This window comes from Chryseobacterium sp. C39-AII1, from assembly GCF_039672645.1.
GTDB lineage: Bacteria > Bacteroidota > Bacteroidia > Flavobacteriales > Weeksellaceae > Chryseobacterium.
This window is the reverse complement of record NZ_JBDFPQ010000009.1, coordinates 130,909-188,579: the sequence shown is the minus strand read 5'-3', so window position 1 is coordinate 188,579 and position 57,671 is coordinate 130,909. Positions and strand designations below refer to the sequence as shown.

57 protein-coding genes and 1 tRNA gene are annotated in these 57,671 nt (G+C 34.5%); 16 read left to right on the top strand and 42 right to left on the bottom strand.

Annotation, left to right across the window (positions count from 1 at the left end; genetic code table 11):
- Nucleotides 1-330 precede the first annotated feature (330 nt).
- Nucleotides 331-669 (bottom strand): lantibiotic dehydratase C-terminal domain-containing protein, encoded by a 339-nt coding sequence (locus ABEG63_RS14735; protein WP_346585805.1) that lies wholly within the window; start codon nt 667-669, stop codon nt 331-333.
- A gap of 596 nt (nt 670-1,265) precedes the next feature.
- On the opposite strand from ABEG63_RS14735, the gene ABEG63_RS14730 reads away from it, so the two are divergent.
- The 3 genes from ABEG63_RS14730 to ABEG63_RS14720 all read left to right on the top strand — a co-directional run bounded on the left by ABEG63_RS14730 (nt 1,266) and on the right by ABEG63_RS14720 (nt 6,358).
- On the top strand, nt 1,266-2,777 hold the full coding sequence (locus tag ABEG63_RS14730) for a thioredoxin domain-containing protein (RefSeq protein ID WP_346585803.1): 1,512 nt from the start codon (nt 1,266-1,268) through the stop codon (nt 2,775-2,777).
- Nucleotides 2,778-2,868: 91 nt separating this feature from the next.
- The gene (locus tag ABEG63_RS14725; RefSeq protein WP_346585801.1) at nt 2,869-5,064 is read left to right on the top strand and encodes a peptidase domain-containing ABC transporter; all 2,196 of its coding nucleotides are present in this window, start codon (nt 2,869-2,871) and stop codon (nt 5,062-5,064) included.
- Complete coding sequence (locus tag ABEG63_RS14720) at nt 5,054-6,358, top strand: HlyD family efflux transporter periplasmic adaptor subunit (RefSeq protein WP_267405944.1); 1,305 nt, start codon at nt 5,054-5,056, stop codon at nt 6,356-6,358. Before ABEG63_RS14725 ends, ABEG63_RS14720 begins: the two co-directional genes overlap by 11 nt.
- 357 nt (nt 6,359-6,715) lie before the next feature.
- Here the strand turns inward: ABEG63_RS14720 and ABEG63_RS14715 are convergent.
- From ABEG63_RS14715 to greA, 7 genes are all read right to left on the bottom strand, one after another.
- Nucleotides 6,716-6,789 (bottom strand) — tRNA-Met (locus ABEG63_RS14715).
- Between the two features lie 44 nt (nt 6,790-6,833).
- The gene (locus ABEG63_RS14710; protein WP_346585799.1) at nt 6,834-8,120 is read right to left on the bottom strand and encodes a TlpA disulfide reductase family protein; all 1,287 of its coding nucleotides are present in this window, start codon (nt 8,118-8,120) and stop codon (nt 6,834-6,836) included.
- Between the two features lie 62 nt (nt 8,121-8,182).
- Nucleotides 8,183-8,410 (bottom strand): signal peptidase, encoded by a 228-nt coding sequence (locus ABEG63_RS14705; protein WP_267405942.1) that lies wholly within the window; start codon nt 8,408-8,410, stop codon nt 8,183-8,185.
- Between the two features lie 5 nt (nt 8,411-8,415).
- Nucleotides 8,416-10,428 carry a T9SS type A sorting domain-containing protein gene (locus tag ABEG63_RS14700; protein WP_346585797.1) on the bottom strand — a complete coding sequence of 671 codons (2,013 nt, stop codon included), beginning with the start codon at nt 10,426-10,428 and terminating at the stop codon, nt 8,416-8,418.
- Between the two features lie 77 nt (nt 10,429-10,505).
- Nucleotides 10,506-11,693, bottom strand: a complete 1,188-nt coding sequence (gene clpX / locus ABEG63_RS14695; RefSeq protein WP_346585795.1) for an ATP-dependent Clp protease ATP-binding subunit ClpX — start codon at nt 11,691-11,693, stop codon at nt 10,506-10,508.
- Between the two features lie 75 nt (nt 11,694-11,768).
- Nucleotides 11,769-12,158: an HIT family protein gene (locus ABEG63_RS14690; protein WP_346585793.1), complete on the bottom strand. Its 390-nt coding sequence runs from the start codon at nt 12,156-12,158 to the stop codon at nt 11,769-11,771.
- Between the two features lie 64 nt (nt 12,159-12,222).
- On the bottom strand, nt 12,223-12,693 hold the full coding sequence (gene greA / locus ABEG63_RS14685; RefSeq protein ID WP_267405938.1) for a transcription elongation factor GreA: 471 nt from the start codon (nt 12,691-12,693) through the stop codon (nt 12,223-12,225).
- A gap of 109 nt (nt 12,694-12,802) precedes the next feature.
- Here greA and ABEG63_RS14680 point away from each other — a divergent pair, with 109 nt between their 5' ends.
- Genes ABEG63_RS14680 through ABEG63_RS14670 form a run of 3 tightly spaced genes read left to right on the top strand, consistent with a single transcriptional unit; the run spans nt 12,803 to nt 14,431 of the window.
- Nucleotides 12,803-13,261 carry a hypothetical protein gene (locus tag ABEG63_RS14680; RefSeq protein WP_346585791.1) on the top strand — a complete coding sequence of 153 codons (459 nt, stop codon included), beginning with the start codon at nt 12,803-12,805 and terminating at the stop codon, nt 13,259-13,261.
- Nucleotides 13,262-13,264: 3 nt separating this feature from the next.
- Nucleotides 13,265-13,714, top strand: coding sequence for a D-aminoacyl-tRNA deacylase (dtd, locus tag ABEG63_RS14675; protein WP_346585789.1), 450 nt, complete (start codon nt 13,265-13,267; stop codon nt 13,712-13,714).
- Between the two features lie 30 nt (nt 13,715-13,744).
- Nucleotides 13,745-14,431, top strand: coding sequence for an FKBP-type peptidyl-prolyl cis-trans isomerase (locus tag ABEG63_RS14670; protein WP_267405935.1), 687 nt, complete (start codon nt 13,745-13,747; stop codon nt 14,429-14,431).
- Nucleotides 14,432-14,592: 161 nt separating this feature from the next.
- Here ABEG63_RS14670 and ABEG63_RS14665 read toward each other — a convergent pair whose 3' ends face one another.
- The 11 genes from ABEG63_RS14665 to ABEG63_RS14615 all read right to left on the bottom strand — a co-directional run bounded on the left by ABEG63_RS14665 (nt 14,593) and on the right by ABEG63_RS14615 (nt 25,598).
- The gene (locus ABEG63_RS14665; protein ID WP_267405934.1) at nt 14,593-15,105 is read right to left on the bottom strand and encodes a hypothetical protein; all 513 of its coding nucleotides are present in this window, start codon (nt 15,103-15,105) and stop codon (nt 14,593-14,595) included.
- A 55-nt stretch (nt 15,106-15,160) separates the two neighbouring features.
- The gene (locus ABEG63_RS14660; RefSeq protein ID WP_267405933.1) at nt 15,161-15,700 is read right to left on the bottom strand and encodes a hypothetical protein; all 540 of its coding nucleotides are present in this window, start codon (nt 15,698-15,700) and stop codon (nt 15,161-15,163) included.
- A 172-nt stretch (nt 15,701-15,872) separates the two neighbouring features.
- Nucleotides 15,873-17,243: a DUF4173 domain-containing protein gene (locus ABEG63_RS14655; protein ID WP_346585787.1), complete on the bottom strand. Its 1,371-nt coding sequence runs from the start codon at nt 17,241-17,243 to the stop codon at nt 15,873-15,875.
- A 49-nt stretch (nt 17,244-17,292) separates the two neighbouring features.
- Nucleotides 17,293-17,778, bottom strand: a complete 486-nt coding sequence (locus ABEG63_RS14650; protein ID WP_346585786.1) for a Coq4 family protein — start codon at nt 17,776-17,778, stop codon at nt 17,293-17,295.
- Between the two features lie 11 nt (nt 17,779-17,789).
- On the bottom strand, nt 17,790-18,089 hold the full coding sequence (locus tag ABEG63_RS14645) for a hypothetical protein (protein WP_346585785.1): 300 nt from the start codon (nt 18,087-18,089) through the stop codon (nt 17,790-17,792).
- Nucleotides 18,090-18,101: 12 nt separating this feature from the next.
- Entirely contained in the window at nt 18,102-18,941 is an 840-nt protein-coding gene (locus ABEG63_RS14640; protein ID WP_346585783.1) for a metallophosphoesterase, read from the bottom strand.
- Between the two features lie 64 nt (nt 18,942-19,005).
- Nucleotides 19,006-19,296: a transcriptional regulator gene (locus tag ABEG63_RS14635; protein ID WP_267405928.1), complete on the bottom strand. Its 291-nt coding sequence runs from the start codon at nt 19,294-19,296 to the stop codon at nt 19,006-19,008.
- Between the two features lie 56 nt (nt 19,297-19,352).
- Entirely contained in the window at nt 19,353-19,970 is a 618-nt protein-coding gene (locus tag ABEG63_RS14630) for a hypothetical protein (RefSeq protein WP_346585781.1), read from the bottom strand.
- Between the two features lie 150 nt (nt 19,971-20,120).
- A complete protein-coding gene (locus ABEG63_RS14625; protein ID WP_346585780.1) occupies nt 20,121-21,629 on the bottom strand; it encodes a RagB/SusD family nutrient uptake outer membrane protein in 1,509 nt (502 codons plus the stop codon).
- Nucleotides 21,630-21,639: 10 nt separating this feature from the next.
- A complete protein-coding gene (locus ABEG63_RS14620; RefSeq protein ID WP_346585779.1) occupies nt 21,640-24,579 on the bottom strand; it encodes a SusC/RagA family TonB-linked outer membrane protein in 2,940 nt (979 codons plus the stop codon).
- Between the two features lie 254 nt (nt 24,580-24,833).
- A complete protein-coding gene (locus ABEG63_RS14615; protein WP_346585777.1) occupies nt 24,834-25,598 on the bottom strand; it encodes an enoyl-CoA hydratase/isomerase family protein in 765 nt (254 codons plus the stop codon).
- Between the two features lie 256 nt (nt 25,599-25,854).
- On the opposite strand from ABEG63_RS14615, the gene ABEG63_RS14610 reads away from it, so the two are divergent.
- The 4 genes from ABEG63_RS14610 to ABEG63_RS14595 all read left to right on the top strand — a co-directional run bounded on the left by ABEG63_RS14610 (nt 25,855) and on the right by ABEG63_RS14595 (nt 28,919).
- Complete coding sequence (locus tag ABEG63_RS14610; protein ID WP_346585775.1) at nt 25,855-26,397, top strand: tail fiber protein; 543 nt, start codon at nt 25,855-25,857, stop codon at nt 26,395-26,397.
- 34 nt (nt 26,398-26,431) lie between these two features.
- On the top strand, nt 26,432-26,974 hold the full coding sequence (locus ABEG63_RS14605) for a tail fiber protein (RefSeq protein WP_346585773.1): 543 nt from the start codon (nt 26,432-26,434) through the stop codon (nt 26,972-26,974).
- Between the two features lie 25 nt (nt 26,975-26,999).
- Entirely contained in the window at nt 27,000-27,827 is an 828-nt protein-coding gene (locus ABEG63_RS14600) for a T9SS type A sorting domain-containing protein (protein ID WP_346585771.1), read from the top strand.
- A 162-nt stretch (nt 27,828-27,989) separates the two neighbouring features.
- Nucleotides 27,990-28,919: a phosphatidylinositol-specific phospholipase C gene (locus tag ABEG63_RS14595; protein ID WP_346585769.1), complete on the top strand. Its 930-nt coding sequence runs from the start codon at nt 27,990-27,992 to the stop codon at nt 28,917-28,919.
- 68 nt (nt 28,920-28,987) lie between these two features.
- Here the strand turns inward: ABEG63_RS14595 and ABEG63_RS14590 are convergent, their stop codons facing one another.
- From ABEG63_RS14590 to ABEG63_RS14490, 21 genes are all read right to left on the bottom strand, one after another.
- The gene (locus ABEG63_RS14590; RefSeq protein ID WP_346585767.1) at nt 28,988-29,674 is read right to left on the bottom strand and encodes an SMUG2 DNA glycosylase family protein; all 687 of its coding nucleotides are present in this window, start codon (nt 29,672-29,674) and stop codon (nt 28,988-28,990) included.
- A gap of 9 nt (nt 29,675-29,683) precedes the next feature.
- Nucleotides 29,684-30,460: a DUF4241 domain-containing protein gene (locus tag ABEG63_RS14585; RefSeq protein WP_346585766.1), complete on the bottom strand. Its 777-nt coding sequence runs from the start codon at nt 30,458-30,460 to the stop codon at nt 29,684-29,686.
- 127 nt (nt 30,461-30,587) lie between these two features.
- Nucleotides 30,588-31,070: a hypothetical protein gene (locus ABEG63_RS14580; RefSeq protein ID WP_346585765.1), complete on the bottom strand. Its 483-nt coding sequence runs from the start codon at nt 31,068-31,070 to the stop codon at nt 30,588-30,590.
- Nucleotides 31,071-31,356: 286 nt separating this feature from the next.
- Nucleotides 31,357-33,852: a phenylacetic acid degradation bifunctional protein PaaZ gene (gene paaZ, locus ABEG63_RS14575; RefSeq protein ID WP_346585763.1), complete on the bottom strand. Its 2,496-nt coding sequence runs from the start codon at nt 33,850-33,852 to the stop codon at nt 31,357-31,359.
- Nucleotides 33,853-34,050: 198 nt separating this feature from the next.
- The gene (locus ABEG63_RS14570; RefSeq protein ID WP_346585761.1) at nt 34,051-34,419 is read right to left on the bottom strand and encodes a hypothetical protein; all 369 of its coding nucleotides are present in this window, start codon (nt 34,417-34,419) and stop codon (nt 34,051-34,053) included.
- Nucleotides 34,420-34,428: 9 nt separating this feature from the next.
- Nucleotides 34,429-35,256, bottom strand: a complete 828-nt coding sequence (locus ABEG63_RS14565) for an alpha/beta hydrolase-fold protein (protein ID WP_346585759.1) — start codon at nt 35,254-35,256, stop codon at nt 34,429-34,431.
- A gap of 21 nt (nt 35,257-35,277) precedes the next feature.
- A complete protein-coding gene (locus tag ABEG63_RS14560) occupies nt 35,278-35,871 on the bottom strand; it encodes a transferase hexapeptide repeat family protein (protein WP_346585757.1) in 594 nt (197 codons plus the stop codon).
- 186 nt (nt 35,872-36,057) lie between these two features.
- Nucleotides 36,058-37,263 (bottom strand): 3-oxoadipyl-CoA thiolase, encoded by a 1,206-nt coding sequence (gene pcaF, locus ABEG63_RS14555; RefSeq protein ID WP_346585755.1) that lies wholly within the window; start codon nt 37,261-37,263, stop codon nt 36,058-36,060.
- Nucleotides 37,264-37,352: 89 nt separating this feature from the next.
- Nucleotides 37,353-37,766 (bottom strand): hydroxyphenylacetyl-CoA thioesterase PaaI, encoded by a 414-nt coding sequence (gene paaI, locus ABEG63_RS14550; RefSeq protein WP_346585753.1) that lies wholly within the window; start codon nt 37,764-37,766, stop codon nt 37,353-37,355.
- Nucleotides 37,767-37,770: 4 nt separating this feature from the next.
- Entirely contained in the window at nt 37,771-38,076 is a 306-nt protein-coding gene (locus ABEG63_RS14545; RefSeq protein WP_346585751.1) for a hypothetical protein, read from the bottom strand.
- 85 nt (nt 38,077-38,161) lie between these two features.
- Nucleotides 38,162-39,292: a 3-hydroxyacyl-CoA dehydrogenase NAD-binding domain-containing protein gene (locus ABEG63_RS14540; protein WP_346585815.1), complete on the bottom strand. Its 1,131-nt coding sequence runs from the start codon at nt 39,290-39,292 to the stop codon at nt 38,162-38,164.
- Between the two features lie 71 nt (nt 39,293-39,363).
- Nucleotides 39,364-40,164: an enoyl-CoA hydratase-related protein gene (locus tag ABEG63_RS14535; protein WP_312392244.1), complete on the bottom strand. Its 801-nt coding sequence runs from the start codon at nt 40,162-40,164 to the stop codon at nt 39,364-39,366.
- A gap of 135 nt (nt 40,165-40,299) precedes the next feature.
- Nucleotides 40,300-40,764, bottom strand: a complete 465-nt coding sequence (paaD, locus tag ABEG63_RS14530) for a 1,2-phenylacetyl-CoA epoxidase subunit PaaD (protein ID WP_346585749.1) — start codon at nt 40,762-40,764, stop codon at nt 40,300-40,302.
- 3 nt (nt 40,765-40,767) lie between these two features.
- Nucleotides 40,768-41,577 (bottom strand): alpha/beta fold hydrolase, encoded by an 810-nt coding sequence (locus tag ABEG63_RS14525; RefSeq protein ID WP_346585747.1) that lies wholly within the window; start codon nt 41,575-41,577, stop codon nt 40,768-40,770.
- Nucleotides 41,578-41,580: 3 nt separating this feature from the next.
- Nucleotides 41,581-42,387 carry a 1,2-phenylacetyl-CoA epoxidase subunit PaaC gene (paaC, locus tag ABEG63_RS14520; protein ID WP_346585813.1) on the bottom strand — a complete coding sequence of 269 codons (807 nt, stop codon included), beginning with the start codon at nt 42,385-42,387 and terminating at the stop codon, nt 41,581-41,583.
- 12 nt (nt 42,388-42,399) lie between these two features.
- A complete protein-coding gene (gene paaB, locus ABEG63_RS14515; RefSeq protein ID WP_062672207.1) occupies nt 42,400-42,681 on the bottom strand; it encodes a 1,2-phenylacetyl-CoA epoxidase subunit PaaB in 282 nt (93 codons plus the stop codon).
- A 21-nt stretch (nt 42,682-42,702) separates the two neighbouring features.
- The gene (locus ABEG63_RS14510) at nt 42,703-43,311 is read right to left on the bottom strand and encodes a hypothetical protein (RefSeq protein ID WP_346585745.1); all 609 of its coding nucleotides are present in this window, start codon (nt 43,309-43,311) and stop codon (nt 42,703-42,705) included.
- A 4-nt stretch (nt 43,312-43,315) separates the two neighbouring features.
- A complete protein-coding gene (paaA, locus tag ABEG63_RS14505; RefSeq protein ID WP_346585743.1) occupies nt 43,316-44,251 on the bottom strand; it encodes a 1,2-phenylacetyl-CoA epoxidase subunit PaaA in 936 nt (311 codons plus the stop codon).
- A gap of 114 nt (nt 44,252-44,365) precedes the next feature.
- Complete coding sequence (locus ABEG63_RS14500) at nt 44,366-45,451, bottom strand: 2Fe-2S iron-sulfur cluster-binding protein (RefSeq protein ID WP_346585741.1); 1,086 nt, start codon at nt 45,449-45,451, stop codon at nt 44,366-44,368.
- Nucleotides 45,451-46,767, bottom strand: a complete 1,317-nt coding sequence (locus tag ABEG63_RS14495) for a phenylacetate--CoA ligase (RefSeq protein ID WP_346585739.1) — start codon at nt 46,765-46,767, stop codon at nt 45,451-45,453. Before ABEG63_RS14495 ends, ABEG63_RS14500 begins: the two co-directional genes overlap by 1 nt.
- A gap of 239 nt (nt 46,768-47,006) precedes the next feature.
- A complete protein-coding gene (locus tag ABEG63_RS14490; RefSeq protein WP_267405894.1) occupies nt 47,007-47,585 on the bottom strand; it encodes a TetR/AcrR family transcriptional regulator in 579 nt (192 codons plus the stop codon).
- Nucleotides 47,586-48,183: 598 nt separating this feature from the next.
- On the opposite strand from ABEG63_RS14490, the gene clpB reads away from it, so the two are divergent.
- Nucleotides 48,184-50,790 (top strand): ATP-dependent chaperone ClpB, encoded by a 2,607-nt coding sequence (gene clpB, locus ABEG63_RS14485; protein WP_346585737.1) that lies wholly within the window; start codon nt 48,184-48,186, stop codon nt 50,788-50,790.
- A 131-nt stretch (nt 50,791-50,921) separates the two neighbouring features.
- On the opposite strand, the gene ABEG63_RS14480 is transcribed toward clpB, so the two are convergent.
- A complete protein-coding gene (locus ABEG63_RS14480; protein ID WP_346585735.1) occupies nt 50,922-51,626 on the bottom strand; it encodes an FKBP-type peptidyl-prolyl cis-trans isomerase in 705 nt (234 codons plus the stop codon).
- Nucleotides 51,627-51,846: 220 nt separating this feature from the next.
- Between ABEG63_RS14480 and ABEG63_RS14475 the strand changes: the two genes are divergently transcribed.
- The 5 genes from ABEG63_RS14475 (at nt 51,847) to ABEG63_RS14455 (ending at nt 55,238) form a co-directional block, all read left to right on the top strand.
- Nucleotides 51,847-52,491 (top strand): hypothetical protein, encoded by a 645-nt coding sequence (locus ABEG63_RS14475; RefSeq protein ID WP_346585733.1) that lies wholly within the window; start codon nt 51,847-51,849, stop codon nt 52,489-52,491.
- Between the two features lie 148 nt (nt 52,492-52,639).
- Nucleotides 52,640-53,167 (top strand): hypothetical protein, encoded by a 528-nt coding sequence (locus ABEG63_RS14470; RefSeq protein WP_346585731.1) that lies wholly within the window; start codon nt 52,640-52,642, stop codon nt 53,165-53,167.
- A gap of 24 nt (nt 53,168-53,191) precedes the next feature.
- Complete coding sequence (locus ABEG63_RS14465) at nt 53,192-53,836, top strand: hypothetical protein (protein WP_346585729.1); 645 nt, start codon at nt 53,192-53,194, stop codon at nt 53,834-53,836.
- Nucleotides 53,815-54,600 (top strand): histidine kinase, encoded by a 786-nt coding sequence (locus ABEG63_RS14460; RefSeq protein ID WP_346585727.1) that lies wholly within the window; start codon nt 53,815-53,817, stop codon nt 54,598-54,600. The genes ABEG63_RS14465 and ABEG63_RS14460 overlap by 22 nt, the downstream gene beginning before the upstream one ends.
- Complete coding sequence (locus ABEG63_RS14455; protein WP_267405885.1) at nt 54,597-55,238, top strand: response regulator transcription factor; 642 nt, start codon at nt 54,597-54,599, stop codon at nt 55,236-55,238. The genes ABEG63_RS14460 and ABEG63_RS14455 overlap by 4 nt, the downstream gene beginning before the upstream one ends.
- A 76-nt stretch (nt 55,239-55,314) precedes the next feature.
- Here ABEG63_RS14455 and ABEG63_RS14450 read toward each other — a convergent pair whose 3' ends face one another.
- Nucleotides 55,315-57,177, bottom strand: a complete 1,863-nt coding sequence (locus ABEG63_RS14450) for a M1 family metallopeptidase (protein WP_346585724.1) — start codon at nt 57,175-57,177, stop codon at nt 55,315-55,317.
- Nucleotides 57,178-57,671: the final 494 nt, after the last annotated feature.

Here is a 57,671-nt window from a genome sequence, read left to right as displayed (position 1 = left end):
TTGTTCCCTCATTCAAGGCGTTGTAAAAGTACAACATATTTTGTAATTACAAAAACATTTTACTTCTTTTTTAAAACTTTATGAAAACTTTAAGAATTTTTAAGTAGAAGTACAACAATCACTGAAAATCTCACAGTTGAATGACATTCTTAAAAACATTATAATTAATGATAAAAAATCATTCGATATGTAAATTTAACTACAATAATTCACAAAATCAAACAAATGTTTGATTTTGTGTTTTTCTTATATACTCAAATTGAGATAGATCGTGAAATTGAAAATATTTTGATCTTAATAAAAATTTAAACTAAATGTTATTAAATCAATTTAAATTAAAAATCCTACTACAACAATTAAACCTTTAACCAACTCAATTTTGAGTATTTTGAAAGAAAAGGGTTTTATAGTAACGATGTAGATAATCATTTCAAACAATCTCTGATCAGAAACAAATATTCTGTTGACATGCATATGAAATAGACTTTGGACAATGCTTTCCAGCATTTTGCCTTCTGCTTTAGAAAGGATATTTTGTATTGAGAATTCGTTTTCTTTTAAATTCTTTTTTATTAAATTTTTGAAATCTACAAAATCTTCCGGTTCCAGAAAATCAACATATTTGGGCTTGAAAGTTCTGTATTTATATTCAACCTTAAAAATTGACAAAAAAAGGATTGAAATTGATCATAATATTATTGAATTTGACTTCTCAAGAAAGAAATCACTTTTTTCACTCAACTTATAATTTAAATAACACTTTATTTATCCAACAATAAATAAGCACTTAATTTCCATCAAATCCAAAATAAATACAAATATTCCCCTTACTCACACACCTTAAAACACACTAAAAACATAAAATAAATAAAAAAATATCACATATTAAACCACTGAAAACAAATAAATTACCTCTAAATCATTTCTAAATTTATAAATCTAGAGTAGCTTTTCTTTTTTCACACAAGAGTGTTGTGTATGTTTGCAATGGGTAAAGACACAACTAATAATTTTTTATTTTTTACACCGGTAAAAAATAATGAAACTCAAATGAATCACAAAACGTGGGAATGCATTTCTAAATTATTTAATAGTTAGAGATGGTTCAACAAAAAGGAGGAATTTTTTCCTCCTTTTATATTTAATTCACGGCAATTTGCAACAAATTATTAACGATTTTAAATAATTTATTAAAATAAGTCACTTGTAAAAGAAAAATATTTGTTTTTTTAAAACATCTGCGTATTTTAGTTGAAAATATTAACATGATCTTCGATAAACTAATACACTACTTAAAACTAGATAAACAGGAGTTTTTGTTCCAGTTTAATTCTCACCCCAATTATCCGTCTGCTTTGGCATTTAGTGATACTTTAAATTTTATGGGTGTACGAAATGACGCCTACGAACTGGAAAAACAATATTGGGATGAACTGCCAGAAGAATTTATTGCCATTGTTGATAATTCTTTTTCGTTAGTAAAAAAAACAGGAAATAATTATTCAATATATTCAGAAAAGGCCAAAACTTTAAACAAAACAGAACTTCATAAAAGCTCAACAGATTTTGTACTTTTATTTGAGAAAACAGAAAATGCAGAAAGCAAATCTGGGCTGAATATAAAACCTCTTCTCTACCTTGCTTTAGCTCTCATCGCTGCATATACTTTATTAACACATACCTGGTATCAAAGTATTTTTAACCTACTTTCTCTTGCGGGAGTTTATATTTCTTTGGAAATTTTTAATCAAAAATTCGGAAATACATCAACGGTTATCGGAAGCATTTGTGGAGATACAGTCGGCGGAAAACAGGCTGTAAATTCTTGTAATAAAATCATCACACAGGATAAAACCAGCATTTTAGGGCTAAAATTTTCTGACTTTTCATTAATTTATTTCATAGGAATTACCATTTTAGGACTATTCCTTCCGTCAACATCATACATCATTAAAGGATTTACCTTTGTTTCCGTTTTAGCTATCGGATATTCGCTTTACATTCAAGGATTTGTAGAAAAAACATTTTGCAGAGTCTGTCTATTGATTATTTCGGTGTTAGTTGCTCAACTGGTCATCAGCTTTCTATTGTTTGAAAATGTATTTATTGAAATAAAAACGGTTTTATTAAGTCTTGTTTTATGGATTGCCACTTTTACATCAATTTTATATATAAATAATACACTTGAGGAAAAAGAAAAATTACAAAAATCGAATGCTAAAAATTTAAGATTCAAAAGAAATTACGACTTATTCAAAGGGCAATTGCTGGAAAACGAAAAAATTGCTTTTCAGGATAATCAAACATTTTCATTGGGAAATCCTGAAGCTAAACTTCATATTTCGATTGTTTCCAATCCTTACTGCGGTTTTTGTAAAGACGGACACAAAATTGTGGAAGATATTGTAAAGAAATATCCAAACGAAATTTCAGCACAATTAAGATTCAATTATTTTCCAGACAGAAGCCCGGAAAAATACACCGGATTAATATCAGATTTCGTTCACATTTACAAAAACAAATCTCATAAAGAGTTTCTTGAAACTGTTGAAGAATGGTTTGAAACTAAAAATGAAGATCAAATTCATGCAAAATCCGGAAGAGGAGATCATGCTGAAGACCTTAATCCGATTATTGAAATGTCCAAAGACAATACAAATAACGGATTGAATTTTACCCCTATCATTATTATTAATGGTCATCAATTCCCAGATAAATACGATCGCGAAGATATCTGGTTCTTCATTGATGAATTATTGTACGATGATGAATTGTAGAAATTAATTTTTTGTAATTCAAACTAAACTAAATCAAATAACATATAAATTAGAGGCTATATATGTATAGTCTCTAATTCTACAAGAGTTAATGAAGAAAAAATTCCCTAATTACATCCAGCCAGACTCCAAAGATTGCGGACCAACCTGCCTGAGGATTGTAAGTAAATATTATAAAAGAAGCATTTCTTTACAACAGATTCGTAACCTTTCTGAAACCACAAGAGAAGGAAGCAGCTTGCTTGGTTTGAGCGATGCCGCCGAAGATCTTGGATTTCGCTCACTGGGTGTGCAAATCGATTTTACAACACTTAAAGAAGAAGTTCCGATGCCGTGTGTTGTGCATTGGAACAAAAATCACTTTGTGGTCGTTTACGATGTAGATAAAAATGATAAAGTATATATTTCAGATCCCAGCTATGGGCTTATAACTTATACCAAAGAAGAATTCATCAAAAGCTGGATTGGCGAAAATGCCAACGAAAATACCGAAGAAGGAATTGCCTTAATTCTTGAAACAACTCCTGCATTTTTCCAGACAGAATTTGAAGAAGAAGAAAGCAAAGCCAGTTTTTCATTTCTTTCAAAATATTTGTTGAAATATAAAACACTTGTTATACAATTAGCGATTGGGCTTTTGGCAGGCAGTTTACTTTCTTTAATATTCCCTTTTCTTACCCAAAGTATCGTTGACGTGGGAATTCAGAATCAGGATTTAAATTTCATCTACCTTGTTTTGCTTGCCCAAATCATGCTTTTCTTAGGAAGAATGGGAATAGAAATGATCCGCAGCTGGATTTTATTACATCTTTCAGCAAGAATCAATATTTCGATCATCTCAGATTTTTTTATCAAATTAATGAAGCTGCCCATCAGTTTCTTTGATACCAGAATGACGGGAGATATCATGCAGAGAATCAACGATCACCATAGAATTGAACAGTTATTAACGAGTTCTTCTCTTAATACATTATTTTCTTTGGTGAATCTTATTATTTTCAGCATCGTATTGTTGATGTATGATTATCAACTATTTATCATCTATATCATTGGAGCAGCACTATACATCGGCTGGATTACTTTCTTCCTTAAAAAGAGAAAAGAATTAGATTATAAAAGATTCTCACAGGTTTCTCAGGAGCAAAGTAAGGTGATTGAGCTCATCAACGGAATGCAGGAAATCAAAATGCATAACGCCGAAAAACAAAAACGTTGGGACTGGGAGTTTCTTCAGGTGAAATTATTTAAACTTAGAATAAAATCTCTTTCGCTAGAACAATGGCAATCTGTTGGTGGAAATTTTATCAACCAAATGAAGGATATTTTGGTAAGTTTTTTATCTGCAAAACTAGTTTTAAGCGGAAATCTTACATTAGGGATGATGCTTTCCGTTCAATATATTATCGGACAATTGAACAGCCCTCTGTTACAATTAATAGATTTCATCAAACAAACTCAGGATGCTAAAATTTCGTTGGAAAGGTTAGGTGAAATTCATGATAAAGATGATGAAGAAAATAAAGATGAACAATACGTTCATGAAGTTCCTCAAAAAGACATCGAAATCACAAACGTTTCATTCAGATATATTGGTTCGGATGTTTTTGTTTTTGAAAATTTAAACTTAAATATTCCATATCAAAAAACCACAGCCATCGTTGGAGCCAGCGGAAGTGGAAAAACTACTCTTCTAAAATTATTAATGAAATTTTATGAGCCCAACGAAGGTGAAATTAAAATTGGCAATACAAAACTAAACAGTGTTTCACCAAGATTTTGGAGAGATCACTGCGGAGTGGTTATGCAGGAAGGTTATGTTTTTAATGATACCATCGCCAATAATATTGCTATTGGAGAAGATCATATCGATAAACAAAAACTAAGAAAAGCAGTAGAAATTGCCAATATCAAAGACTTTGTTGAAAGTTTACCGCTAAGTTACAATACCAAAATCGGGAATGAAGGCGTAGGCGTAAGCGGTGGTCAAAAGCAAAGACTTTTCATTGCCAGAGCCGTTTATAAATCTCCAGAATACATATTTTTCGATGAAGCAACGTCTGCATTAGACGCCAACAACGAAAAAGTGATTATGGAAAATCTAGAACAGTTTTTTAAAGGCAAAACGGCAGTGGTCATTGCGCACAGACTTTCTACTGTAAAGCATGCCGATAAAATCATTGTTTTAGACAAAGGAAAATTGGTAGAAGAAGGCAACCATGCAGAATTGGTAGCTTTAAAAGGTGAATATTACAGACTTGTAAAAAATCAGTTAGAACTTGGAAACTAAAAAAGATATACTCGATAATATAGAACTTCGTTCTGAAAGCGTTCAGGACATTCTTACCCAGCCGCCACATTGGATGATCCGATGGGGAAATAGCGTCATTTTCATTATTCTTATTTTAATTTTGATTATGAGCTATATTATAAAATATCCCGAATTTATTGCGGCTCCCATTGTGGTTACCTCACAAAACCCGCCGGAAAAAATTGAAGCAAGAAACAATTTAAAAATTGAAAAAATTCTTATCAAAGATCATCAGGATGTAAAAAAGGATCAGGTTTTAATGGTAATGCAGTCTACGGCTAATTATACCGATATTTTAGCCTTAAAAAAATATGTGGATAATATGACTCCCAACAACCTTTATTCTTTTCCTGTAAGTGAGGTTTCGCACTTCAAACTGGGCGAGTTGCAAGGAGATTATAATAATTTTGCTAAAGCTTTTCAGGATGAACAGCTTTTTACAAGACTGCAACCTTATGCACCGGAAAATATTGCCGCCAACCAAAGTATTTCCGAATATCGAGGAAGAATTATCAACTTGAAACAGCAAAAAATTCTGGAGCAGGCTAAATATGATCTTACACGAAAAAATTATCAACGTTCTCAGGAACTTTTTAACCAAGGTGTGATTGCTTCCGTAGAACTTGAAAACGAAAAAATAAAATATCTGCAGGCTCAGCAAAATGTGGAAAACATTAATATTTCTTTGTCTCAGATGGAAGAAGCTATTTCTAACTTCAACAAAACAAAAAGCGGAGCTGCCATTAATACTGAAAAAGATAAGATTACCTATTCTTCTCAAACACTTCAATTATTTGAGCAGTTAAGAAAATCGTTGAAACAATGGGAGCAGACTTATCTCATCATTTCTTCAACAGATGGAATGGCTAGTTTTCAGCAGTTTTTTGGTGAAAATCAATTTGTAAAAATGGGTGATGCTATTGTTTCTATTCTTCCGAAAAATAAAGATAAATTAGTGGGAAGAATGTCTGTTCCTGCTACCAATTCAGGAAAAGTAGTTCCTGGTGAAAAAGTTTTAATTAAACTAGACAATTATCGTTATCAGGAATTCGGAATCGTTAAGGGTAAAGTTCAAAATATATCTCTTTCGCCTGATAAAGACGGAAATTATTATGTAGACATTGTTCTTCCGCAAGGATTAAAAACATCTTACAATAAAAATTTAACTTTTGATAAAGAACTTCGTGGAAGCGCCGAAATTGTAACTCAAGATTTAAGGCTAATTGAGAGGTTTTTCTATCAAATACGACAATTATTAGGCTATCAAGTTTAAACTAGTATAAAGCCCGTAAAATAACTTTTACGGGTTATTTTTTGCGCGATAGTTATATCTTAATTTTTGAAAATTATTTTTGGGTATTAATAAAACTGTTGTGATTAGTGATATTGATTTTTAGATTTTAGATTAATCACAAAGAGTCATAGAGGTTTTATTTGCAACAAAACTGAGAAACAAAATTAATTGCTAATTGCTTTTTATTTATAGCCACAAATAAACCAATATTAATGCAGAAAGTAAATCTCTAAATTTTTGCTTGAATTCTACGTATTGTGAATGAGATTTAGAAAAATTATAAAAATATATAAAAACAAAAAACCGAAACAAATGTTTCGGTTTTTCTCGCTATTGTAGCGAAGACGGGAATTGAACCCGTGACCTCAGGGTTATGAATCCTGCGCTCTAACCAACTGAGCTACCTCGCCGTTTTGGTGGTGCAAATATAGAAAATATATTTGAACCTCCAAAATTATTTTAACTTAAAATATTCTAAAACATCGCCAACATGGTCTGGCTTGCTGATTATCTTATTGTTAGCATCTAAAATAAAATACGTCGGAGTTGCATGAACATTGTAAGTTTCCGTATAACTACTGTTCCATCCTCTTAATTCCGAATCATTGATCCATGGGAATGCAGCAATTTTTTTAGTGTAAGAATCTTTATCTACATCTAAAGATAAACCTATAATCTGAATATCTTTTGCCTTCAGATCATTATATTTTTCCAATAATTTAGGTAATTCACTTTCACAGTGAGAACATGTAGATGACCAAAAAACGATGACCTTTTTATCAGCTTTCACATCATAAATTGACTTAGCAGTTGTATTTACAGGAGACTGAAATTTATTGTTCGGGAAAGTAGATCCTATCTGTACGTTTGCATTAGATTTTAATGTAGAAGCCAGTCGATCTGTAATGGTACATTTAAGATTTTTAGCAAGATTAAGATATTTATCTTTAAGATCTTTCATCTCATAAACATCAAATATATCTATTAACTCAGAAAGCACCGTTTGCCCTCTTGGCGTTTCAACCTTTAATTTATCTAATAATTTGTCTACAGATGCCCCAACATTTGCGTTTCCACCGGCATTTAAATAAGCTACTAAAACTGGCCTTAACAAGGAAGAAGTTTCAAGCATATCATTAGACTTATCTATAAAGTTTACGATATCATCCTGAGAAACCTTTTTAGAAGGGTCATTTGCAATATATTTCGCGTAATTGGTATTGTAATAAGAAATAAATGGATGCTTTGCAGCATCTATCTCATTTGACGTTCCCGTTAATCGGCTTATTTCTGTTTTTAATGCTTTCCCAAAATCTGTATTATCCTTATAATATTCTTTAATCTGAGTTAAAGCGGGTAAAATAAGTTCTTTTTTCTGAGAACCTTCCTGCTGCTTACTCATCAAATCATTGGCTTCGTCCTGATAAATTATATTATTGATTTTATTATTTTGAGCTTCAATCTTGATGCTTACATTTTTATTTTCAGAAATAAAGCTGAAAGTATTGTTAGATCCCGGAAAATAAATTTTCATCATTCCCGAATAACTTGTAGGATACTTAAAAGTAAGCACACCATTCTTTACTTTTTCTGTGGAAGCTATAATATCTCTCGAACCATTTAAGCTATATAAAATAGCATCTTGGTTGGTAAAATCAGCTGGAGTCTGAACTGTAACTGTAAACTGTGCCTGTATAGAAAATGCAGCCAAAAATGCCGCTAGTATAGAAATCTTTTTCATATAGTAAAAATAAAAAAACTCTCTGACTAAATCAGAGAGTTTATCATATTTTAATAAAAATTTTATATTTTTTGAGTCTTGTATTTTTTTGCAAAAAATACAGTCAACATAATTGCCACAACTCCTAAACCAATGATATACATATCAATTGGTGAAGATGGATTTCCCGGCCCTACCGTACCATCACCTCCATCACCTCCCGGAGCTGGCATAGCCGGCATATCAGAAGCATAACTTAAAGTAATAACAAATAGAAAAAGCGCTGATAATAGTTTATTTATGGTTTTCATATATTTTATTTTAAGATTTTAGTGTTAACAGTTTCACCTTTTTCAGAAACAACTTTTACAACATACGAAGCTTTAATTGCTTTATTCAATTCAATTACAAAGTCCGTAGATGCATCAACTGATTTCTTAGAAAGAACTAGTTTACCGCTCATATCATAAACCTCAATATCTGCTTTTTTCCAGCTAGGGTCGAATCTAACAATATAGTTAGTAATATCCGGGTTATAAACCACGATTGTTTTAGAAGGCTTAGTAGAAGCTACCGGCTCAACAGCCAATACATTTCTATCAGGCATTCCGTAATATAAGTTATATTTATCAATACTTGATGTAACTGGAATAATATCACCTTGTTTAGCTTCCGTTACGCTTCCGTTTGGAGCTTGATAATAGAAACCAGTACCTGCTGATAATTGATGTTGACCATCATTAATTAAAGTAGCATCTTCACGAATTTCAAATTTATAAGACTTTACTCTATCAGGATTTATTTCTAATACAATATTTTTACCTTTGAAATTTGTTTCGTTAGCTTCATTAATGTATAACCAATAATCATTACTATGATTAGGATCAGCACCTCCTGTAAGAGCCTCTTCATAAGTACCGATAGGATCAGCAGTATTAGGATTCCCCCCTCTTGCAGTAACTTGTGTTTTAGAGTTACTAGAATACCCACTCACTCCATTAGGATAAACAACATAATATGTTCTTCCCACTTCATTTCCATTAGCATCTAAACCGATAACTCCAAGCTGCTTTACAGTACCAACTTTAGAAGTATTCTTATTGGCTGTTACACTATAATCTGTACTTGCTCCTCTACTGTAATAATTAAATCTTCTTAGATTAGCAAAGTTCAATACATCTGTATTGTTATTGTTATTAAGCTTAATTTGGAAAGTTCCCATAGGTCTGATCATCATATAATCAACATCCCCAGTAGGCACCCCTGCATTAAAAGTAATATATTTTCCTGCTGTCGTAGCACCCGTACCTGAACTATTTGTAGTAACTTGACCTGGCTCTAATCTTACTCCGTAAATATTTGATAGATTAACTCCATCACCGTTAGCTGCAGGCTCGTTATATGCAATATTTCTTAAATCTAAATTCGTCAAGAAAGGGTTGGCAAACTGATAGATATTTCTGCTATAGTTACCTTGCCAAGAGGCACCTCCGGAAGCAATCTCAAACCTATCCTGAGAATAGGTGTTATACTTCTCTCCATACATGTTTTGATTATTACCTCCAGTTCCGAAGTTAATACCATTACCCGCATTACTTAGCGTTACTGACTGTCCAATATCACTTAAAGGACGCCCTTTTAATGTTCTAGTAGTAGTACTTACATCTAATCCTGAAGCTCCTACCATATAATATAGGTAAGCTGGACCTGCTTGTCCCGCAACACTGTTTCCTCCGATTCCTAATTTGTAATTCGTAGGGACAGTATAGCTTACAACAGCACCATTTCCATATTGAAGAACTTCATTTTGAGATCCTCTTACATTGGAGAAATTTTTCCCTAAATCAGCACTTAAGGTAGATACCGTTTTATCATAAAATGGTAGACCTATTTGTTGATAAGTACCATGCTGTATAGATCTGTATTCCTGATCTACAATACCTGTAATGTTAGCTTGTGGAATTCCCGAGATGTAAAGCTGTCCGTAAGTATATGCTGGAGTAGCTGACGAAGAATTCGTGTTTGGAGTAGCATAAGCTGTAGGCTCATTAAGTTTGTTAACAAAATTAGCCGTTACAGAACCTTCTGGCTTGTCTGCGCCGCCAGTAGTGATCGTTTTAAAAGAATCGGTACTAGCACCGCTCACCATGATGTTTCCATGATTTTCGATTACCCCGTTCCCTCTCATTTGTAAGCCCCCGCCGTTATAAACAAGCGTTCCTTTACTTACATACGTAATAGCAGTGTCATCTACGTGTAATAGAACATTCTGCGCCTGAACAGAACTAACTGCTGCTAATAAACCAATAGCAAATAAACTTTTTCTCATTGTATATAATTATTTGTGTGTTAATACAATCTTCACCCGCAAAGGTAGTTTTTTTTTTTGGAAGAAAAAAAAATATTTTATTTATTAACAAAAATATTATCTTCGGTTAATACTATTTCCTTCTCTTCACCTATTGCAAACATATAGTCTTCAAGCACCTTTTCCGTGGTTCCTCGTAATCCTCTGGCGCCTAAACCTTTCTCAATAGTTTCATCCACAATTTTAGCAATTGCACCATCTGTAAACTCTAATTTCGTACCATCCATTTTGAAAAGTTCCACAAATTGATTCACAATTGAATTTTTTGGCTCTTTCATAATTCGGATCATCGTCTCTTTTGTGAGTTTATCGAGGTAAGTGATGATTGGAAATCTTCCTAAAAGTTCGGGAATTAATCCGAAAGAACGAAGATCAATTGCATTAATATTTGTTAATACATAATCGTCCTCCTCTACTTTGTTAATCTTTTCTGCGCTGAAGCCTATTGCTTGCTTGTTCATTCTTCTTTCGATGATCTCTTTGATCCCGTCGAAAGCTCCACCGGCAATAAATAATATGTTTTGGGTATTTACCTGAATATATTTTTGGTCAGGATGCTTTCTTCCTCCTTGTGGCGGAACATTCACAATACTTCCTTCCAATAATTTCAATAAACCTTGCTGAACCCCTTCCCCGGAAACATCTCTCGTGATACTTGGATTATCAGATTTTCTTGCAATTTTATCAATTTCATCAATAAATACAATTCCTTTTTCCGCTTTTTCAACATCATAATCAGCAACCATTAATAGTCTAGACAAGATACTTTCAACATCTTCTCCTACATATCCTGCTTCTGTTAAAATTGTTGCATCTACGATACAGAAAGGAACATTCAATTCTTTAGCAATAGTTTTAGCTAAAAGCGTTTTACCCGTTCCCGTTTCACCAATCATGATGATGTTCGATTTCTCCAACTCTACTTCTCTGTTTTCGTCCTGAGCGTGAAGTAATCTTTTATAATGGTTATAAACCGCGATAGAAAGCTGTTTTTTAGCCTGATCCTGCCCAATAACATATTGGTTCAGAAATTCTTTTATCTCTTTCGGTTTTTTTAGATCGTCTATATTTTCTGCCGGTGAAAATCCGTTCTTAGAAGTTGAGTCTTTTACAATCGTATGTGCCTGCTCAATACAATTTTCACAAATAAAACCAGTCTGACCAGAAATCAACATCTGTACTTCATTTCTTTTTCTTCCGCAGAAAGAACATTGGTTTGAATTCATTTTTTATATAATATATATAAGGTATATGATTAAAGAAACTCGTAAAAGTTAATTTTTACGAGCTTCTGTATTTTTTTAAGAATTAATAATTGAGTTCTGAATCTCGGTGTACTCTTCGCCCGTTAATTTTAATCGTTCATTTCTAAAATTCATATCTTCCATTTTATTGAGAGGAATCAAATGAATATGAGCATGAGGAACTTCTAATCCCACAACTGCCACCCCTACTCTCACACACGGAATTGCATTTTTTACTTTCTTGGCCACTTCCTGAGCAAAACCCCAAAGGTTTTTATACTCTTCGCTTTCCAGATCAAAAATTAAATCTACTTCCTTTTTAGGAACTACCAATGTGTGACCTTTTACCAAAGGCATCGCATCCAAAAATGCAATAAAGTTTTCATCTTCGGCAATTTTATAGGAAGGAATTTCTCCGTTGATGATCTTTGTGAATATTGTGCTCATTTTTATTAGAAATTAGTTTAAAATATCCGTTCTAAAAATTCAATTATTAATTGTTAATCTTTTATTATAGAGTAATGTCTAATACTTCGAAAGACAATTTATTTCCGTTTGGCAACGTGATGTCTGCAGTTTCACCTACAGCTTTTCCTAGCAAACCTTTTGCAATTGGTGTGTTTACAGAAATTTTTCCTGTTTTAAGATCACTCTCGTTATCAGGTACTAATTTAAATACTTGTTCCTGATTTGTTGCATTATTTTTAAGCTTCACCGTTGTAAGGATTGAAACTTTTGAAGTATCTAATTGACTTTCATCTATGATTTTAGAAGTAGAAATAACATCTTTAAGCTTAGAAATTCTCATTTCAAGCATACCCTGAGCCTCTTTAGCCGCATCATACTCTGCATTTTCAGACAAATCTCCTTTGTCTCTAGCTTCTGCGATTTGCTGGGTGATCTTTGGTCTCTCTACAGTTTCTAACTGTTCCAGCTCAGCTTTCATTTTCTCTAATCCCTCCTTTGTAACATAGCTTGCCATAATTTTCAAAATTTAGTTTTAGTATAAAAAAATAATCCGACATTTGCCGGACAATGTTTTCGTGTTGTAATCGTTTAATTTTTACAAATATATAAAAATTTAAATTCAAATGAAAAAAACTTTTTCAATACTATCTATAATCACTTTATTGATTTTCAATAATTTAGCAATAAATTCTTGTGGAAGCCGAGAAGATACTGTAAGTTGTTTCCCAAGCTCTCCCATCAATGTTACTTTAAATCTAAACCTTCCTGCATACTTTAATCTGAACCAAGTTGGTGGCTGGGTTTATATTGATGAGCAGCAATCCGGAACAAGAGGTTTAATTCTTGTTCGTGCTACGGGTACAACTTTCAAAGCTTACGACAGAAATGCTCCACACATTTGTCCGGACACCAATACAACGCTGGAGGTGAAAGACAATATCAGCATCCTTTGTCCTAAAGATAATACCAAATGGATTTTACTTACGGGGCAACCCACAGACGGAAGTGCAACAAGTCTTCCGCCAAAAACATATCCGGTAAACTACGATTCTTCGAGTAACACAGTTAATATTTATTTCTAAAAAATGAAGGCAGTAATACAGAGAGTTTCCGAATCGAGTGTAAAAGTTGACGGAAAAATTGTCGGGGAAATAGGAAAAGGATTAATGCTTTTAATTGGTATTGATGAAAATGACGAAAAAGCAGATGCAGATTGGCTCGTTCAGAAGGTTTTAAACTTAAGAATTTTCGGAGACGAAGATGATAAATTAAATCTTTCGGTAAAAGACATCAATGGAGAAATCCTTTGTATCAGTCAGTTTACATTAATCGCAGATTATAAAAAAGGAAACCGACCATCTTTCATAAAAGCATCAAAACCGGATAAAGCCATTCCTCTTTTTGAATATTTTAAAGAAGAAATTTCAAAATCGGGTTTAAAAACAGAAAGTGGTATTTTTGGAGCCGACATGAAAGTTTCGTTAATAAACGATGGGCCGGTAACAATCGTGATGGATTCCATTACAAAAGCTTAAATTTACAACAGAAAATAATTAATTCAAAAAATGAAAAAAACCTTAATTACTTTAGTTCTTTTAACAGGAGTTAACTTTGCATTTGCTCAAACGGCAAACTATACAGATGAGCAGAAAGCATCTTACTATATTGGTTTAGACATCGCTCAAAACTTAAAAAGACAAGGGTTTACAATAGATGCTAACCTTTTGTCTCAGGCAATAAAAGACGAATTTGCAGGTAAAGCAACGGCTCTTCCGAAAGAAGAAATGGGAACTTTCTTACAAGGCTTCATGCAAAAGCAAGCTGAAAAAAAGCAGGCTGAAGCAAAAGTACAAGCAGAAGAAAACAAAAAGAAAGGCGCTGAATTTTTAGCTAAAAACAAGCAAAATAAAAAAATTGTAACGACTGCAAGCGGATTACAATATGAAGTTTTGAAAGAAGGCGATAAAAAAGCAAAACCAACAGCAGCAAGTACTGCAACTGTAATCTATACAGGAAAATTGATGGACGGAACTGTGTTCGATTCTACTGAAAAACAAGGTGGTAAACCTATCGAGCTAGGTCTTTCCAATGTTATCAAAGGTTGGACAGAAGGTATGCAGTTAATGAGCAAAGGCGCTCAATACAGATTCTATATTCCATCTGATCTAGCATACGGTGATAACGGTGCAGGTGGTGTAATTCCTCCGGGAGCAACTCTTATCTTTGATATTGAATTGGTAGATTTTAAGTAATCAGTAATGAGGCGGTAAGATGGATGAGGGAGGTTTATTATTCGTCTTAAAGAAGTTTAGATTAATCTAGATTCCTCTCCGATTTCGAGCTTATCATACAAAATAAAACGTCTTTCAAATTTTTTGAAAGACGTTTTCCCCTAAATAAACTTTTATAAAAACTATTTTGCAGGCACGCTGCTAAAATTAAGTGCGATTTTTAAGTTCATGTCTGAACTTGTCTGATTTTTTAGTTCATAAACAGTTCTTACCGTTAATCCTGAACTTTTAACCACTGAATCTAAGAACCCTGTATCATTCAGATCAAGATTTAAGCTTGATGAATTTGAAGAAATATTAGATCTTGATGCCACCAATTTTTCTCCCGTTCCGCTGGACGAAATAAATACTTTTATCGATTTTAAAGCGCTTAAATTACCTCCTGAAGGTGAGACTACTGAGATTTTAGCATCCGAAATTCTTACGTCTTTAATCTGTGCATTATTGTTTCCGCCAAACCAAGTCTGAACATTGGAAGCCGTGGACGTAGAAGAAACTTCTTTATCTGCAGGAACTCCCGTAGAAACCAACACATTAGCAGTATAAGGAAATGTATTTTGTACCAGCGACTGCACCGTACCGCAGCTCACAAGAGCAACTGAAGCAACCATAGCGGTCAAAAATATATTTTTCATAATATTTAAATTTAATAGAAAGTACTTTGCAGAAATTATACCAAAATGCTTAAAATTATTCTACACTTACGGTAAAACTACCTGTAGTATTTCCTGAAGCCATATTGCTTTTTCCGATGATTAACCAAACTTCACCCTTTCCTTTCACATCATAAGTAATTTCTCTGCTGAAAGGCCCGTCATAATCACCGTTTGGTAATTTTATCTGATTAAATCGAATATTGAAATCTTTTTCTTTTGTTGCAATTGAAGCTTTGATCGTTGGTTTTGTATAATTGGTTAATTTCAACACCAACTCCTGACCGTCTTTTGTAAACTGCTCGCCTAATTTGAAAGGAAGTTGTTCAGCATCGGCAGTTCTCACGATTTGTCCCTCTTTTTCGTTTCTCATCACTCCTTTTTTCAAAACTTCTTTGGTTACCGGAGCGTTGTTTACAATAGAATCTCTTTTTCTAATCGCAACAGAATCAATTCCTGAATCTGGATTTTTTTGCTCAGAAACCGCCACAGAATCCTGACTCGGATTTTCTAAAACCGGAGCGTCTTTTTTACATGAAATGATTAGTAATGGGATTAGTAATAAGATTTTTTTCATAATAATTATTTTTTAATGATGAGTCTAAAACTCACGAGCCAATTTTACTACCAAAACTGTTCCATTACCTTTGTGGGAACCTATTCTATTACAGATTTATGAGAGAAATCATTCAATTTTTGATTCTTTCAGATAAAATCAAGATAATAAGGGATAAAATTTGACAAATTCATTATTTCACTGTTTGATAATATATTGCTTTTGAAAGAGTACTTTCTTTTTTACGCCATTCAATCTTTTGTATAATTTCTTTTCTTAAATTTTTATTCTGCTTTTCATCGGCATATTCCAACAACTGTTTTTTATTGAAGAAAAATTCTCTAAAGTGATAATCTAAATCAAAATCTTTTCGATCCATATTATAAGAAGTAATGATTCCGCCCCAATTGATGAAGCTTACCACCAACAATGTTCCGTAAAAATACCACGCCATCGTATTGAACAGAAAAGCATTTTTCTTTTGTTTCTGAATTTTAATGAATGTAAGAATTAAACCAATTAATGATAAAATAAGAAAAGCATACACTCCTAATCTTTTATATGTCATTCCATAATTAATAATGTATTCTGTATTTTTTGCCATCGCAGAAAAAACCAAAACTGCATTTAAAACAATCCAGATTTTTGCTAAAAGTTTCATTAAACCAGCTTTCGGATCAAAATTGAAATTAGACTTAAAATAAAACATAATAACCAAAATCGCCATAATAATAGAACCAATCACCGCTCCTACTCTTTCGTGCGTTTCTTCTGACAATTGATTGGGTGTTTTGGTAACTTCATAAAATTGTTCATAATTAAAGGTAATAATGAAAAATATCAACAATACATTTAATGAAAGAAAAGAAATTACACCGCTCATTCTTTCGGAATCAAGATCAAGAAAGGAATAGGTTGGTTTCTGAATTTTGTCTTTTTCCTGAAAGTGATGATCCAAAACATGATTTTGTTTGTAGATATATTTTTCAACAACATAATTCCAGTAATTAAAAGCAATGAAAAAACCAATCGCGGAAAGACAAATGACTTCCCAAAGATTAAGATCTAATTCGTAATCACTCAAAAGGCTGGCAAAATGATCGCTTCCTGCCGAATAAATTCCAAAGAAAATACTTACAAAAATTAATGGAATTAAGATGAATGCCAACGTTTTCTGCCAAACGCCCGAGATATTTCTTTTCGGAAGCCAATCATCAAAACTGAAAAACCGGCAAATAAAAGTGAAAAAATTGGTAATAAAAATCGGGATCAACAGTAAAGGTTTTGTTCTTCTGTTTCTCGATAAAAATGACAACAGCAAAAGCGAAAATGCAACTGCCAAAAACGATGGAAAATCACCGTACCAAGCAAACGCAATACTAGACAAAATACTTGTGGTAAACAGAGTAAGAAAAGTTCTTGTCCTGTTTTTCTCGGAAGTTCTGTAAAGCGTGAGACAAGCGTAGACTATGCCAAGAATTCCTAGATTTAAGCCTATACTTTGTTCGTAAAATAGTACGGTGACCAACAATGTTGTAAGAAATATATAGTGATGTGTTTTCATGTTTTTTTGTTTAAAAGATTAAAAAATTAGAAGATATTGAGATTCAGTTTTAATATAAAACCGGAGATTGTTTTTGTTGAATAAAATCTTTCACGTGCTCGAAATTCTGCCAAAGCAAGGCTTCAAAATCCATGTGATGGAAGGTTCTCATATTTTGACCTTTTCGATAAGCCTTCAGATATGTTTTGGCATATTCCGGAAGAATAACAGCTCCCAAAACAATAGCTGCCAGCAAATGAGCATTGAGTTTTCCGTTTCCTAACAACAAAAACTGCATGGCGATCTCGTCTTCGAAGTTGGTTCCACAGTCTGTCAGCAAATGGTGAACATCATGATTTTCCATTTTGGAGATCATTGTAAAGCCATGTTTTTTGTAAAATTCACCAAGCTTTCTTCCTAAGGAGTCTTTATGAAATTCCAGCAACTGTTTTTCGTTGAACTGCCATTGCCTTTTCTTCTTTTTAAAATATTTTCTGTATAGTTTTTGAGTTTTATCGTAAACAAAAAGCAGAAACTGAACGCGTAGTTTTTTCATCGTTTATAAATTTAAATTGTTACTATACTCATTCCGATTACAATGTAAATGATGGCAATTGGTATATTTAATAATATTATTCCCACGGATTTTAAACAAACATCAAGTTTCGATTTATTAAAAATTCCATAAATAATTAACAGTAAAACTACCGCAAGATTGATGATGAAACCCCATCCTACCACCAGAAGACCACCTTCAACGAAATATTCAATTTTTGTAATCAGATATCCAAACAGGCATATATTTCCGAGTACAAAAGAAATCCAAAAGAAGGATTTTCCAATATCCATAATTGTTTTATCATTCATCGTTTATAATTTTTAAGCTTGAGTTAAAGTAAAAACCGTAATTTCCGGACGCACCATAAACCGAACCTGAAAAGAATGTCCCAAAGCACGGTTGATGTAAAGCATTCTGCCATCCTTCAAATCTATTTCCCCCGAAACATATCGTTTATTTTTTACCGGAAGAATGGGAGTGACAATACCAGGAATTCTGCATTGTCCGCCATGTGTATGGCCGCTGAGAATCCAGCCTTCATACCCGTTCCAGACGTTTTTATCACAAACATCGGGATTGTGACAGAGCACAATATTGGCTTTTGAAGAATCATAATCCTTCATCACTTTCATAGGATTGAAATTGGGTGACCATAGATCTTCAAAGCCGATAAAGTTGAGTCCATTACTTTCCTGTTGAGCGTTATTCAGCATAGTAATTCCAAACCGTTCTAATATATTACAGATGTTTTCGGAAGATTTTATATTTTTCCACTTCGCTCCGTAATCATGATTTCCAAGAATTCCAAAAGTTGCTAATTTTCCGAGAACAGCATGGTACATCACTTTTTCCAGATGAAGATGATCTTCTGTACTTCCGTGGTTTACAAAATCTCCGGTGTAGACTACAAAATCGGGATTGAAGTTTTTAGCTTTTTGAAAAGAATCAATTAAAAAATTCCAATCAAAACGATTTCCGACATGCAGATCTGAAATTTGCATTAAAATTTTACCATTCAATTCTTCAGGAAGATTTTTGATTGATAATTTCCTTTCAACAAATTCCAGCCAAAATGGTTCTATCTTCCATGGGTACAAAAGCGGAAAAGCTCCGATTACCGAAAGCTGAAAAAGCCGTTTTAAAAATGTTTTTCTATTCATTTCAATTTCATTTAAAACAAAGAACTTTGAATTACAAAGTTAAAAAGCAAAAAAAATCTATTCTTTACTTTCCTAATAATTTTTCAAGTGCATTCAGGTGTTCGGTAAAAGCTTCACGCCCGCTCTGAGTCACACGATAAGACGTTCTTGGCTTTTTACCTACAAACTCTTTCTTCACCTCAATATATCCTACTTTTTCCAGTGCATTGCTGTGACTTGCCAAGTTACCATCTGTGATTTCTAATAAACCTTTCATTTCTGAAAAATCAACCCAGTCGTTGACCATAAGAACGGACATAATGCCCAATCTTACACGGCTTTCGAATTCTTTGTTGAGTTGATTGATGTTTATCATAATAAGGTAATAGGTTGCAGGTTCTAGATTTTAGTTCCCATTTATAAAATTTATATTTATTTATACTTTTTATGCATAATTAAGCCGTACACAATATGTAAAACTCCAAAACCGATCGACCAAAAAAGCAATCCCCATCCTAAAACGAATAATGCGATTAATCCTAATACGATCTGGCAATATCCTAAATATTTCACATCTGTTAAAGTATATCTTTCTGCGCTTACCAAAGCTAATCCGTAGAAAATCAAAGTTGCCGGCGCAATCCAGACGAACAAATGATGAAGAATTAAGGCTAAGCAAAAAATACCTCCTGTTGCTAACGGGACTGCAAAAGTAATCAAAAGTCTTTTAGTAGTCGCATCCCAAATCTTCAACCCTTTTTTTTTACTTTTATTGGCGGTAAAAACATATCCACTCAAAACTGCTACTACCAGAACAATAAGTCCGGTAAGAATCAACTCATTGGTAAGATCTGCGGTATAATTTAATCGTCCTCCGTTGATGTAGCTCACTTTTTCCCTTTCCATGGCATAATATGCGTAGCCGGCTCCTAAAAGCGCAACCAATCCGGCAACAACACCAGATAATCCGCTCAACGAAATAAATCGGGAAGAACGCTCCATCATGGAACGAATATGTGATAAGTCTTCGTGATAGTTTTTTGAATCCATAAAAAGAACTTTGAATTACAAAGTTATAATTTATTTTTAATCTGCAAAATATTTTTTTTGAATTCCGATATTTTTTTAATTAAATACTAAAGCCTCACAAAATTGCGAGGCCTTGGTAAAAAATATATTAAAAATTATTAGAATGTTCTGCTATAAAGGATTTTGCTCAATCAAAGGATTTGCATCAATCTCTTTCATCGGAATTAAAAATTCCCAACGTTTATCTGTATTTGACACCGTCATTACATTATTATCTACCACCGAAGAATGGTTAGCTCCTGTTCTATCTAAGTTTTGATTTAATCTTTTTAAATCTAAAAACCTGAAACCTTCTCCCCAAAGTTCAATTCTTCTACTGTTTAAAACATCATTAATATAAGCCGTTCCTGTATTGGAAGATGCGGTATAAGTAGGGTTTCTATTGAGCATTAATTGGTTAAAAATTAATTTTGACTCAGCTTCATTTCCTTGTCTTGCCTGTGCTTCAGCTTCTATTAAATACATTTCAGCTGCTCTCATGTAAGGAACATCCATTCTACTATCAGAAAGACTCACCGAAAGGAATTTCTGACTGGTATAAGGAAATTTAGAATAGTTGGAAGGCAAGCTCAATGATGTATGATTTCCTGTAGGATCTACCAACTGTCGACGAACATCTGTAACAGGGAATAAGCCATACAACTTACTGTTCATCGCCTTTGGGGCCTGACGGATATTGGTAGAATTATAGTTTCTCGACATATATGCTCCAAAATTTCCGAAATAATCGGTCTGATCCGAAACAATAGTTGCTCCCCAGATCCATTCACCATTACTTAAATTATTGAAACCAGCAGCGTAAGCTGCTTTATCCATCAAACCGTAGCCCGCTCTTGCTAATTTTGCTGAAGAAACAGCTAAAGGATAATTTCCCTGTGTTAATGCAACTCTCGCTTTTAATCCAGAAATAACATTCGCATCAAAATGTGATTTCGCAGCTCTTGTAGTTCCAATTAATCTTGTATATGCTTCATCTAAATCTTTATTAACCTGATTATAAACTTCTTCTACTGTATTTCTTTTCATCGGAACCTCATCAGCCAATAATCGTAAAGGAACTCCAAGCTGCGTATTATTTGCTCCTGGAACATATCTTTTGCCATAAATCTGAACCAACATATAATAACAAAATGCTCGGAACGCATAAGCTTCACCAATTGCCTTTTTTATAGTAACATTATCAGCATCTGTAGGTGCAGGAACGCTAGGCCCGTTAGCAATTACCATATTTGCATTTCTAATTAATGCATAGTAAAACTGATAAGGATAAAACGTAACATCACTCGTCGCATTTACCTGATCCTGCCATCTCACGGTAGAAATGTACCAGCCATTTCCTGTAGATGGAAAAACAAGATCTTCGCCTAAAGCATCTAGAATAATCATCATCCCGCCTTGTCCGTTTTGCCCTTGACTACTATTTTGACGGTAATACATATCTCGATGCATCCCATTGATAATCGCCATAAGATTGGAAGCACTGGAATATGCCGCACTTTCCGAAACAGCTGTCGTAGGATCTGTCTCTAAATAATCGCTATGACATGAACTTAATGCAAAAGCTAAGAAAAGAGACGAAAAAATGGTAAGTTTTTTACAATGTAATTTTATATTTTTCATTTTGTATTTTTTAGAATGAGATATTAGCACCTAGTGTTATGATTCTTGCCGGCAAGTATCTGTTTGTAGTTGTTCCGTTGAAAGACTGAACAGGTTCCAATCCTTTTCGTGCTGTTTTGCTCCAAAGATTTTCTCCGGAAACTGTAAATCTTAAACCTGATAATCCGTATTTTGAAATGTCGCTCGTATTAAAACTATATCCTAACGTCAGTTGTCTGAAAGAAATAAAGTCTGATTTTATAAGCCATCTGCTGGATCCTGCATTTGAACTTGTATAGGTTGAAGAATTAAGAGCAGGAACATCTGTAATCTGCCCCGGAGTTGTCCATCTATCTAAAATATCAGTACTCAAAGCTCCTCCTTGCGGATATGCAGACATTAACGCCTGATAATTTGAATCATACGTTTTTCCTCCGATTTGATATGTAAACATTGCCGATAAAGACCATTGTTTAAAATTAATTGAAGTTCCGAAACTTCCGAATAAATCAGGAATTGCAGATCCTGAATAATCATATTTTGCTTTATTAAAATTGGTTGTCACCAACGTTCCGTTTACTGTTCTAATATCAGAAGCTGTAGTATTGGCAAATTTATCATCCAACAAAAATAAAGGCGAGCCATCAGAAGAATCTACCCCATACCATTGTCTCAACCAATAATCGTAAACAGAATGCCCGACAGAAACTTTTTTCGTTCCGTTAATGATCTGAGTAATTCCGTTTGATAATTCTGTAATTTGATTTTTAAGAGTTGAAGCATTTACATTGATACTCCATTTAAAATTTTCATTTTTAAGGATATCTGCATTTAATCCTAATTCCCAGCCTCTATTATACATCGTACCAATATTCTTATTGATAACATTTCCCGGAACTCCGGCAGAAACAGGAAGAGGAACCGGAAATATTAAATCTTTTGTAATTCGGTTATAGTATTCAACGCTACCAGTAATTCGGTTATTAAAAAATCCGAAATCAAGACCTACATCCGTTTGATCATTAGATTCCCAGGTAATCCCCGGATAGGCTAAGAAATTAAATAGTATTCCCGCTTCCTGAGCATTATTATATCCTAAACTGTACGTGTTTTGGTACATATAATAAGAATTGGTATTGTCATTCCCAACTTGTCCGTAAGAGCCTCGCAATTTCAATTCGTTTACAACTCTTGAATCTTTTAAAAAGTTTTCTTCTTTAATTCTCCATCCCGCACCAACAGACCAGAAAGAATGCCATCTTACATCTTTGCTAAATCTCGACGAAGCATCCCAGCGAATAGATCCCGATAATAAATATTTCGATTTATAATCATAATTCAATCTGGAAAAAACACTTTCTTTTCGGTAATTATCTGTTTGAGAAGTTAAGGAAGTAGGAGTTACAAAGTTGATTAACTCATCATTACCATCTACGACTTGTCCCTGCTTGTAGCCATACATATACTCGTACATATATTTGTAGTTTTCATGGCCGAGTAAGAATTCAAAATTATGAGAATCAAACTTTCTTTTGTAATTTAATAATTGATTAAATGTAAGCGTTTGTTCTATTATCGAAGTTCTGTCTGCCGCACCAGCAGGAGCTGCATCACCAATAATCTTATTTACATATCTGCTTCTCCTGTTGTTTCGTACGTCATATCCTACATTTGTGGATAACGTTAAATAAGGATCAACCTTAAATTCTGCATACGCTCTTGAAATAATATAAAAATTCTTCGAAATATCTTTATTTAATAATGTTTCCTGAATGATGTTTCTTCCCGAAGCCGCATCCGCACCTCTTTGTCCACCATCGTACATTACATTTCCATTTGCATCATATAATGTTGCATTGGTATTTGGATTGTGAGCATATGGGCTGTATATTGGCCCCATCAACCTAATTGCTCTGTAAGGATTGATATATGATGAGTTATTATCAGCACCGTCTACCGCATTATTTCCGTAAGATGAAACTCCGTTGATGCTGGTTCCTAATTTCAACCAACTTTTAAGCTGCGAATCGATTTTTAATCTTCCCGTAAATCTTTCAAAATCTGATTTTGCTAAATACCCCGCTTCGTTGGTATAGCTTACAGAAGAAAAATAAGATGTTTTCTCACTTCCTCCGCTATAATTTAATTCATAATTTTGTCTGAATCCTGTTCTTAATAAAGGTTTTTCCCAATTCAGATCGGTATACTTAAGTTTAGCATCAGGATTCAAAATACCATTAATAACCAACTGATTATCCGGGACATCATAAACATTATTCTTTAAAATTCCTGAAATCAAATTATTGCTTGCATACGCATTCGCATCAGCCAACGTAGAACCCGTTGCCAATCTTCCGTTTCTCATTGCTTCCCAAACCAAAGGATAATATTGAGAAGTACTGACTCTGTTATATTCAGGAATAGACCTTCCAACATATCCTGTGCTCATGCTAAAGTTAAGAGCATCTTTCGCACCTCTTCTCCCCGATTTTGTCGTAATTAAAACAACTCCGTTTGCCGCAGCAGAACCATACAATGATGTGGAAGCTGCATCTTTTAAAATGTTGAAAGATGCAATATCATTAGGATTAAGCGCAGACAAAGCTCCCGTATATATAACACCATCTACCACGTACAAAGGATCTGTAGAAATTCCGTAAGAGCCGATTCCTCTCACCTGAATATTAGGTGCACTCCCCGGCTGTCCCGAGCCCGTACTCACTTTTACCCCAGGGCTTGCTCCATCCAAAGCTTGTCCTATATTCGAAATCGGACGATCGGCAAACTGTTTAGATTTAATTTCGGTGTTAGAACCTACTACTGTTTCTTTTTTCTGAGTACCATAAGCAACAATGACAACTTCGTCTATTTGTTTTTCTTTAGGTAATGTATCCTTTTTCTGGGCTGAAAGATGTTGCCCAATAAAGAACAGGGCTGCTACGCTGAGCGTACAAGCTTTTAGATTCATCATTTAAGTGCTTTTTTATTGGGATCAAATTTGTTAATAATATTTAATTAAACCAAAAAAAAATATTAATTCCACAGCAAAGTTTAATCACAAAGTTCATTTTAACACAAATACAATAAAATCAATATATATTTACAAAACTGAATATCGAAAACGGTAAAATAAAATGTAAAATATTCTTAACTATGGTTTTACATAATTCAAAAAAGAAACCCGCTGAAAAAATCAACGGGTTTTATTATTTTATGATTGAAATTTTACTTCGCTCTCAATCTTTCTTTAATTGCTTCGATATTTTTCTTTGCAGAATCTTCCAAAATTAAGCTTGCACTCATGTGAATTCTTGCTGGCATTAATTCGTTAAAATGATCTGTACCTTCCCAAGACACTTTTTTAATTAAAGCTAAAGCTTCTTTACTTCTTGAAGCCAACGTTTGAAGGAATTTTTTCAATTCGGCATCCATCTCTTCGATTGTTGGAGAAACTGAATGATAAATATTATGCTGTTTTGCCCATTCTGCTGATCTGAAGTCGGCGTCAATAGCCATTGCCGAGAATTGAGATTTTCCGATTTTTCTTTCTACATAAGGGCCGATCACGAACGGTCCGATTCCTAAATTGATCTCCGTTAAAGCCAATGCAGAATCTTTTGTTGCAAAACAGTAATCTGCACCACAAGCAAGACCTACTCCGCCTCCTGTTGTTTTTCCCTGAACTCTTACTACGACAATTTTACCGCAATTTCTCATCGCATTCAAAACTTTTGCAAAACCACCGAAAAATTTCGTTGATGCTTCTAATTCTTCAATTGCCAACAACTCATCGAAACTGGCTCCGGCACAGAAAGCTTTTTCTCCTTCACTTTTTACTAAGATTGCTTTTACCTCATCTTTTGCGCCTTCCTCAAGAATAGTTTGGGCTAACTTTTCAAGGATTGCTCCCGGTAGAGAATTACTTTTTGGGGTTCCGAAAGTGATTTCGGCGATATTATTTTTAAGTTCTGAAACTACGAATTCGCTCATTTTTAATTTTAATTGGATTTATACAAAAATACGAAATACAGTGCTATTCAGGAAAACAAAACTTATAAATTCCTTTATCATTTCAGCCATTACGTAGAAATACGGATCCCTCAATTTGGTATTTTCTACTCTAGTTCTCCCTTTATAGATGTTGTTCCTTTGACTTGTCATTAAGACATAAAAATTTAACCCAAACGGTGATCTCCGAAAAACCGAAAGAGAGTAGGAATATTTAAAACTGAAAAAAAATAATATTATGGAAGAAATGTTAGGAGTAATCAAGCTATTTGCAGGAAACTTTGCACCAAGAGGATTTTTGCTATGCAATGGCGCTTTATTAAGCATTGCTCAAAATCAAGCGTTATTTTCACTTTTAGGAACGACTTACGGAGGCGACGGTATCACAACTTTTGCTTTACCAAACTTGAATGGTCGTGCGCCAATTGGCCAAGGAAGTTCTACAACGGGAAGATCATACGTTCTGGGAGAAATGGGAGGTACACCGCAAACTACTTTATTAACTTCAAACTTACCTAGCTTTGCAAGCCAACTGAAAATCGCGAACACGAATGCTACGAGTGTAACGCCTTCTGCAACTTCATCTATTGCTATTACAGGTCAGCCAAATGGAAGACAGTTTGATGCTATTCCGAGTTTTGCAGACGCGGCTCCTTCCCTGCCAATCAATGCAATGTCTGTTACTTTTACAGGTCAGAATGCACCCGTTAATACAATGCCTCCTTATTTAGGACTTAATTATATTATCTGTGTGGAAGGTATATATCCTTCAAGACCATAATTTACAAAAGTTTTTAACATTAAAAATTAGAATCATGGAAGAATATTTGGGAACCATTAAAATGTTTGCCGGCGTCTTTGCTCCTAGAGGATTTATGTTTTGTAATGGCGCAATATTAAGCGTCAAAACAAATACACCCCTTTTTGCCATATTAGGAAACGCATACGGAGGTGATGGAATAACAACTTTTGCCTTACCTAACCTCAACGGGCGCGCTCCGTTTGGTGCAGGAAATTCAAACACAGGGATAAATATTGCTTTGGCAGAAGCCGCAGGAACTCCCCAGGCGACTATTTTACCCCAAAATCTTCCAAGTATTGTGAGTCAATTAAAGATTTCAAATACGAATGCTACGAGTGTTACCCCTTCTACAAATTCTTCTATTGCAATAACAGGTTTACCGAACGGAAGACAGTTTGATGCAATCCCAAGTTTTGTAGATGAAGTACCTACGACTCAGATTAATGCAAATTCAGTGTCTTTTACAGGGCAAAATGTACCTGTAGATACGATGGCTCCTTATTTAGGAATGAACTATATTATCTGTGTTGAAGGTCTTTTCCCACCAAGAACTTAATATACAAACCTAAATTACTTTAATCATGAAAAGAACTACTATTTTACTAATCTGTAGTCTGCTCATTTCTACTTTTACATTTGCCCAGACGAGTACAGAACATTTTGAAACCGAAACGAACGGAAGCACCAGCTTTACGGATAATGGCGTTATTTTTAACATTTTATCTACCGTTGCAACCTATGACATTCTTACCGCATCAGGATTTGGATGGAATGGAACTACTGCAGATAACAAGTTTATCGACAATACAGGAACTGCTACTTCACAATATGCAGATTCATCGATGAGCATAAAAACAACTTCGAATTTATTTAAAGTTAATAGATTCTGGGTATATTTATCAGACAGGCTTAACGTACTTTCTGCTCCAGGAACACTTACCATCACAGGGAAACTTTCCGGGGTTACCAAGTTCTCTCAGACAAAAACCACTGGTTTTGCGACTTCATTAGGTTCTACCAACGGATTTACGTTAATTGATATGACCAACCTTAACGGTCAGAATTACTCTAATATCATTATTGATCAGCTTACGTTAACCATTGGAGGAGATTTTCGTTATATGGCATTCGATGCCTTTACTTGGGTAAAAGACAGCAATCTTGTTTTGGCAACCAATGATATAAAGGCTTCGAAGAAAGAATTGAGCATCTATCCGAACCCAACCAATGGCTCTTTACATATAAAAACAGAGCAAAATACAAAGGCTGAAGTTTACAGTATAGACGGTAAACTGGTAAAGGCAATAGATCTGAAGAAAGGTGAAAATGAAACGAATATTTCTGAGCTTACCAATGGAACTTATATTCTTAAAGCGCCTTCAGAATCAACAAAAATTATTAAAAAATAAAATTTACACAGCATTATAATCAAACTAAAAAACTAATTACCCATGAAAACTTCTGTGTTTATTTACCCGAAAGATTCTAATGCATAAGTGTGATGAAATCCCCTGATTTGCTTCGGGGGATTTTTATTTTAAAACCAATCATCAAAATATTAATTAAAAATCATGGAAAATTACGCTACACACAATTGGATGAGCTACATCGATCATGATAAAAAGCTTACAGATTTAACGATTCTTGGTACACACGATAGCGGAACCTATCCCTCAAATTATGGTCCTGCCAAATGCCAGACAATGAACTTTCCAGACCAATTAAATTCCGGCATCAGATTTTTAGATATTCGTTTGAAACGAGGCTATGATGCAGATAAAGACCATGTTTTATGGGTTTATCATGGAATTGCAAGTATGGATATCAGCTTCAACGGTAAAGTATTGGGAGACTGTAATCAGTTTCTTTCTCAGAATCCATCGGAAACCATCATCATGTCTATAAAAAATGAATCTAATCCGGGAAATGATTCGGATAGAGAGAAATTTTATGATGATTTGAAAATCGCGATGGCTCAATTCCCCCATCTTTTTTATACTGAAAACAGAATTCCTTCATTAAAAGAAATAAGAGGAAAAATTGTTTTGGTAAGAAGGTTCGGGTTAGGAAACAGAGCTCAAATCGGGCTAAACCTTTATGATAACTGGCCGGATGACTCTTCTAACGGTTTTATAAACAACGGAATCAGCTATTATGTTCAGGATGTATATTACAGCTGGTCATCCGGTACGGATAGAGCCAATAAATTTAATGAATATGTAAAAGATGCCCTAAACATCGCAAAAGATGGAAGCCGAGCAACTCTTTTTTTCAATTTTTCCAGTGCAACGGGAGTTACAGGAGGTGTTTTGCCATTTGCATCTACGCCCAGAGATTTGGCAGATGCCGTAAACCCTCTGTTTATAAAATATATGCAAAATTATCCTAAAGGCAGATACGGAATTATCCCAATGGATTTTCCTGAAACACCCTCCAACAAAGAGCTTATAAAACAGATTATTGGAAGCAATACTTTCATTGCAGTTGCTCAACCCATATAATGAGATTGAACTAAAAAGATTCTAATTACATAAATGACTAAATCCTTTGAAATATTTTTTCAGGGGATTTATTTTTTCAACGCCAAAATATATTTATCAATATACAATTCCTTCTCTTTCGATTTGTATTGCTGAATATATCGAGGATGTTCCAGCACCGTCATTTTATCAAAAAGGTGAGCTTCTTTATTTAATTTTGAAATAAAATCGGCATTCTTTTTACCTAAAATAAAAACTTCTGAAGTATCAACATTTAAACTGAGATGAAACTGTAAAGATTCAATCATAAAATCTTTTACATCGTTGAAAAGTTCTTTATCATCATAATAATTGGCATTCACCGAACCTTTTTTGGTTTCTCTTACAATCGCCAAAGGAAACGGTGAGTTGATATAAACATCATGATAAAATTCTTCCGCTCCGCCATATTCTTCAATCATATCATACATAAAAACGGAAGAAACTTCGTGGGTTCGGGTAGATTCCATTTTTATTCCGCAAACACTTTCCAAACGTTTGGTATCGGTAAACGGAACTCCGGTAACACCTGCTCCGTGGCGACTTGGATTAATTCCGATTAAAAATTTTCTCTGATGAGAATCGTTATAATATTTTTCATAAAACTTTTGCATGACCACTAACGTTTCGGGATTATCCAAATACGGATTAAGCACCTGAAAACCATCGGGAAGACTTCCAGAATATTTCAAGTTTTTATTGAAATCAATAATCTGATCAGCAAAAGTTTTATTCATATTTACATTTTAACGGAGAAAAATAAAATTTTCGGGTTGATCCTCTTCATTGCCATCTACATCGTCTTCATCTCCTTCTTCACTTAAAGCCAATTCAATATCGATAAACTGAATATACAGACCGCAAATATTATCATTCGCATCATATGCGAAATACACAGGATAGGTTCCATCTCCAAAACCACTGGCAAACATAGGAATCTGAAATTCTGTATTCGGAACCTTCCAATTGATCCAGTCGCCAGCCTCTCTCTGATTGCTAGGATTTTCCTTATAATTTTGGGCGAAAAGTTCCGCAAAATAATCATCGTACATATTATCTACATTTGATTCCTCAACAAATTGATCTACAAAAGGAAGTACTTCTTTATCCGTAATACAGCCTAAGCCGGCATCCACTCCAAAACCGAAATAATCGTCTTCAGTTACGCCTTCGAGCTCTTCAATCCCGATTAAAGCTTCACTGTAAATAACAGGTTTTTCTTTTGTAAACTCAACTTTTACAACTGCATACCTGTCGCCCCAGTCTTCAGATTTCACTACAGAAATGGTCACCGGAAAATTTCCTTTCGGCGCCTGAATAAAATAAGGAGATTGATGATTATCCAAAGAAACAAGCGGATCTCTCACCACAATTTTTCCGGAAGGCAAAGAAACACTTCCGATTTCAATAGTTTCTAGTGGCTGACCTTCAATTTCATTTAAAGTAAAATAAGACTCAAGGTCTGTTGGGCAAACCAAAATATCTTTTACTTCTTCATACTTCTGCATCCAGTTTTCATTCATATTTTAATATTTTTTGAATTGATTTTAAATTTTAAAAATAAGGATGATTTATTCCAAATCAAAATTCAAGACATAAAAAAAGCAGTCTCAAATTGAAACTGCCCATGTCTTTCTATTGAAATAAAAATTAGTTAATATCAACATTCATTATGGTTCCGACATAATTCAAATCCATAGTAATTCCTCCTGCGACGATGTGATTGGTTCCGGCTCCACTACAATCGAGCCCTAATGTGTAAGAACCTGTTGGCGTATTAATGGTAATCTGCTTCCATTCTACTGCATCGGTAATACTTTGATCAATACTTGTTGCAGGAATATTATAAACTGTATTAGTTCCGTCTTTTGCGAGCACTCTCCATTGATCAATCGGAAATGAAACCGCGTATGTAGAATTGTGATCTTTATAGAATTCTCCTCGCTCAGAAGGGAGAAGAACAGGTATGTCATTGGAAATTATAGGAAGACAGGTTCCGGGATTTTGTGTGTTAAAGCTTTTTAACGTAAAAGTAATATCTACGGGAGAGCTGTTATTTACTTTTACCTGATTTTGTTGAGCATAAGAGAATGAGCTTACCAACAGTAAGCAAAATAATGAGATGTACTTCATGATTAAGTTTTTAATAGATTTTATGTATAAAATAAAATTCTGTGTATAAATTAATTTCTTGAATGATAGAAAACGGATCTTCGCGAATGCAAAAAGTCATAAGATTTGATTTTTTCATGTAAACATTAATTTTTTTGGTGTAATAAAAATATAAAATTTCAGTCAATATTTCTATTAAAAGTGAAAAATAATATTGATTTTTAAAAATTCACATAATACTATTGAAAAACAACAATCCCTTTCAGTAAAAACCAAAAGGGATCGTAAATTTATATTTTATTTCGAATTAAACTAATCCAAACTGTTCAAAATGATGCGTAAAATGCTTCTTATGCATTAATTCCCACATTTCTTTATTCAGTTTTCCGAAGACAAAGTTCATGTGTTCTGCATGAGGATTTTCTTTATAATAAATCGAAAATCTCTTTAAATTATCTAGGAAAGACTGTTTGGCAGCATCCAGATTTTTATGTTTCAGTTCCAATAGCGTTTCATCTTCAGCCAAAAACGGTGCAGGGAAATCTTTTGGCATTTTTCTGTGATTATACAAAGAATCCTGCCATTTTTCCAATTGCTCTTCCGGAGTGAAACATTTATCAGCTTCCGGCTCGCCAAGACTTACCAAAACGCCGTGTTCCAAATGCTCAATCATTTGCTGAGGAGACATTTTACCCCAATTTGGTTGAGTAGATTCCGTTAAACCATTTAACGTTTTCTGAATATTTTTTACATTTAAATCTATGAAAGGAGAATGTTTCGCCACCAAAGTTAAAATCGTAGCCACACAAACAATCTCATCTCTTTGGTTTACAACCTCAACCAACCATTTCACAACTCCAGAAGGAATATTTCTTCCTTTAACTCCACGGTTGATTTTTTCTTTTGCCGTTAAATAAACCGTAATGGTATCTCCCGCGTAAACAGGCTTGAAGAATGAACAATTTTCCAATCCGTAATTCGCGATAACTGGGCCTTTTTTACCTGAAACGAACAATCCAGCCGCCGCAGAAAGGATAAAATATCCATGAGCAACGGTTTTATCAAATATAGTTCCCGTTAAGCTCGTTGCATCTGTATGTGCGTAGAAATGATCCCAAGAAACATTAGAGAAATTCACGATATCTGCATCAGTTACCGTTCTTCCTGCTGTTTCTAAAGAATCGCCAACCTCAACTTCTTCGAAATATTTCTGGAAAGGATGTTTGTCTGAATATTTTTTCTCAGCACCTTGCTGATAAATTTTAGTAATTGCCGTCAACGTATCTGGAGAACCTTGAATCGCCGTTTTTTGAAGGAAGAAATGAAGACCGCCTAAACCGCCCATTTCCTCACCACCACCCGCTCTTCCGGGACCACCGTGCATCAACGTCGGAAGCGGAGAACCATGACCTGTACTTTCTTTTGCATTGTCTCTGTTTAACACGAAAATTCTTCCGTGTTGAGAAGCCATTTTCCATGAAGTTTCTGCTACAAAATTGTTATCGTAAGAAACAATAGAACCTACCAAACTTCCTTTTCCTCTCTTTGCTAATGCTGCAGCTTCTTCCGCATCTTTGTATGGCATCAACGTAGAAACCGGGCCGAAAGCTTCGACATCATGAGAGATATTTTTTTCGAAAGGTTTGTCATTTAAGAACAACTTCGGGCTCATAAATGCTCCTTTTTCATAGTCCGCATCTACCAATTCATGTTTTCCGTCGTAGATCAGTTCGTTTTCAGTTTTTAGAATATCAACTTTTCTTAAAACCTCATCATACTGCTGTTTTCCAACCAAAGAACCCATTCTTGTTTCTCTGCTTAACGGGTTTCCGATTTTTGTCTGATCTAAAGCTTTAGATAAAGCATTCTGAACATCACCGATTAAGTTTTCCGGAACGATAATTCTTCGGATCGCCGTACATTTTTGTCCGGCTTTCGTGGTCATTTCGTTACGAACTTCTTTGATGAACAAATCAAATTCCGGAGTTCCCGGTTTTGCATCCAAACCAAGAATCGAACAGTTCAAAGAATCTGCCTCCATGTTGAAACGAACCGCATTTCCAGCAATTGATGGTAAAGATTTTAATTTTCTACCTGTTGTCGCAGAACCTGTAAATAACACGGAATCTCCATCCTGAACATAATCCAAAATATTTCCGGGTTCGCCACAAACCAATTGAACAGCACCTTCAGGAAGAATTCCGCTTTCAATCATATCCTGAAAAACTGCGTTCGTTAAATATGAACCAAACGGAGAAGGTTTCACAATTGACGGAACACCTGCCAACAAAGATGTGGATAACTTTTCTAACATTCCCCAAACCGGAAAGTTGTACGCATTGATTTGAACTGAAACTCCTTCACTCGGTGTTAAAATATGAGTTCCCAAGAAAGTACCGTTTGCAGAAATTTTCTGAGTATCTCCATCCACCCAAAACGGAGTGTTCGGAAGCATTCTTTTCGCCAAACCTGAGTAAGTAAAAAAAGTACCGAAACCTCCCTCGATATCTACCCAAGAATCAACATGAGTTGCTCCCGTTTTATAAGATAATTCGTAATATTTTTTCTTTCTTTCTAAAAGGTAAAGTGCTACTTTTTTCAACATTTCTCCACGATCGTAGAACGTCATGGATGAAAGGTTTTTGTAACCTATTGTTCTTCCGTAGTCTAAAGCCTGCTCGAAATTCAGACCTTTCGTATCGGAAACAGCAACCTGTTCTCCTGTCACAGCATTGTACAAAGGAATTCCGTTTCCAGAACCTTCAATCCATTCGCCGTGGATATAATTTTTTAACTTTTCCATATAGTTTTTTATTTTTTACTAATATTTTATCTTTTGATCTTTATTTACTTGAGGATGTTTATCCAATAAATAAAGAACTCTGTCAGATTTAGAAAAAGGAATGTTATGAGTAATACAAGCTTCTTTTAAATCAATCAGATACTTTTTATACAATTCAAATTTCTTTGATTTACTAAATGGAATTTTCAAATTTTCTCCCTATAAGATTCTGTAAACCCTTTGATCAATAATTTGAAAATAATCCGAATCAATAAATCTTAAAAAAGTCGAAGCCATTGGCAAATCAAAGCCTTTTGAATCTAATAATTTAATTAAAATATTATCTGATAAATCCTCATCATATCCTTTCCTTAAAGCATTAATTTTTACAATTAAATCGTTATCAATTTCCGGGAACCGATTAGTTTTCCAAAGAACAATTTCCAACATAGTTTCATAAGTGAAATCATCTTTTTTATTATCAAGTTTATCCGTTAATCCTTTTTGATATTTAAATTCGGGAAGCTCAAGAAGAAGATCCTGAATATTTTCTAAATTCTTAATACTTTTAATTTCATCGTTTTTCATGAAATAAAATTATTTAGGCTCTTGATACGGAAACAATTTCACCAAACCTTCATACAAACTTCTGTGAAGAATAGTTGCATGATTGTCTGTTTCCATCATTTTATAATCTAAAGTCCAATTTTTCTTGTTGGCTTTTTTCAGAACATCAAATAAATCTTCAGCATCTTTTACCATCACAGGGTGTTCACCTTTTCCGACAGAAACATAAATAAATTTCTTGGAATCCGGAATTTTGGTTAATAATTGAGGAGCCTGTTTTAAAAGACTTTCATCATCCCACCATAAACTCGGACTGATGATAAAATAATTATTAAACATTTCAGGTTTTTTCAACAAAATTTCTGTGGCTAAAAGTCCGCCCAATGATTGTCCGAATATATATTTATCGGTTGTTTTAAACTGACTTTCGATATAAGGTTTTAATTCTTTTTCCAGGAAATTGATAAACTTATCAGAATGTCCGGTCGTAGGATAATCTTTCTGTAAGTCTTTCAAATCTGTATGAAAAGTGAAGTCTCTTTTTCTATCAACATTGGCAATTCCCACCACAATCGTCTCCGGCATTGAATACATTTGATTAAAAAATTGAACTAAACCCGTCACATGAATAAAATCTTCATTCATGCTTCCATCCAAAAGATAGATAATCGGGTAGGATTTTGTCTTGTCGAAATTTTGTGGAAGATAGATGTTCAAAATTCTGTCTTCATTTAAAACTTTAGACTTTATGGTTCTGATTTCTCCAATAGTCAATGGTTTTACATTTCCTGTCTGAGCAAAAACCACCGATTGAAATGTAAAGAGAATACTGCAGAAAATGAGAAGTTTTTTAATCATAGTTAAATTTTGTCTGGTAATTTATTTCACGTCATCCCAAATGCTGTAATCAACAACCTTCGTAGGAATCTGTTGAACATATTCTGTAAAAGGTTCGCAAGGTAAAATCGCATCTTTTCCTTCTCTTGCCAACTCTTGATATAATTTTGTCCCTTCCGTTTTCCACTTGATCATTTCATCAGAAACATCACGGAGAATTTTTGCCGGACTTCCAACAATCAGTTTTCTTGGTTCACATTTGAAATTTGCAGGAACGAAAGCCAAAGCTCCGATAATACATTCATCACCGATAACGGCTTTGTCCATTACAACCGCATTCATTCCAACCAAACAATTTCTACCGATATGCCCGGAATGAATAATCGCTCCATGACCGATGTGCGCAGATTCTTCTAAAATAGTTTCAATTCCCGGAAAAACGTGAAGTGTACAGTTTTCCTGAACATTCGCACCGTCTTTGATGATAATTTTACCCCAGTCTCCACGAATAACCGCGTTGGGACCGATATAAACTTCTTCGCCGATTTCAACATTTCCGATGATCACCGCTTGTGGATGAACGTAAGCGGAAGGTTTGATGATGGGACGAATTCCGTGATATGAGTAAATATTCATAATTTTAATTTTAATATTAAATTCTTTTGTCTTGAAACAAAAGAACCAAAAATTCAAGACTGTAAACTTTTATGCTACAAATTGAAAAATTTCCTAAAAAGTTTAAAACTCGCTTTGCTCAGACATAAAACTTTTCTTAACGGTAATTTTGAAATTTGCTTAACGCTAAAAGTTTAGATGTCGTTTTTAGACACGCTCAATCACCATTGCATAACCTTGTCCAACACCGATACAAAGAGTACACAACGCATATTTTTTATCTTGTTTTTGAAGTTCCATAGCGGCAGAACCAACGATTCTTGCTCCGGAAACTCCAAGTGGGTGACCGATCGCGATTGCTCCTCCGTTTGGATTTACTCTTGAATCATCATCTTTTAAACCTAAAGTTCTAGTTACCGCCAAAGCCTGAGCTGCAAACGCTTCATTCAATTCAATGATGTCCATATCGTCTAATGAAAGATTCAGTCTTTTTAATAATTTCTGAGTCGCTTCAACAGGTCCGATTCCCATAATTCTTGGTTCAACACCGGCAACAGATGATCCTAAGATCTTAGCTTTTGGTTTTAAACCATATTTTTTTACTGCTTCTTCGCTTGCTAAAATTAAAGCAGCTGCTCCGTCATTCATTCCTGAAGCATTTCCAGCCGTTACTGTTCCTTCTTTTCTGAAAGCCGGACGAAGCTTTCCTAAACCTTCCATTGAAGAAGTTGGTTTGATGAATTCGTCTGTATCAAAGATTTTCGGCTCGCCTTTTCTCTGTGGAATTTCAACTTTTACGATTTCTTCCGCCAATCTTCCGCTTTCCTGAGCTTTAGTCGCTTTTTGTTGAGACCAAAGGGCAAATTTATCCTGATCTTCACGGCTAATATTGTGCATTTCTGCTAAATTTTCAGCAGTATCTCCCATTGTATCAACACCGTATAATTCTTTCATTTTCGGATTGATGAATCTCCATCCGAAAGTGGTATCAAACATCTGACTGTCTCTACCAAAAGCCGCACTTGGTTTTGACATTACATAAGGCGAACGCGTCATATGTTCTACTCCACCTGCGATGTAAATTTCACCTTCTCCTGCTGCAATCGAACGGAAAGCATTTGCCACCGCCGACATTCCTGAAGCACAAAGTCTGTTGACTGTTTCACCTCCGATTTTATATGGAAGTCCTGCCAATAAAAGTCCCATTCTGGCTACGTTTCTGTTATCTTCACCCGCCTGATTTGCACATCCGAAAATAACATCTTCAATTTCCTCAACCGGAACTTCTGGGTTTCTTGCTACGACTTCTTTGATAACAATTGCCGCCAAATCATCGGCACGAACTTCAGAAAGTCCGCCAGCCAATTTCGAGATGGGTGTTCTTACATAATCTATGATATATACGTTGTTCATATTTTTTTGCTTTAGGCTAAAAGCTATAAGCAGTAGGCTTTCCCGCTTCAAAAAAGCTTGTTGCCTGTTGCCTTAAGCTTACTGCTTATTTATAATTCTGTTACTTTTTTTCCGATTTTATATACTGTTCCGACAAACTTTGCTACCTGATCGTTATTTTGATTGGTAATTTTAATGTCGTAAATCGCTGTTTTTCTGGTATTATTTACCAAAACACTTTCTGCTCTGAAAATATCGCCTTCTCTTCCGGCCTTGGTAAAATTGATGGTTACACTTAATGCAACGGCTGCATTTCCGTCATTGTTTGATGAAAAAGCAAACGCAGAATCTGCAAACGCGAATGTTACTCCTCCGTGAACCGTGCCCAATCCGTTGAGCATTTGTTTGGTGATTTCCATTTCAATCAAAGAATAATTTTCTTTAATATCAATGATTTTAATTCCTAAAAATTGGGAGAACTCGTCTTTCTCCATCATATAATCTACAACCTGTCTCGGATTCATACTATTATATATTTGTTATTTCTTCATATAATTCATCAACCAGTTTGTCATAAATACTCATGGTTTTGCCAAGAATTATCTGCTCGTATGTGAGGTTATCTGATGAATTTTCATGGGCATAAAAAGCATTTAAATCAATTCCGTCTTCATTGGCGATTCTTTTAACCAGCTCTTTATATTTTTCATTGAATTTTCCTAATAATTCTAATTTTTCCTGATCATCGTTAATCAAAGAAAGTTCCTGAATAATATATTCCTTTTCAATGATGAGCCTTGTCTCTAATTCGGCTCTAAATCCATCTATATCCATGCTATTAATGTAACAATTTAGCAATATATCAGTTTACCAATGTTTTTAAATATTGTTACATTGACAAACTGATACGCTGGTATATTTATAATTTACGCAGCAACGGGCTTTGTCTGTATCTTTCTTCCTGATATTCTTCATAAAGATTTTGAAGGGTTTCAGAGATTTTTGCATATCCTATTTCTTTTCCCCAAGCCAATAATCCTTTTGGATAATTTACCCCTTTCTGCATTGCCAATTCTAAATCTTCATCGTTGGCAACTCCTAATCTTTTGGCTTCAACCGCTTCATTAATCAACATTGAAATAATTCTCAGGAAAATTTGTTGATAAAGCGCATTGTCTTTTTCGGCAACAGGTTTTTCTGCTCCTTCAGAATAATCGTAGAATCCTTTTCCTGTTTTTCTGCCGTGAAGTTTGGCTTCCGACATTCTTTGCTGAAGAAGAGAGGGCTTGTATTTCGGATCGTAGAAATATTCGTTGTAAACCGTTTTTGTTACGGAAAAATTGACATCAACACCAATTAAATCCATTAATTCAAAAGGTCCCATTTTGAAGTTTCCGATTGTTTTCATGGCTTCATCAACTTGTTCTACTGTTGCGATGTTTTCTTCAACAATTCTTAAACCTTCACCATAATATGGACGGGCGATTCTGTTCACGATAAATCCAGGAATATCTTTGGCAATAACAGGCGTTTTACCCCAATCTTTCATCAGATTGTAGATTTTTTCTGCTAAAGATTTTTCTGTTAGTAAAGATGGAATAACCTCAACTAAAGGCATTAATGGAGCCGGATTGAAAAAATGAATTCCGATGAAACGCTCCGGTTTTTGTAATTCCGCACCGAGAGAGGTAATGGAAATGGATGATGTATTGGAACCAATCACACAACTTTCTGAAACGTGTTTCTCTAATTCTGTGAAAACTTTGGTTTTTATGTCTTTATTTTCGATGATGGCTTCAATGATTAATTCGCAATCTTTGAAGTCCTTCAATTCTGTAGCAATGGAAATATTAGATAAAATTTCAGTCATTTTCTCTGCTGAAATTTTCTGCTTATCAACCAATTTGGTTAATGTTTTTTCCAGACCTACGGTTGCCGTTTCTACTTGTTTTGCGTTGGCGTCATACACCCAAACTTTGCATCCGTTCGTTGCGGCTACTTGTGCAATGCCGATTCCCATTGTTCCGGCACCGATAATTCCTACATTCATCATAATGTAACAGTGTATCAATGCAACAATGTAACAATCACTGCTACATTGGTACATTCTTATATTAATTCTTATTTTCCTTTATAATTAGGTTTTCTTTTTTCTAAAAAGGCATTTACCCCTTCGATAAAATCTTCTGTTTCTGCAGCTTCCTGTTGAAGATCGCCTTCCAGTTCCAATTGTTCTTTCAATGTATTGTTGTAAGAATTGGCGAAGGCTTTTTTGGTTAATTTTAAACCGACAGTTGGCATATTTGACACTTTTTCAAGAATTTCTAAAGATTTAGAATTGAATTCTTCTTCCGTAAAAACTTCAGCCACCAATCCATAAGATTTTGATTCTTCAGCCGATAATCTTTTCCCTGTAAATGCTAAATAATTGGCCAATTGTCTTCCCAAAAGTTTTGGTAAGTAATAGGTACCTCCCGTATCAGGAATTAAACCTATATTAGAAAATGCCTGCGAGAAATAAGCCTTTTCATTCGCTAAAACGAAATCACAGATTAATGCCAACATCGCTCCAGCACCTACTGCCGGACCATTTACCAAAGCAACAACCGGTTTTTTGCAACGTGTAATTTCAGTTACCAGCGGATTGTAATAATCTACCACGATTTTTCTGATAATATCATTATCGTGGTGTTCTTTTCCCGTTACAAAAGCATCATCAAGGTTTTGACCAGAGCAGAACGCTCTTCCTCTTCCTGAAATCGCAACGCATCTTACCGTAGGATCATTGCTACACTCTTTCACAAAGTCTTTTAAATCTGATAAAGACGGTTTTGTAAGCGCATTCATGGTGTCTGGTTGGTTCAGATAAGCAATTTTTAGCTTTCCGTCAAAATGCGATTCAATATCGAGTTGTGTGTACATAGTATTAATTTTTAAATTTAACAATGCACTAATTTAGTCATAATGTAACAATTTATCAGTCTAACAATGTAACAATTGTAATGTCATACTGAGCATATTGGTAAACTGTTAGACTGATAAATTGCTACATTAATTTTAGTGACATTTAAAATAGTCAAAAGGCTCTAAACAGTCTAAACACTGATACGAAGCTTTACATAATGTAGACCCGAATCTGCTGATCTGTTTGGTATGTTCGGAACCGCAACGAGGACATTTTTTCGGTTTCCCGATATGATGTTCGTCGGCTCCTTTTTCGGGAGGTGTAATTCCGTAAACGCGAAGTTTTTCTCTCGCTTCATCCGTCAACCAATCTGTTGTCCAAATCGGAAACATCTTGGTAACTACTTTTGCATCCCAACCGTTTTCTTTCATCATTTTGATGATGTCTTCCTCAATGGTAAACATCGCTGGACAGGCAGAATACGTAGGCGTAATGGTTACTTCACAAGAATTCTCGCTCGTAATTTTCGCTTCTCTTACAATACCTAATTCCACAATATCAATGACTGGAATTTCCGGGTCAGGAATTGTTTTTAATAAATCTAAAAGCTGATTCATATTTTAATTGTTATCAAAATCAAGGATTTTTTTCATTGAATTCTGATAATCCAAATTATCTGTTATTCCGTTATGCGACTGATCTTTTAAAATAATCAGTTTGTCTCCTTTTTTGAAATTATTTTTAATCTTTAAAGAGGCTTTATAATTAATAACCTCATCTTTATCTCCATGAAAAATAATAACGGGCGACTTAACGGTTTTTAAATATTCATTGGTTTCAAAATTATATTTTAGCAAAAACTTCGGAAGAAATGAAAATTTCTGATTCATTTCATCTTCAATACTGAAGTAAGGTGCTTGTAAAATCAACAATCTTGCATTTTTCTGCGATGCCAATCTCGAAGCTAAACCTGTTCCGATGGAATATCCTAAAATAATAATCTTTTTTTCGGGGTATCTTTTTGCGACCTCATCATAAGCAAGCTCAACATCCGAAAATAATTGATCTTTACCACTTATTTTGTCTTCACTTTTTCCGTAACCTCTGTAATCCAATATGAAAACATCGTAATTCATACTGTTGTAAAATTCGGCTACTTCACCCCAACCATTTATAGAACCTCCGTTTCCGTGAAGGTAGAAAATCACCCCTTTCGGATCTTGAGATTTAAATAAAACTGAGTTTAATTTCTTTTGATCTTTTGTAGGAACAGTTATTTCATCAAAGTTACTTTTAAAATTAAATGAATAATTTTCCGCTAACTTTTCAGGATGAAAAATTATTTTTTCCTGATAGAAAAACACAGCCACACAAAGCGCGACATACGCCAAGAGAAAAAAAGCAACGATTCCCAGCAACATTTTTTTCATTTCTTACCAAGTACAACCCGGATATGCTCTCTGCATATACTGCAGCTCACAAAGGATAAATCCAAAATATTCCGTATGGTAACCTGTTCTTGATTTTGGCTGCATGAAAGGATTTGTAGGATATTCTAACCCGAAACCTTCAAAATCTTTCTGAGTAATCGAAATAAATTCTTCGTAAAGAGCATCTGCATTCGGAGCGATATTTAAAGCTACCAAATCATCTTCTCCTTCAGTTTTTGCGAATAGACCTTTCGTGTATTCCCAAATATTTTCGATTGATTTTTCTAAACGAGATTTACTTTCTTCAGTTCCCTGAGCGAAAATTTTCATCCACGAAGCAGCATGAGTATAGTGATATCTTACCTCTTTTAAAGATTTCTGAGCAATGGCAGAAAGTTCTTCATTAGTAGAATTTGATAATGCTTCGTACATCAATTTCTGATACACAGCAAACACATAAACTTTTAAAATCGTCTGAGCATAATCTTCGTTCGGAAGTTCTGTCCAGTGTGCATTTACATATTCGTGCTCGTATCTTAGAAACGCCAAATCATCTTCACTTTTTCCGTTGTCGATCACTCTTGAAGCGTAAACGTAAAAGTTATTCGCCTGTCCAAGTTCATCCAACGCGATATTCGTTAATGCAATATCTTCCTCTAAATAAGGACCTTCACCGCACCACGCAGACAAACGCTGTCCCATAATGAAACTGTCGTCTGCTAGTTTTAATAAATAATTATATAATGGGTTCATTATTTTAGCTTTTGGCTTTTGGCGTCTAGCTTTTGGCCAATTGCCAGCAGCTAACAGCCAGTCGCTGTTTTACATATTTTTTACATCGTTTGGAATCTCGTAGAACGTCGGGTGACGGTATAGTTTGTCATCAGCCGGATCGAAAAATGCTTCTTTATCCACTCCTTCCGAAGTCACGATATATTTACTTGGAACTACCCAAACAGAAGTTCCTTCTTTTCTTCTTGTATAAACGTCTCTTGCGTTCTGCAAAGCCATTTCTGCTGTTGGCGCCTGCACAATTCCAACGTGTTTGTGAGATAATCCCGGTTTAGTCTGAATAAACACTTCCCACATATCTAATTGACTCATTATCTATTTTTATTTTTTTTATTAATTAAGATTATCAAAACCTATACGATTATTACTAACATCAAAAAGAGCTTTTAGATCTTGATGTTTTATTTCAAATTCTTCAAGAGTTAAAACATTTTTTAATCTTAGCCATTCCAAATTATTAAATTGTCTTTCATAGCTCAAATTTTTATCTAAAAAACCATAATTATCTAATAAGTATTTATTACGTTTTTCAATCAAAATATTAAAGAATCTTTCAACCTCAATTTTATCTGGGTTATTTTTAAACATCATAATGCTTTCATTATTAATCAACCCTATTCTCCAAGAATTTTCTTTAATTCTATATGACAAATAAAAAAATAACATTGAAACACTTCCCCAAATAATAGGAGCTTCAACCTCTACATCATCATCTTCAAAATACCAAACTACACTTAAAACCGTTAATAAAGTGAAAAATACACCTATAAAAACAAACCACGGTTCTGTTTTCTTAAAAGAACTTTTGCTCCCTAAAATATTTTCAAAAGGGATATATATTTCATTTTCATTTCCTAATCTTGATTCTTTAAATCTTAACTTAGATCCGATAATTTCAAACTCTCTTTTATGAAAAAGCTTTTTTTGAACTAAAGTATTCACTAGTTTAAGCTAAACTTTGTTGTTTTTCCGCGAAAGCTGCCGCTGCCTCTTTTACCCAAGAATTTTCTCTCTGCGCTTTTCTCTTGGTTTCAATACGCTTTTTGTTGGCAGGGCCATTTCCTTTTAAAATTTCCATGAATTCATCCCACGGAAGTTCTCCGAAATCGTAATGCTGTCTTTCTTCATTCCATTTCAGATCTTTATCCGGAATCGTTAATCCTAAAAATTCAGCCTGAGAAACGGTAACGTCGATAAATCTCTGACGAAGACTGTCGTTACTTTCTCTTTTCACTCTGTAATTCATAGAGATTTTAGAGTTTGGCGAGCTATCGTCATTTGGACCAAACATCATCAAAGCCGGCCACCAGAAACGGTTTAATGAAGCCTGAGCCATTTCTTTCTGTTGTTTTGTACCACGACAAAGCGCCATTAAAATCTCGTAACCCTGTCTTTGGTGGAAAGATTCTTCTTTACAGATTTTCACCATCGCTCTTGAATAAGGACCATAAGAATTCCCCATCAACATTACCTGATTCATAATCGCAGCACCATCAACCAACCAACCGATCGCGCCTATATCTGCCCAACTTAGAGTAGGATAATTGAAGATACTTGAATATTTCGCTTTTCCTTCCAACATATCGTCGTAAGTTGCATCTCTGTCTGCTCTGATGGTTCCGTTTCCTAAAGTTTCAGTTGCAGAATACAAGTATAAACCGTGACCTGCTTCATCCTGAACTTTAGCCAAAAGAGCCATTTTTCTTCTCAATGAAGGCGCTCTGGAAATCCAGTTCGCTTCCGGCAACATTCCAACAATTTCAGAATGTGCGTGCTGTGAAATCTGACGAACCAATAATTTTCTGTAATCATCGGGCATTACATCTTTTGGTTCTACTTTATTTTCGTCGTGTACGTATTGTACAAATTTTTCTAAATCCATAACTTTCAATTTAGCAATGTATCAGTTTAGCAATGTACCAATAAGAGATGCTTCGACAAGCTCAGCATGACAGTGATTGTTACACTGGTAAATTGTTAGATTGTTACATTAATTTTAAACATCATAATTAAGCATCACCACATTCGTTGTCGGGTGACATTGACAGGTAAGAACGAAGCCTCTGGCTACTTCTTCTTCGGTAAGCGCGTAGTTTTTTTCCATGAAAACTTCACCTTCCAAAACTTCGGCTTTACACGTACAACAAACTCCACCTTTACATGCAAAAGGCACAGGAAGATTGTCTTTCAATGCTTTATCTAAGATACTCTCTTTTTTTGAATTCAAATGAAACGAATATTCATCATCATCGATGATTACCGTTACCATACTTTCTATGTTGGCAATAGCTTTGAATTCGTCGCTCATTTCCTCCGTATTTTCTTCATCAGGAGCGGTGAAATATTCAAATAAAACCTGAATTGCCGGTACTTTTTTATCTTTCTTTAAATAATCTGCAATCCCTTTAATCATTTCTGAAGGTCCGCAAATGAAGAAAGTAGATTCTTTAACATCGATATCTGTATATCTTTCAAACAAATGATCTAATTTTTCCGGAGAAATTCTACCTTCAAAAATAGGGTCTTCATGTTTTTCACGGCTTACCAAATAAACAACTTTCAGTCTTCCGTTAAAAGTTTCCACTAACTTATCGATTTCAGCCTTTTTCATCACGTGATTCATGCTTCTGTTGCTGTAGAACAAATAAGCGTTTGAATTCGGCTCCTGATAAAGACTTTCTTTGATATTCGACAAAACCGGAGAAATTCCGCTTCCTGCCGCCAAACCAACGTAAGTTTTCACGTTTGTCGGGTGATAAGACGTATTGAAACCGCCCATCGGAGGCATTACTTCAAGAATTTCATCCATGTGAAGATGCTCGTTGAAATAGCCTGAAACTTTTCCGTTTTCCAATAATTTCACCAATACTTCCAGCGTGTTGCTTTTTTCACTTGGCGCATTGCAGATAGAATAAGAACGTCTCTCTTCGTTCCCGTCAATCATCATTTTAAAGTTCAGATACTGACCTTGTTTGAATCTGAATTTATCTTTCAGCTCTTCAGGAATTTCCACCGCTACATTTACTGCTTCGGAAGTATCTTTCTGAACCTTAACGGTTTTAAGTTTATAAAATGAATTCATTATTTTTTTAGTATTCTATTAATTTTTCCGCCTTCACACTTTGGAAGACTGTCTTGAGCATGGATTTTCACTTTCGTTGTAATTCCTACTCGCTTTTTAATTTCGTTTTCTATGCTTTTTCCAAAATTCCCGACAAAAATAGTATAATCATCGGTATCTTGTTGTAAATTTTGAGTAGTTACCAATTCATCATCAATTTCAACATCAATATCAAGCGCAACACACATTTGTTCTTTCTCGATTGGTGTTAAATAATAATTAGGAATCACCCCTTTTACATGAGAAAACGCTTCTTCAATCTGACTTGGATAAACATTTACCCCTCTTACGATCAGCATATCATCGGCTCTTCCAAGGATCGGACGCATTTTCACCATCGTTCTTTTTCCACTTTCGTCGTAATAAAGACTGGTGATATCGTTCGTCCAGTAACGTAAAAGCGGCATTGCTTTCTTCGTTAAAGTAGTAATCACCAAAACACCTTCTTCCCCAAACGGAACCGGTTCTTTCGTGATCGGATCTAAAATTTCAGGATAAAAATGATCTTCCCAAATGTAGGCTCCGCCTTTTTCCTCAAAATCTTCCATCGAAACTCCAGGACCTATGATTTCACTCAACCCATAAATATTGGTTGCATGCACACCCAATCTTTCTTCAATATGATGTCTGATAATTTCCGTCCACGGTTCTGAACCTAAAACGGCATATTTTAAACTAATTTCATCTGCAGAAATTCCACGGTTTGCGAATTCATCCGCGATGGTTAATGCGTAAGAAGGCGAACAGCAGATTACTTCCGGTTTAAAATCCATAATTAAATCTACCTGTCTTGACGTCATCCCTCCTGAAATTGGGAGAACGCTCATTCCTAATTTTTCAGCACCATAATGAAGTCCTAAACCGCCAGTGAAAATTCCGTAACCGTACGCATTATGCAACTGCATTCCTGATTTTGCTCCGGCAGCGTTTAAAGATCTCGCTACGACTTCGCTAAATAAATCAACGTCTTCTTTTGTATATCCTACTACCGTTGGTTTTCCTGTGGTTCCGCTTGAACAGTGAATTCTTTGTAATTCATCTTTAGGAACCGTGAATAATCCAAACGGATAGTTATTTCTTAAATCTTGTTTGTAAGTAATCGGAAGTTTTGTAATATCTTCTATCGACCTGACATCCTGCGGAGATATTCCCAATTCATTAAATTTTCCTTTATAAAATTCTGACTTCTCTCCAAGATAATCTACCAAATCAGCCAATCGCGTAGATTGAAGCTGTCTCAACTGGTCGAGCTTTAAATATTCAACTGAAAAATCCATACCTTTAACTAACTAACATTTGTTAGGTAAATTTAAAAAGATTTTGGAAGCTGACAAAAATTTTTATGACTTTCGTCATATTTTGAATGATTCTAAATAAGATTTAAGTTGAGGCTAAGGTTTAGACGGAGGGAAATAATAGGTAAGGTAAATATTTTATTGTATACTTCATCACAACAATCAAAATTACTACGAAATGATAAACATTCCGAATAGAATTTATAAAAGTCCCCAATTAACTATCTATCTTGATTTCCAAGTAGTCCAAAAAGGATTTTATCTCTGATTTCATCGGTAATTTCAGTTCCTGAATCAATATTTCTTTTGAACCAGAAATAAGAATTGTTTAAAGTATGAAGAATAAAACGTGTGGTAAAAGCCGGAGATTTGAGTTCCCAATTTTCTGCCTGATAAATTTCAGATATCAAGTTTTCAACTTCCTGCTGATAATTCTTTCTTAATTCCACAAATTCGGGAAGTCTTTCTTCCAAATGTTTCCATTCGTTGGAATAAATGTGAGTTACATCTCGGTTTTTCAACACAACTGATAAATGCTTATCCAGAAAAAGATCAAGCTTTTCTCTCGGCGGAAGATTTGTGTTTTTTACCTCTTGAAGTTCATCAAAAAACTCCTGAGCAATTCCAAAACAAATCCATTCCAGAATTTCTTCTTTCGAACGGATGTGTGCATATAAAGAAGCCGCCTTAATGTTGAGTTTCGTTGCCAAGTCCCTCACAGAACTGCCCAAATACCCTTTCTCTTTGAAAAGTTCAACTGCTACTTCTAATATTTTCTTTTGTTTTTCTTTAAGCTCCATTTGGTAAAACGCAAAAGTACTTATTTTGATTTTAATATTTTGATTTTGAGAGGATGATTTTTAACTCAAGAATTAGAAGCTAAATACTTCATTATACATTTTAAAAATAATAAATCTCAAAAATTTATTTAAACCCCTAAGAAAATTTAAGGTATGAAGTTCAATTAGGAAAAAATCAAACAGATTTTTAACAAGCATTATTCTAAAAGCAAAGCACATCTTAAATATTCTAAACCTCTTAATGAAAATCTTAATGGTTTAATTCAAAAACAAGAGGAGTTGTATTTTATTATTTAACCAAATCGGACGGTTCTTCCGATAATTTTTATTCAATTTAAGCATAATCGGAAATTTTGTCTTTCTAAAATTATCTAAAAATACACAATTCGGAAATTTTGTCCAGTATTTTTAAAAATTCAACAATTGAACACTTTTTGCGATATACCCATCAGAATTAAATGATTAAATAAGATTGAAGGCATCAGAATTTAGAAAATCAGATTTAAAAATTAACATTTATTTACGTCTTATGGTCTGAAATCTGATGTTTACAATCTAAAATTGAAAACTAAAAAGTAAGAAATCAAAACATAAAAATATGAACTTAAATCAATATACAGTAAAATCACAGGAAGCCATCCAAGCTGCACAACAAGTGGCAATGGAATTTGGCAACCAACAAATAGAACCTCAACATGTACTGGAAGGAATTTTCCAGGTGGATGAAAATATATCGCCTTTCTTATTAAAAAAATCTGAAGCAGATGCCATTTTGGTAAGAGAGCGCAACCGTGAAAATTTAGAAAAACTTCCAAAAGTACAGGGAGGAAATATTTATCTCTCACAATCGGCGAATAAAGTTTTGCTTGATGCGCCCAACATCGCTAAAAAAATGGGCGACGAATTTGTAACGATTGAACATTTATGGCTTTCGCTTTTAGAAACCAGTTCAGAAGTTTCGAAAATGCTGAAAGATATGGGTGTTACGAAAAATCTTTTGGAAGGAGCAATTAAAGAATTAAGAAAAGGTTCGAAGGCGACTTCTGCAAGTTCTGAAGAAACATATCAGTCTCTAAATAAATATGCCAAAAACTTCAACGAATTAGCGGCAGAAGGAAAATTAGATCCCGTAATTGGTCGTGATGAAGAGATCAGAAGAGTTTTGCAGATTCTTTCAAGAAGAACCAAAAACAATCCGATTTTGATTGGTGAACCCGGTGTTGGTAAAACCGCCATCGCAGAAGGAATTGCACACAGAATTATCAATGGCGATGTTCCTGAAAACTTGCAGGATAAAACCTTGTATTCACTAGATATGGGCGCGTTGATTGCTGGAGCAAAATATAAAGGAGAATTTGAAGAACGTTTAAAATCTGTAGTCAATGAGGTTATTAAATCAGAAGGACAAATTATTCTTTTCATTGACGAAATCCATACTTTGGTTGGAGCCGGAGGTGGCGAAGGTGCGATGGATGCTGCGAATATTCTGAAACCAGCTTTGGCAAGAGGAGAATTAAGAGCGATTGGTGCAACCACTTTGAATGAATATCAAAAATATTTTGAAAAGGATAAAGCGTTGGAAAGACGTTTCCAGAAAGTAATGGTTGAAGAACCAGATACGGAATCGGCGATCTCCATTCTTCGTGGAATTAAGGATAAATACGAGGCTCATCACAAAGTAAGAATCAAAGATGAAGCTATTATTGCGGCGGTGGAAATGTCTCAACGATATATTTCAGATCGATTTTTACCGGATAAAGCGATTGACTTAATTGATGAAGCTTCGGCAAAACTGAGAATGGAAATCAATTCAAAGCCTGAAGAGCTGGATGTTTTAGACAGAAAACTGATGCAGATGGAAATTGAATTGGCTGCGATTTCAAGAGAAGGAAATCAGACGAAAATCGACCATTTAAAAGAAGACATTGCAAAAATTTCTGAGCAGAGAAATGAAATCAATGCGAAATGGCTTAAAGAAAAACAAAAATCTGAAGATTTAACTCAGATTAAAAAAGATATAGAATCTCTGAAACTGGAAGCAGAAAGAGCTTCAAGAGCAGGAGATTATGCAAAAGTAGCCGAAATCCAATACGGAAAAATCAAAGAAAGAGAAGATGCTTTGCAGAAACTGGAATTGGAGATGCAAAACCATCAGAATGAATTAATTAAAGAAGAAGTAACTTCCGAAAATATTTCTGAAGTGATTGCAAAATGGACAGGAATTCCTGTTACTAAACTTCTTCAATCTGAGAGAGAAAAATTATTAAGTCTTGAAAATGAACTTCACCACAGAGTGGTCGGTCAAGACGAAGCGATCATAGCTGTTGCAGACGCCATCAGAAGAAACAGAGCGGGATTAAGTGACGATAAAAAACCAATCGGTTCGTTCTTATTCTTAGGAACAACCGGAGTCGGAAAAACCGAGCTGGCAAAAGCATTGGCGGAGTTTTTATTCGATGATGAAAACAATATGACGAGAATAGATATGAGTGAATATCAGGAACGTCACAGTGTTTCGAGATTGGTGGGTGCGCCTCCTGGATACGTTGGTTATGATGAAGGTGGACAATTGACGGAAGCAGTAAGAAGAAGACCTTATTCTGTCGTGCTTTTGGATGAAATTGAAAAAGCACATCCAGATGTGTTCAATACTTTGTTACAAGTTTTGGATGACGGAAGATTGACAGACAATAAAGGCAGAGTTGTGAATTTCAAAAATTCGATTATCATTATGACTTCTAATTTAGGTTCACATTTAATTCAGGAGCGTTTCGATGCTGCTCAGCGTGACAAGGATGACAATATCAGCCCGGAAACTTTGGATGAAGCGAAAGATGAGGTTTTTGATTTATTGAAACAGACATTGCGTCCTGAGTTTTTAAACAGAATCGATGAGGTGGTATTATTCCAGCCTTTAAGAAAAAAAGAAATCGGAAAAATTGTGACGTATCAATTGAGAGGATTCAATGATATGTTAGCAAAACGAAATATCATTATGACCGCAACTCAAGACGCCGTAGATTATCTTATGAATAAAGGTTATGATCCTGCTTTCGGAGCAAGACCATTGAAGAGAGTTATTCAACAGGAAGTTTTAAATAAATTATCAAGAGAAATTCTGGCAGGAACCGTGAATGACGGCGACAGAATCACTTTAGATTATTTCGAGGAAACAGGTTTGGTTTTCAGACCTGCCGAACAATAAGTAGTTTTTTTCATATATATTATTTTTGAAAAATTTCCGCAGATTTTTGTCTGCGGAAATTTTATTTATAATACATCAGCTGTAAAATACAACAAACTCCATTCTCGAAAGCCATACAATCAACAATATCTCTATTTTATACCCACTAATTCTACATCAAAAATGATGGTAGCGCCTGGAGGAATTGCTGGTCCGGCACCATTGTCTCCATACGCCAAATCCGACGGGATGTAAAATCTGTACTTAGATCCTTTGCTCATTAACTGAATTCCTTCTGTCCATCCTTTGATTACGCCACCCAAATTAATGTCCATCGGTGCGCCTCCATTTTTGTCGGTAGAGTCGAAAACAGTTCCATCCAGAAGCTTTCCGGTATATTTTACCTGTACAACGTCTGCCGCTGCTGGTTTTGTTTTACCATCACCTTCCTGCAATACCTCGTACTGTAAACCGGAAGCTGTCGTTTTCACTTTTGGGTTGCTTTTATTTTTCGTGAGAAACTCCAAACCTTTTTTCTTATTTTCATCTGCTTGCCCTCCCGCTATAGCTTGCTTTTTTTCATGCTGCTTTTGCATAAACTCCTGCATAAAGGCATCCATTTCTTCAGCCGGCATCAACTTTTTTCCGCCATCCATTTCTTCTTTGATAGCCTGAGCCAAAAGCTTTTCATCTACCTTAAAACCTTCTTGTTTCATATTCTGAGCAATACTCAAACCTATGTAATAAGAAGCTTTTTGTTCATCTGTATATTTGCTGTCGTCTTGTTTATCATCATTTTTAGCACAAGAAATACTAAATGCTGCTATGCAAAATAATGCGATAGTCTGTCTTTTCATTGGATAATTTTATAATTTTTAAATAATTGATGCAAATCTATCATTTATTACAGAATTTTCCCTGTCACAAAAAAGTTTTCTGTTCTAAAAATTATCATCTGGCATTTAATCAATAAAAATAGTTTAATCTAATAGACTTGGTTTGCAGCACTTATTTTTTATCGATATTTGCAATTTAATCACAAAATACAAGTATGGCTGATTTTATTAAACTAAATTCATGAATCTTCCGCAAATACTTTACGATATTATCACTTGGGTAGAAGGATTTACCGCTTTGATTGCTTTAATTTATTATCCAAAAGTAAAAAACCAATATTGGAAATATTTTTCAATTTACCTCATCATTATATTTTTCTGTGAAGTTTTCGGGAAATGGGGAAATCTATTGATAGAGTATGACCGGGCTAAATTTTTTAATTATTTTGTGATTCCTTTAGAATATATTTTCTTCTATTGGCTATATGCCGCAAAATCTTTTAAGAAGCCAAAACTGTTTTATGGTTTAACGATCGCTTATCTGCTTACCTTTATTCCGAACGAACTTTTCTTCAATAAGAATAATTTAATTTTTTCATTTAATTATACCTTCGGCGGATTGATTCTGATGGGACTTGTAATTTATGAATTTCACAAACAAGTCAACTCTAAGGAAATTTTACACTTTAGCAGAAGTAAAATGTTCTTCATCAATATTGGGGTAACATTATTTTATATCGGAACAATGCCTTTTTGGACCTTTCATCCTATTATCAGCGAATATAAAGACATTTGGAATATTTATTACAGCTATTTCCAGCTGTCATTAATTGTGATGTATCTTCTTTTTTCGATCTCTATCATTCGAGGTAAAAATGACTATTAGTTAAATTTGACTACGTATTTTAAAATATTTTTACAATCCGTAAAATCACGGTAAAATAAACAGTATAATTCACATTATATAATTTATTTTTAAAACCATTTTTTTTCGACATTTGCAGATCAATAAACCCTTATACAACAAACTAGTTATGAGTACAGAATCTACAAATGAAAAAGATCCTTTGAGACCCGGATTTATGTCAAGCGATTTAATTCAAACTTTAATCGACAATTATCGTAGTGGTCACGGAAGAGCAATCAACAGTACCTTGGGAATAGAAGATGCGAATTCTATCTGGTTTGATCTCCCAAAATTGAAGAAATTCATCTCTATGATTGAAGAGGAAGCCGCTAAAGTGAATCCTGATACAACTGAGGAAGATCTTGGTATCAGATTTTATTACGCAGCCTATCCAAAAGAGGAGAATTGGGATCTTATGGATAGCCACCCAGTGGAAAAAGAATATGCAAGAAGACATACTTTAGTGATGATTCCTACAAAAAAGAGAGAAAATGACAATGGTGAAATCATTAATGCAGATTTTAATCCGTTAGATAATAGTGAAGAAAACTCAATGCAAAATAATTCTCGCCGTACAAGAGTTTCAATGGAGGTTATTTCTGAAAATAACGGACAACTTTCTCCACCATCTTTAACACAGTTTGAACTTTTTTAAAAATAATTTATAGCTTTACACAACATGAATGAAATCCAACAATTTTTCAGCGATTCTCTGCTATGGGCGGAAGGAATTGCTGCAATTATAGCTCTTTTTTATTATAACAAACTAAAAAGAGAGCATTGGAAGTACTTCATTATTTATCTTGTTGTTATTTTTTTATGTGAAGCATATGGCAGATGGGGAAATTATACCTATTTCTCAAAAGCAAAATTTTACAACTACTTCGTAATGCCTTTGCAGTTTATATTTTTTTATTGGTTATATGCTGCAAAATCTTTAAAAAGACCCAAGTTATTTTTTTGGTTCTCTGCCATATATATTTTATCATTTATTCCTAATGAATTATTTTTTTCGGCTAATAAAATAGTATTTGCTTTTAATTATACATTAGGATGCTTGTTTTTAATGTTTTTGGTTGTGATGGAATATTATAAACAAATTAACTCAACGGACATTCTTAATTTTAATAAAAATAAAATGTTTTATATTACGTTGGGGATTACTCTTTCTTATATAAGCACACTTCCGTTGTTCTCATTTTTTGCACTTTGGGCTAAATATCCAGATCTTTGGAATATCTATTATGACTATTTTCTGATTGTTAATGTCATGATGTACATTTTATTCTCAATTTCATTTATATGGGGAAAGAAGAGCTTATAATTGTAATGGTTTTATTCAACCTTTTTTTTGTGATGTTTGTCGTCGCAGTGGTTATCTATATCTGGAAATATAAGCAAAGAAAAAGAGAACATACCATTGAAATTAAAAAGAAAAATGAAGAGCATCAACGCGAACTTCTCGCCACCCAGCTAGAAATTCAGCAGGCAACCATGCAGCAGATCGGGCGAGAACTTCATGACAATATCGGGCAGAAGTTGACATTGGTAAGCCTTTATACACAGCAATTATTGTACGAAAATAAAGTTCCCGAAGTGAGTGAAACCATCGATCAGGTTTCACAGATCGTGAACCAGTCTTTGCAAGATCTGAGAAGCTTATCTAAGACATTAACGGATGATAACATCAATCAGAAAGACATTATCACTTTAATTCAGGAAGAGGTAGACAATACGAATGATTTTAAAAGCTGTAAAGTTCATTTTGAATCGAGTATAAAAAACCTTGATTTAGAATTTGTTCAGAAAAATGTATTGTTGAGAATTGCTCAGGAGTTTATTCAGAACAGTATAAAGCATTCACAATGCAAAAATATCTATATTAGCCTCATCACATCCGAAACCGAAGAATGGAAACTTCATTTACAAGATGACGGAAAAGGTTTTGACAGATCAAAAATAACTTCCAACGGAATCGGGCTCACCAATATGAAGAACAGAGCCAGCGTAATTGGTGCAGACTACATCCTGGAAAGTAACGAAGCAGCGGGCACTTCATTAAGTATTATTTTAAAAAGAAATTCATGAAAAAGACTATTGTAATTGTAGACGACCATATCCTTATCGCAAAAGCTATTGAAGGAATTATTCACAATTTTCAGGATTTTGAAGTCATTTATGTTGCGGAAAACGGCAAAGATCTTATTCAGAAATTCGAAAGCAACAACCAAATTCCGGATATTATTTTACTCGACATCAGCATGCCGATGATGGATGGTTTTGAAACAGCATTATGGCTGAAGGAAAATCATCCTGAAATTAAAGTGATGGCTTTAAGCATGCAGGGCGAAGACAAAAGTGTCATTAAAATGATAAAAAACGGAGCTAAAGGATATTTACTAAAAAATACACACCCGAAAGATCTGGAAACAGCACTTTCAAAACTGAATAGCGATGGTTTTTTCTATCCGGAATGGGCTTCAAAGATTATTTTTTCCAACCTCAGCAATGAAGAAGTCGAAAAAAATATTAAAATTTCGGAACGCGAAAAAGAGTTTTTAAAATACACCGTAACCGAATTAAGCTACAAAGAAATTGCCGATAAAATGTGCTGCAGCCCAAGAACGGTTGAAAGTTACCGAGATCAGCTTTGTGACAAGCTAGACCTGAAAACCCGTGTGGGGCTCGCTGTTTTTGCCATTAAAAACGGTTTCGCAGAATCTTAAAACACACTTAAATATATATCAAAAAAATCCTTTTTCAGCATTTTGAAAAAGGATTTTGTTTTATTACAATTTTATTTTACAATATTTTAGAATTGTCATTCGGTGTATAATCCATAAATAGATCACCATCTAGCTGTACAGATTTTACTTTCTTTTTAATAGGAATGGTAAGATTGGTCTGTTTTTGATCTTTTTCCCAAACTGCCGGAGAAAAGTGAAGTTTTTCAACCGTTCCGTCTTCATAATTCAGCACCGCATCAAAAGGAATAGCAAAACCACCTACGTTATCTACACTTATCGTAAGAAGATCATTCAGTTGTGTAACTTTTCCTACTTTCAGATCAATATAATTATTGGTATAAAACCAATTGTTGAAAAACCAGTTCAAATTTTTCCCGGAACCTGTATTCATAGAATTAAAATAATCCCAAGGCACAGGATGTTTACCGTTCCAGTTATTCATATAATGATGTAACGCTTTTTTAAACAAATCATCGCCCAGATAATCTTTCAGGGCAAGATAAGACAAAGAAGCTTTTACATAAGAATTGTTTCCGTATCCTGCGCCGCTTACCTGCGTACTCATCGAGATAATTGGCTGATCCTGCTCTGCCGAAGGATCATTGATCCATTTTTTAACCCTGAAGTTTTTATAGAACTCTTTCGCTTTTGCTTCACCATTTTCATCAATTCCAATTAAATATTCCAGTGTTGTTGCCCAGCCTTCATCCATAAAAGCATAACGCGTTTCATTAATTCCCATATAGAAAGGGAAATAGGTATGTGCAATCTCGTGATCTGCCGTTAACCTCGCATCCTGAAAATTATCCGGAATGCTGCTATCGTTGATCATCATTGGGTATTCCATATCGGCATACCCCTGAATTGCCGTCATTACATTATACGGATATTCTACGCCCGGCCAGTTTTTTGAAAACCAATCAAGGTTGTAACGCATCCATTCTGTATATTTCTCAAAATCTTTTGTCCCTGCTTTGTATGCGGCTTGTACGCTTGCTCTTTTTGTTTTCAGCTGAACACTGGATGCATCCCAGACATAATGATTACTCAGTGCAAAACAGAAATCGGTGATATTGTTTGCTTTAAATTTCCAGACATTCCATTTATTAGCTTTGGTTACTTTACCGGATCTCATCTCCGCTTCCGTAGCCACATGAATTATTTTATCGCTTTTTAATGAAGATTTATATCTGGTTAAAAATTGATTCTGAAGCACGGCTTCCGGATTCAGAAAATCTCCCGTTGCCCAAACCACATAGTTTTTCGGAGCCGAAATGGCAAAAGAATAATCATTAAAATCATTATAAAACTCCTGTCGGTCAGAATGCGGAAGCATGTCCCACCCGTTATAATCATCGTATACAGAAATTCTCGGGAACGAATACGCTACATAAAAAGTCTCAGGATCTATCTGCCCCTCTCTTCCGCTTTGTACGGATAAAGGATATTCCCACTCTATTTTTACTTCAGCTTTGGTTTTTGATTTTAAAACAGAATTCAATTTTACCTTTTCTACCGTTCCCCAATCATCACTGTTGATATTATATTTTTCACCATTTACGATAAATGATTTAATATGTAAACCTGATGAAAGGAAATCTTTTGAAACAAATCCCGATCTTGGAGATTGCGGCTTGTGAAGGTTATTAACGAATCGAATCGCCAATTCGTTCAAATCATTCGGACTATTGTTGGTGTAAACAATTGTTTCTTTCCCCGAAACAATCTTCGTACCGGCATCTACCTTTACCTCAACATTATAAACCCCTTTATTCTGCCAATAATTTTTACCCGGAGCTCCCGACAGATCGCGGGTTCCGTTTTCGTATGCCTTTTTAATATTTCTCGGCATATACAGATCCTGCGCGGATATTTGCCAAGAAACCATTAAAAATAGGCCAACAATAAATCTCTTCATTTTTCCTTATTTAAGACTAACTCCAAAATTAACAAAAATTGAAGGATAGAGCGTTACATTTATACAAGTTTAAAGAATCACAATAACGTGTCCATTATTCAATTGAAATTATTTTTATGATAGGTAAAATGTTTTGTATCTGATCGAAAATATTTTCATCCGTTTTGAACCCGCGACGGGCAGAATCAATATTAGTTTGACCAAGTTTTGATAGTCGCCAGCAAGAATCAAAACTGATTGAGACTTTCTGAACCTCAGACGAAGCAAACCAATAGTTATTTTGTTAAGTTTATAATGTTTCCGGTAAGAACTAAAAGTGGTTGAAGGTTTCTGAAGTTCAGACGGGGAAAAATTACTATTTGGAATAATGTGGATACTGACAACGGAGATGGTTTTGATTTTTTACATTAGTTTTTTTAGGGTTCCGGGGGTTCGAATCCCTCACTCTCCGCCAGTTGGGAAACCAAAATAAGCTAAAACGCTGTAAACATCAA

What these genes read in the sequence shown, in the direction of transcription:
- ABEG63_RS14730 (WP_346585803.1), top strand. Translation starts at nt 1,266, where the DNA reads ATGATCTTCGATAAACTAATACACTACTTAAAACTAGATAAACAGGAG.
- ABEG63_RS14725 (WP_346585801.1), top strand. Translation starts at nt 2,869, where the DNA reads ATGAAGAAAAAATTCCCTAATTACATCCAGCCAGACTCCAAAGATTGC.
- ABEG63_RS14710 (WP_346585799.1), bottom strand. Translation starts at nt 8,120, where the DNA reads ATGAAAAAGATTTCTATACTAGCGGCATTTTTGGCTGCATTTTCTATA.
- ABEG63_RS14705 (WP_267405942.1), bottom strand. Translation starts at nt 8,410, where the DNA reads ATGAAAACCATAAATAAACTATTATCAGCGCTTTTTCTATTTGTTATT.
- ABEG63_RS14700 (WP_346585797.1), bottom strand. Translation starts at nt 10,428, where the DNA reads ATGAGAAAAAGTTTATTTGCTATTGGTTTATTAGCAGCAGTTAGTTCT.
- clpX (WP_346585795.1), bottom strand. Translation starts at nt 11,693, where the DNA reads ATGAATTCAAACCAATGTTCTTTCTGCGGAAGAAAAAGAAATGAAGTA.
- ABEG63_RS14690 (WP_346585793.1), bottom strand. Translation starts at nt 12,158, where the DNA reads ATGAGCACAATATTCACAAAGATCATCAACGGAGAAATTCCTTCCTAT.
- greA (WP_267405938.1), bottom strand. Translation starts at nt 12,693, where the DNA reads ATGGCAAGCTATGTTACAAAGGAGGGATTAGAGAAAATGAAAGCTGAG.
- ABEG63_RS14680 (WP_346585791.1), top strand. Translation starts at nt 12,803, where the DNA reads ATGAAAAAAACTTTTTCAATACTATCTATAATCACTTTATTGATTTTC.
- dtd (WP_346585789.1), top strand. Translation starts at nt 13,265, where the DNA reads ATGAAGGCAGTAATACAGAGAGTTTCCGAATCGAGTGTAAAAGTTGAC.
- ABEG63_RS14670 (WP_267405935.1), top strand. Translation starts at nt 13,745, where the DNA reads ATGAAAAAAACCTTAATTACTTTAGTTCTTTTAACAGGAGTTAACTTT.
- ABEG63_RS14665 (WP_267405934.1), bottom strand. Translation starts at nt 15,105, where the DNA reads ATGAAAAATATATTTTTGACCGCTATGGTTGCTTCAGTTGCTCTTGTG.
- ABEG63_RS14660 (WP_267405933.1), bottom strand. Translation starts at nt 15,700, where the DNA reads ATGAAAAAAATCTTATTACTAATCCCATTACTAATCATTTCATGTAAA.
- ABEG63_RS14655 (WP_346585787.1), bottom strand. Translation starts at nt 17,243, where the DNA reads ATGAAAACACATCACTATATATTTCTTACAACATTGTTGGTCACCGTA.
- ABEG63_RS14650 (WP_346585786.1), bottom strand. Translation starts at nt 17,778, where the DNA reads ATGAAAAAACTACGCGTTCAGTTTCTGCTTTTTGTTTACGATAAAACT.
- ABEG63_RS14645 (WP_346585785.1), bottom strand. Translation starts at nt 18,089, where the DNA reads ATGAATGATAAAACAATTATGGATATTGGAAAATCCTTCTTTTGGATT.
- ABEG63_RS14640 (WP_346585783.1), bottom strand. Translation starts at nt 18,941, where the DNA reads ATGAATAGAAAAACATTTTTAAAACGGCTTTTTCAGCTTTCGGTAATC.
- ABEG63_RS14635 (WP_267405928.1), bottom strand. Translation starts at nt 19,296, where the DNA reads ATGATAAACATCAATCAACTCAACAAAGAATTCGAAAGCCGTGTAAGA.
- ABEG63_RS14630 (WP_346585781.1), bottom strand. Translation starts at nt 19,970, where the DNA reads ATGGATTCAAAAAACTATCACGAAGACTTATCACATATTCGTTCCATG.
- ABEG63_RS14625 (WP_346585780.1), bottom strand. Translation starts at nt 21,629, where the DNA reads ATGAAAAATATAAAATTACATTGTAAAAAACTTACCATTTTTTCGTCT.
- ABEG63_RS14620 (WP_346585779.1), bottom strand. Translation starts at nt 24,579, where the DNA reads ATGATGAATCTAAAAGCTTGTACGCTCAGCGTAGCAGCCCTGTTCTTT.
- ABEG63_RS14615 (WP_346585777.1), bottom strand. Translation starts at nt 25,598, where the DNA reads ATGAGCGAATTCGTAGTTTCAGAACTTAAAAATAATATCGCCGAAATC.
- ABEG63_RS14610 (WP_346585775.1), top strand. Translation starts at nt 25,855, where the DNA reads ATGGAAGAAATGTTAGGAGTAATCAAGCTATTTGCAGGAAACTTTGCA.
- ABEG63_RS14605 (WP_346585773.1), top strand. Translation starts at nt 26,432, where the DNA reads ATGGAAGAATATTTGGGAACCATTAAAATGTTTGCCGGCGTCTTTGCT.
- ABEG63_RS14600 (WP_346585771.1), top strand. Translation starts at nt 27,000, where the DNA reads ATGAAAAGAACTACTATTTTACTAATCTGTAGTCTGCTCATTTCTACT.
- ABEG63_RS14595 (WP_346585769.1), top strand. Translation starts at nt 27,990, where the DNA reads ATGGAAAATTACGCTACACACAATTGGATGAGCTACATCGATCATGAT.
- ABEG63_RS14590 (WP_346585767.1), bottom strand. Translation starts at nt 29,674, where the DNA reads ATGAATAAAACTTTTGCTGATCAGATTATTGATTTCAATAAAAACTTG.
- ABEG63_RS14585 (WP_346585766.1), bottom strand. Translation starts at nt 30,460, where the DNA reads ATGAATGAAAACTGGATGCAGAAGTATGAAGAAGTAAAAGATATTTTG.
- ABEG63_RS14580 (WP_346585765.1), bottom strand. Translation starts at nt 31,070, where the DNA reads ATGAAGTACATCTCATTATTTTGCTTACTGTTGGTAAGCTCATTCTCT.
- paaZ (WP_346585763.1), bottom strand. Translation starts at nt 33,852, where the DNA reads ATGGAAAAGTTAAAAAATTATATCCACGGCGAATGGATTGAAGGTTCT.
- ABEG63_RS14570 (WP_346585761.1), bottom strand. Translation starts at nt 34,419, where the DNA reads ATGAAAAACGATGAAATTAAAAGTATTAAGAATTTAGAAAATATTCAG.
- ABEG63_RS14565 (WP_346585759.1), bottom strand. Translation starts at nt 35,256, where the DNA reads ATGATTAAAAAACTTCTCATTTTCTGCAGTATTCTCTTTACATTTCAA.
- ABEG63_RS14560 (WP_346585757.1), bottom strand. Translation starts at nt 35,871, where the DNA reads ATGAATATTTACTCATATCACGGAATTCGTCCCATCATCAAACCTTCC.
- pcaF (WP_346585755.1), bottom strand. Translation starts at nt 37,263, where the DNA reads ATGAACAACGTATATATCATAGATTATGTAAGAACACCCATCTCGAAA.
- paaI (WP_346585753.1), bottom strand. Translation starts at nt 37,766, where the DNA reads ATGAATCCGAGACAGGTTGTAGATTATATGATGGAGAAAGACGAGTTC.
- ABEG63_RS14545 (WP_346585751.1), bottom strand. Translation starts at nt 38,076, where the DNA reads ATGGATATAGATGGATTTAGAGCCGAATTAGAGACAAGGCTCATCATT.
- ABEG63_RS14540 (WP_346585815.1), bottom strand. Translation starts at nt 39,292, where the DNA reads ATGAATGTAGGAATTATCGGTGCCGGAACAATGGGAATCGGCATTGCA.
- ABEG63_RS14535 (WP_312392244.1), bottom strand. Translation starts at nt 40,164, where the DNA reads ATGTACACACAACTCGATATTGAATCGCATTTTGACGGAAAGCTAAAA.
- paaD (WP_346585749.1), bottom strand. Translation starts at nt 40,764, where the DNA reads ATGAATCAGCTTTTAGATTTATTAAAAACAATTCCTGACCCGGAAATT.
- ABEG63_RS14525 (WP_346585747.1), bottom strand. Translation starts at nt 41,577, where the DNA reads ATGAAAAAAATGTTGCTGGGAATCGTTGCTTTTTTTCTCTTGGCGTAT.
- paaB (WP_062672207.1), bottom strand. Translation starts at nt 42,681, where the DNA reads ATGAGTCAATTAGATATGTGGGAAGTGTTTATTCAGACTAAACCGGGA.
- paaA (WP_346585743.1), bottom strand. Translation starts at nt 44,251, where the DNA reads ATGGATTTAGAAAAATTTGTACAATACGTACACGACGAAAATAAAGTA.
- ABEG63_RS14500 (WP_346585741.1), bottom strand. Translation starts at nt 45,451, where the DNA reads ATGAATTCATTTTATAAACTTAAAACCGTTAAGGTTCAGAAAGATACT.
- ABEG63_RS14495 (WP_346585739.1), bottom strand. Translation starts at nt 46,767, where the DNA reads ATGGATTTTTCAGTTGAATATTTAAAGCTCGACCAGTTGAGACAGCTT.
- ABEG63_RS14490 (WP_267405894.1), bottom strand. Translation starts at nt 47,585, where the DNA reads ATGGAGCTTAAAGAAAAACAAAAGAAAATATTAGAAGTAGCAGTTGAA.
- clpB (WP_346585737.1), top strand. Translation starts at nt 48,184, where the DNA reads ATGAACTTAAATCAATATACAGTAAAATCACAGGAAGCCATCCAAGCT.
- ABEG63_RS14480 (WP_346585735.1), bottom strand. Translation starts at nt 51,626, where the DNA reads ATGAAAAGACAGACTATCGCATTATTTTGCATAGCAGCATTTAGTATT.
- ABEG63_RS14475 (WP_346585733.1), top strand. Translation starts at nt 51,847, where the DNA reads ATGAATCTTCCGCAAATACTTTACGATATTATCACTTGGGTAGAAGGA.
- ABEG63_RS14470 (WP_346585731.1), top strand. Translation starts at nt 52,640, where the DNA reads ATGAGTACAGAATCTACAAATGAAAAAGATCCTTTGAGACCCGGATTT.
- ABEG63_RS14465 (WP_346585729.1), top strand. Translation starts at nt 53,192, where the DNA reads ATGAATGAAATCCAACAATTTTTCAGCGATTCTCTGCTATGGGCGGAA.
- ABEG63_RS14460 (WP_346585727.1), top strand. Translation starts at nt 53,815, where the DNA reads ATGGGGAAAGAAGAGCTTATAATTGTAATGGTTTTATTCAACCTTTTT.
- ABEG63_RS14455 (WP_267405885.1), top strand. Translation starts at nt 54,597, where the DNA reads ATGAAAAAGACTATTGTAATTGTAGACGACCATATCCTTATCGCAAAA.
- ABEG63_RS14450 (WP_346585724.1), bottom strand. Translation starts at nt 57,177, where the DNA reads ATGAAGAGATTTATTGTTGGCCTATTTTTAATGGTTTCTTGGCAAATA.